Annotated in this window: 49 protein-coding genes (1 of these 49 running past the window's edge); 27 read left to right on the top strand and 22 right to left on the bottom strand. The window is 47.0% G+C overall.

What is annotated here, in order from left to right; all coding sequences use genetic code 11:
- The 5 genes in view from QZV86_RS02605 to QZV86_RS02585 are tightly spaced (at most 32 nt apart) and all read right to left on the bottom strand, a layout consistent with a single transcriptional unit that may run on beyond the window.
- Nucleotides 1–2575 carry the 5' portion of a PilC/PilY family type IV pilus protein gene (locus QZV86_RS02605; RefSeq protein WP_295623746.1) on the bottom strand. 944 nt of this gene lie to the left of the window's left edge, so the window shows 2575 of its 3519 coding nt (coding positions 1–2575); the start codon lies at nt 2573–2575; the stop codon falls past the left edge of the window.
- Nucleotides 2576–2607: 32 nt separating this feature from the next.
- Nucleotides 2608–3177, bottom strand: a complete 570-nt coding sequence (locus QZV86_RS02600; RefSeq protein WP_295623745.1) for a PilX N-terminal domain-containing pilus assembly protein — start codon at nt 3175–3177, stop codon at nt 2608–2610.
- Nucleotides 3174–3974, bottom strand: coding sequence for a PilW family protein (locus QZV86_RS02595; protein ID WP_295623743.1), 801 nt, complete (start codon nt 3972–3974; stop codon nt 3174–3176). The genes QZV86_RS02600 and QZV86_RS02595 overlap by 4 nt, the downstream gene beginning before the upstream one ends.
- Entirely contained in the window at nt 3971–4450 is a 480-nt protein-coding gene (gene pilV / locus QZV86_RS02590) for a type IV pilus modification protein PilV (RefSeq protein WP_295623741.1), read from the bottom strand. The genes QZV86_RS02595 and pilV overlap by 4 nt, the downstream gene beginning before the upstream one ends.
- Before the next feature lie 26 nt (nt 4451–4476).
- A complete protein-coding gene (locus QZV86_RS02585) occupies nt 4477–5013 on the bottom strand; it encodes a Tfp pilus assembly protein FimT/FimU (RefSeq protein ID WP_295623739.1) in 537 nt (178 codons plus the stop codon).
- A gap of 229 nt (nt 5014–5242) precedes the next feature.
- Here QZV86_RS02585 and thiO point away from each other — a divergent pair, with 229 nt between their 5' ends.
- Nucleotides 5243–6349, top strand: coding sequence for a glycine oxidase ThiO (gene thiO / locus QZV86_RS02580; protein ID WP_295623737.1), 1107 nt, complete (start codon nt 5243–5245; stop codon nt 6347–6349).
- A 7-nt stretch (nt 6350–6356) separates the two neighbouring features.
- Here thiO and ispH read toward each other — a convergent pair whose 3' ends face one another.
- Nucleotides 6357–7301, bottom strand: a complete 945-nt coding sequence (ispH, locus tag QZV86_RS02575) for a 4-hydroxy-3-methylbut-2-enyl diphosphate reductase (RefSeq protein ID WP_295623735.1) — start codon at nt 7299–7301, stop codon at nt 6357–6359.
- Nucleotides 7302–7401: 100 nt separating this feature from the next.
- On the bottom strand, nt 7402–8520 hold the full coding sequence (locus QZV86_RS02570) for a 3-deoxy-7-phosphoheptulonate synthase (RefSeq protein ID WP_295623733.1): 1119 nt from the start codon (nt 8518–8520) through the stop codon (nt 7402–7404).
- A gap of 285 nt (nt 8521–8805) precedes the next feature.
- Here QZV86_RS02570 and QZV86_RS02565 point away from each other — a divergent pair, with 285 nt between their 5' ends.
- Nucleotides 8806–10074 carry an ATP-binding protein gene (locus tag QZV86_RS02565; RefSeq protein WP_295623731.1) on the top strand — a complete coding sequence of 423 codons (1269 nt, stop codon included), beginning with the start codon at nt 8806–8808 and terminating at the stop codon, nt 10072–10074.
- Nucleotides 10071–10631, top strand: a complete 561-nt coding sequence (locus QZV86_RS02560) for a response regulator transcription factor (protein WP_295623729.1) — start codon at nt 10071–10073, stop codon at nt 10629–10631. Before QZV86_RS02565 ends, QZV86_RS02560 begins: the two co-directional genes overlap by 4 nt.
- Before the next feature lie 8 nt (nt 10632–10639).
- On the opposite strand, the gene ribD is transcribed toward QZV86_RS02560, so the two are convergent.
- From ribD to QZV86_RS02540, 4 genes are all read right to left on the bottom strand, one after another.
- Nucleotides 10640–11743, bottom strand: coding sequence for a bifunctional diaminohydroxyphosphoribosylaminopyrimidine deaminase/5-amino-6-(5-phosphoribosylamino)uracil reductase RibD (gene ribD, locus QZV86_RS02555; protein ID WP_295623727.1), 1104 nt, complete (start codon nt 11741–11743; stop codon nt 10640–10642).
- A gap of 119 nt (nt 11744–11862) precedes the next feature.
- Nucleotides 11863–12309: a transcriptional regulator NrdR gene (gene nrdR, locus QZV86_RS02550; RefSeq protein WP_062558500.1), complete on the bottom strand. Its 447-nt coding sequence runs from the start codon at nt 12307–12309 to the stop codon at nt 11863–11865.
- Between the two features lie 56 nt (nt 12310–12365).
- On the bottom strand, nt 12366–13613 hold the full coding sequence (gene glyA, locus QZV86_RS02545) for a serine hydroxymethyltransferase (RefSeq protein WP_295623722.1): 1248 nt from the start codon (nt 13611–13613) through the stop codon (nt 12366–12368).
- 190 nt (nt 13614–13803) lie between these two features.
- Complete coding sequence (locus tag QZV86_RS02540) at nt 13804–14505, bottom strand: type 1 glutamine amidotransferase (RefSeq protein ID WP_295623720.1); 702 nt, start codon at nt 14503–14505, stop codon at nt 13804–13806.
- Between the two features lie 160 nt (nt 14506–14665).
- Between QZV86_RS02540 and QZV86_RS02535 the strand changes: the two genes are divergently transcribed.
- From QZV86_RS02535 to QZV86_RS02470, 14 genes are all read left to right on the top strand, one after another.
- Nucleotides 14666–16048 (top strand): DUF2868 domain-containing protein, encoded by a 1383-nt coding sequence (locus tag QZV86_RS02535; RefSeq protein WP_295623717.1) that lies wholly within the window; start codon nt 14666–14668, stop codon nt 16046–16048.
- 3 nt (nt 16049–16051) lie between these two features.
- The gene (locus QZV86_RS02530; RefSeq protein WP_295623716.1) at nt 16052–17458 is read left to right on the top strand and encodes a GTPase/DUF3482 domain-containing protein; all 1407 of its coding nucleotides are present in this window, start codon (nt 16052–16054) and stop codon (nt 17456–17458) included.
- 663 nt (nt 17459–18121) lie between these two features.
- Nucleotides 18122–18805: a zinc metallopeptidase gene (locus QZV86_RS02525; protein ID WP_295623714.1), complete on the top strand. Its 684-nt coding sequence runs from the start codon at nt 18122–18124 to the stop codon at nt 18803–18805.
- Between the two features lie 137 nt (nt 18806–18942).
- The gene (gene gspG / locus QZV86_RS02520; RefSeq protein ID WP_295623712.1) at nt 18943–19377 is read left to right on the top strand and encodes a type II secretion system major pseudopilin GspG; all 435 of its coding nucleotides are present in this window, start codon (nt 18943–18945) and stop codon (nt 19375–19377) included.
- An 8-nt stretch (nt 19378–19385) separates the two neighbouring features.
- Nucleotides 19386–20570: a type II secretion system F family protein gene (locus QZV86_RS02515; protein ID WP_295623710.1), complete on the top strand. Its 1185-nt coding sequence runs from the start codon at nt 19386–19388 to the stop codon at nt 20568–20570.
- Nucleotides 20570–22258, top strand: coding sequence for a GspE/PulE family protein (locus QZV86_RS02510; RefSeq protein WP_295623752.1), 1689 nt, complete (start codon nt 20570–20572; stop codon nt 22256–22258). The genes QZV86_RS02515 and QZV86_RS02510 overlap by 1 nt, the downstream gene beginning before the upstream one ends.
- Nucleotides 22239–23072, top strand: coding sequence for a hypothetical protein (locus QZV86_RS02505; protein WP_295623708.1), 834 nt, complete (start codon nt 22239–22241; stop codon nt 23070–23072). The genes QZV86_RS02510 and QZV86_RS02505 overlap by 20 nt, the downstream gene beginning before the upstream one ends.
- Nucleotides 23060–23608 (top strand): PilN domain-containing protein, encoded by a 549-nt coding sequence (locus QZV86_RS02500; protein ID WP_295623705.1) that lies wholly within the window; start codon nt 23060–23062, stop codon nt 23606–23608. The genes QZV86_RS02505 and QZV86_RS02500 overlap by 13 nt, the downstream gene beginning before the upstream one ends.
- A gap of 35 nt (nt 23609–23643) precedes the next feature.
- Nucleotides 23644–24195: a hypothetical protein gene (locus tag QZV86_RS02495; protein ID WP_295623703.1), complete on the top strand. Its 552-nt coding sequence runs from the start codon at nt 23644–23646 to the stop codon at nt 24193–24195.
- Nucleotides 24196–24199: 4 nt separating this feature from the next.
- Nucleotides 24200–24772, top strand: coding sequence for a hypothetical protein (locus QZV86_RS02490; RefSeq protein ID WP_295623702.1), 573 nt, complete (start codon nt 24200–24202; stop codon nt 24770–24772).
- Nucleotides 24769–27057: a secretin and TonB N-terminal domain-containing protein gene (locus QZV86_RS02485; RefSeq protein ID WP_295623700.1), complete on the top strand. Its 2289-nt coding sequence runs from the start codon at nt 24769–24771 to the stop codon at nt 27055–27057. Before QZV86_RS02490 ends, QZV86_RS02485 begins: the two co-directional genes overlap by 4 nt.
- Before the next feature lie 5 nt (nt 27058–27062).
- Nucleotides 27063–27581 carry a type II secretion system protein gene (locus QZV86_RS02480; RefSeq protein WP_295623698.1) on the top strand — a complete coding sequence of 173 codons (519 nt, stop codon included), beginning with the start codon at nt 27063–27065 and terminating at the stop codon, nt 27579–27581.
- A 4-nt stretch (nt 27582–27585) separates the two neighbouring features.
- On the top strand, nt 27586–27969 hold the full coding sequence (locus QZV86_RS02475; RefSeq protein ID WP_295623696.1) for a type II secretion system protein: 384 nt from the start codon (nt 27586–27588) through the stop codon (nt 27967–27969).
- Nucleotides 27970–28006: 37 nt separating this feature from the next.
- Nucleotides 28007–28936 (top strand): hypothetical protein, encoded by a 930-nt coding sequence (locus tag QZV86_RS02470; protein WP_295623695.1) that lies wholly within the window; start codon nt 28007–28009, stop codon nt 28934–28936.
- Between the two features lie 42 nt (nt 28937–28978).
- Here QZV86_RS02470 and QZV86_RS02465 read toward each other — a convergent pair whose 3' ends face one another.
- Nucleotides 28979–29371 carry a RidA family protein gene (locus QZV86_RS02465; RefSeq protein WP_295623694.1) on the bottom strand — a complete coding sequence of 131 codons (393 nt, stop codon included), beginning with the start codon at nt 29369–29371 and terminating at the stop codon, nt 28979–28981.
- A gap of 113 nt (nt 29372–29484) precedes the next feature.
- On the opposite strand from QZV86_RS02465, the gene sbcB reads away from it, so the two are divergent.
- Nucleotides 29485–30921, top strand: a complete 1437-nt coding sequence (gene sbcB, locus QZV86_RS02460) for an exodeoxyribonuclease I (RefSeq protein WP_295623693.1) — start codon at nt 29485–29487, stop codon at nt 30919–30921.
- 72 nt (nt 30922–30993) lie between these two features.
- Here the strand turns inward: sbcB and QZV86_RS02455 are convergent, their stop codons facing one another.
- Both QZV86_RS02455 and QZV86_RS02450 read right to left on the bottom strand, forming a co-directional pair.
- The gene (locus tag QZV86_RS02455) at nt 30994–31272 is read right to left on the bottom strand and encodes a hypothetical protein (protein ID WP_295623692.1); all 279 of its coding nucleotides are present in this window, start codon (nt 31270–31272) and stop codon (nt 30994–30996) included.
- A gap of 172 nt (nt 31273–31444) precedes the next feature.
- On the bottom strand, nt 31445–31840 hold the full coding sequence (locus tag QZV86_RS02450; RefSeq protein WP_295623691.1) for a dihydroneopterin aldolase: 396 nt from the start codon (nt 31838–31840) through the stop codon (nt 31445–31447).
- 107 nt (nt 31841–31947) lie between these two features.
- On the opposite strand from QZV86_RS02450, the gene plsY reads away from it, so the two are divergent.
- A complete protein-coding gene (gene plsY / locus QZV86_RS02445) occupies nt 31948–32562 on the top strand; it encodes a glycerol-3-phosphate 1-O-acyltransferase PlsY (protein WP_295623690.1) in 615 nt (204 codons plus the stop codon).
- Here the strand turns inward: plsY and tsaD are convergent.
- Nucleotides 32559–33593, bottom strand: coding sequence for a tRNA (adenosine(37)-N6)-threonylcarbamoyltransferase complex transferase subunit TsaD (gene tsaD / locus QZV86_RS02440; protein ID WP_295623689.1), 1035 nt, complete (start codon nt 33591–33593; stop codon nt 32559–32561). The two genes, plsY and tsaD, sit on opposite strands and share 4 nt — an antisense overlap.
- A gap of 433 nt (nt 33594–34026) precedes the next feature.
- On the opposite strand from tsaD, the gene QZV86_RS02435 reads away from it, so the two are divergent.
- The 6 genes from QZV86_RS02435 to QZV86_RS02410 all read left to right on the top strand — a co-directional run bounded on the left by QZV86_RS02435 (nt 34027) and on the right by QZV86_RS02410 (nt 47315).
- On the top strand, nt 34027–34977 hold the full coding sequence (locus QZV86_RS02435) for a CoA ester lyase (RefSeq protein WP_295623688.1): 951 nt from the start codon (nt 34027–34029) through the stop codon (nt 34975–34977).
- 95 nt (nt 34978–35072) lie between these two features.
- Complete coding sequence (locus QZV86_RS02430; RefSeq protein ID WP_295623687.1) at nt 35073–36254, top strand: malate--CoA ligase subunit beta; 1182 nt, start codon at nt 35073–35075, stop codon at nt 36252–36254.
- 9 nt (nt 36255–36263) lie between these two features.
- Nucleotides 36264–37151 (top strand): succinate--CoA ligase subunit alpha, encoded by an 888-nt coding sequence (gene sucD, locus QZV86_RS02425; RefSeq protein ID WP_295623686.1) that lies wholly within the window; start codon nt 36264–36266, stop codon nt 37149–37151.
- Between the two features lie 617 nt (nt 37152–37768).
- On the top strand, nt 37769–41137 hold the full coding sequence (locus tag QZV86_RS02420; protein ID WP_295623685.1) for a hypothetical protein: 3369 nt from the start codon (nt 37769–37771) through the stop codon (nt 41135–41137).
- A gap of 9 nt (nt 41138–41146) precedes the next feature.
- On the top strand, nt 41147–47113 hold the full coding sequence (locus tag QZV86_RS02415; RefSeq protein ID WP_295623684.1) for a DEAD/DEAH box helicase: 5967 nt from the start codon (nt 41147–41149) through the stop codon (nt 47111–47113).
- 37 nt (nt 47114–47150) lie between these two features.
- Nucleotides 47151–47315 carry a hypothetical protein gene (locus tag QZV86_RS02410; RefSeq protein WP_295623683.1) on the top strand — a complete coding sequence of 55 codons (165 nt, stop codon included), beginning with the start codon at nt 47151–47153 and terminating at the stop codon, nt 47313–47315.
- A 165-nt stretch (nt 47316–47480) separates the two neighbouring features.
- On the opposite strand, the gene QZV86_RS02405 is transcribed toward QZV86_RS02410, so the two are convergent.
- From QZV86_RS02405 to QZV86_RS02385, 5 genes are all read right to left on the bottom strand, one after another.
- Entirely contained in the window at nt 47481–48011 is a 531-nt protein-coding gene (locus QZV86_RS02405; protein WP_295623682.1) for a CinA family protein, read from the bottom strand.
- A 7-nt stretch (nt 48012–48018) separates the two neighbouring features.
- Complete coding sequence (locus QZV86_RS02400) at nt 48019–48855, bottom strand: alpha/beta hydrolase (RefSeq protein ID WP_295623681.1); 837 nt, start codon at nt 48853–48855, stop codon at nt 48019–48021.
- An 11-nt stretch (nt 48856–48866) separates the two neighbouring features.
- A complete protein-coding gene (locus QZV86_RS02395; RefSeq protein ID WP_295623680.1) occupies nt 48867–49391 on the bottom strand; it encodes a DUF2141 domain-containing protein in 525 nt (174 codons plus the stop codon).
- Between the two features lie 141 nt (nt 49392–49532).
- Entirely contained in the window at nt 49533–52772 is a 3240-nt protein-coding gene (locus QZV86_RS02390) for a DUF748 domain-containing protein (protein ID WP_295623679.1), read from the bottom strand.
- A gap of 252 nt (nt 52773–53024) precedes the next feature.
- Nucleotides 53025–53489: an FKBP-type peptidyl-prolyl cis-trans isomerase gene (locus QZV86_RS02385; RefSeq protein ID WP_295623678.1), complete on the bottom strand. Its 465-nt coding sequence runs from the start codon at nt 53487–53489 to the stop codon at nt 53025–53027.
- 174 nt (nt 53490–53663) lie between these two features.
- Here QZV86_RS02385 and QZV86_RS02380 point away from each other — a divergent pair, with 174 nt between their 5' ends.
- On the top strand, nt 53664–54119 hold the full coding sequence (locus QZV86_RS02380; protein WP_292919493.1) for a YbaN family protein: 456 nt from the start codon (nt 53664–53666) through the stop codon (nt 54117–54119).
- Nucleotides 54120–54181: 62 nt separating this feature from the next.
- Nucleotides 54182–55648 (top strand): DUF4139 domain-containing protein, encoded by a 1467-nt coding sequence (locus tag QZV86_RS02375; protein WP_295623677.1) that lies wholly within the window; start codon nt 54182–54184, stop codon nt 55646–55648.
- A 19-nt stretch (nt 55649–55667) separates the two neighbouring features.
- On the opposite strand, the gene QZV86_RS02370 is transcribed toward QZV86_RS02375, so the two are convergent.
- Both QZV86_RS02370 and QZV86_RS02365 read right to left on the bottom strand, forming a co-directional pair.
- Complete coding sequence (locus QZV86_RS02370) at nt 55668–56399, bottom strand: PmeII family type II restriction endonuclease (RefSeq protein WP_295623676.1); 732 nt, start codon at nt 56397–56399, stop codon at nt 55668–55670.
- Nucleotides 56359–57237 carry a site-specific DNA-methyltransferase gene (locus QZV86_RS02365; protein WP_295623675.1) on the bottom strand — a complete coding sequence of 293 codons (879 nt, stop codon included), beginning with the start codon at nt 57235–57237 and terminating at the stop codon, nt 56359–56361. The genes QZV86_RS02370 and QZV86_RS02365 overlap by 41 nt, the downstream gene beginning before the upstream one ends.
- Between the last annotated feature and the right edge of the window lie 434 nt (nt 57238–57671).

Raw genomic sequence — 57671 nt, 5'->3', positions numbered from 1 at the left:
TTACAGCCCATTGATTGTTCTCCATTTTGACGATTTGCATTGATTGACCGGTAAACGAATTAATTTGCGGATAATTATGGCTATAACCCATGTCAGCATCATCAGCGCTGGTAAACTCCCACAGTAATATATTTGCTGCATTTGCTGCAGTAAAGGTCGGTGCTAATTTTGTCGTATCCGCTGGGTTTGTAACATCCAATGCATAATAGCCTTGACCGCCGCCATTCAGCCCACCAACAAGGATACTTCGCCAGCTCGAAGTTGAGCTAGAATAAACATCACCCGTCATCGGAGACCCATCGACGAAATAGCGATGATTGGCGGTATAATCTTTGTCCGTCAATCTACTTAGATTCTCATAAACCGTGCTTGGCATATAAGTTAACAATTCTTTGCCTGCATCAGCTGTAGTGCACCCTGCTGTTACTCCAGCAATGCAGGCATTAAACCCATGTAACATCCCGTCATTGGCACCAACGTATATCATCGGAATGCGATCTTTATAGCTAGTATAAAAAGATTTATAGCCGGGATGGTCCACATCAGAATAACCTGCACTTGGCTTTCCTACATAGAGCGGACCAGAGTTCACTATATCACCTAGCTTACTGACAGGACGAGCACGAAAATTATTGATCGAAGTGGAACTCGAGCATGTAAATGTTCCAGTTGCGCTCTCACGTGTTGAGCCTCCCCGCAGAAATGCTACTCTCTCAGGACCACAATTATCAGTAGTACCCGCAGCGTTCTTATCGAGTAACGCCTTTTGGACAGTGGTTAAATTACCATATTCAAATGAAACTCCATCATTACTACCCTTTGTAATAATGACCCGTGAAGCAGGATTAATGATTCCTGATGCAAGTGAGACTTCCCCAGCATTCCATTCTGCTGTGCCGAATACTCCGGTGGAACTTAGCGGAATCGATAATAACTGCCCACTCCAATCGCCACTATTAAACTTTGCTTGATAAACGCGTCCATTTGTCATCAGTGAGTTTGAATTGGCTGCCACAGCCGAAGCCGATCCTGTTCGAGCCACGATATTTTTTAATGCGCTGGATAGTGCATTTGCGAATGAAGTAGGATCAGCGGCGCTAAAAAATTCTCCCCGGCTATTAACAGCAGCGTGCCACAAATCATCTATTTTGGCGGCCTCACTTGTTGTTGGATTGGGCCAGGTTTGTGTTCCAGAGGGTAACTCTGTCATTGTGCCCGTTACTCCTAAACCTACGGTAAAGGTCACCAGGTGCTGCCAAAATGCCGGATCGTGAGGATTGGTTGGTACCTTATTGGGTAAATCTGTGCGCAAATCATTTTTCCAGTATTGCATGGCTGCATCAGCTAATGTATCACTATAAGCATCCGAATAAGGAAGCGATGGGATATATGTATATGTTGCCGGGATCGCAGGTGAAGAGTGATTTGTAATACTAGAACCAGACAAATTATCTGAATTATCCAAGCCAGATATAGAGCCCGCAGTCCAATAGCCATCCGTCATCAAAATATTATAATTTTGCCGGCATTCATGTTGGGTGCCACCAGTCGAACCTGGTGTCAGACCCCAAGGTCCTTTATCATCTGTTCTTTTAAAGTACTCGCCGACCGCGAGTACGGCTTCCCGCAGCGGTGTGCCTTTTGCAGGAATATCATGGTCATATAGATTGGCAAAGAAATTTGTTCTGTCTGTGCCCGTAAATTGCCTTACACCAGTTTTGACAACAGTCGTTGCTGCACCATCGACTGTTGTAGAAGCTTTATTGATAGCTGCAAAGCCAACTCGCATGGTGTTTCCTTGCGCCGCAAATGCTCGACCTACGCCTGCTCGAGATAGTAAAATGCGCGAACGATAATACGTATACCAATTGGCAAAGTTTTGAATTTCTTCATTATAAGTACATGTGGGCGCGGCAACACAATCAGAGCGATTGGAGTCGCCTGTGTAGGTATAAGTAGATGATTTGATTTCTATTTTTGTGTAGCTACCGGCACTATTGACGCTACCACCATTATATTTATAGTATACGGCAGGATAAAAAGTTTTTGACTGACTACTAGAAAGAGTTCCATTATTTTCTAACCAACGTGCTGTTTGCGTATTGTTAATTGTAAGGTTACGACAACCAGCGGCAGTATTCAATGGATTGTGGTACGCACATGTAGAGGTGGCGTTACTCATCAACGATCCATCGGCATTACTCCAAGGTAGATACCTTACTGTAGGGTCGTAGTAAGTTTTGTTAACATAACTAGAGCGCAGAGATGCGGTGTACTTGTTAGTCGAATCAAAATCGACAACATAATTGTTGTAATCATCAGCACCATAAACACCTGATGCGCGAGGAAACATATAACGTACACCTTGAGTTATTAAATTTTCTGGCATGATCTCGAAGTGCATTGATCCAGAATCATCGAGTGTGAACATGACATTTGGAGAAATGTTTCCACCTAGAAAGAGTGGAGTATTCGATAACGGTGGGAGAGCATGAACACTGCCGGTTAAAAAAACTAACGAAAAAAACAGCGCATTTGTTAATGTTAAAAAACCGTATAAATTTCTTTTCTTCATGATCTTTACGTCCTTGACAGTATTTTTTATAACTATGGCCTAAAAACCTCTTGTATCCATACAACAGTACCTTGCCTGGCTCCTTGAGCTCGAACAGTAATGCGATAGTAGTGTCGTAAAGTATTTCCAGGCGGTGTTTTCTGTATCCCTTCAATCAAATATGTAGGTGGTGGGACACCGATTGGTAGGCCAGGTGCTGTGTAAGGAACACCATTAAATCTAAAAACGTTGCCTTCTACATAATTAATCGGACAGCCCGGGTTACAGTAGGTATCCCAGGATTTAGCTGGAGCATCAACACCTGCGCCGTAATAACAGAATCCGTCAGTGCAGTTTGTGTCAAACTCACTCATGCCTTCAATCGATTTGGGTGAGTTTGTAGAAGGGTCATTGTCACGAATATGATGTTCGGCATAGCGCAGAGCCATTTCTGCTGCTTGCATTGCGAGCATGCGGTCTCGCATATTGGCCGACATTCTTTCTTCTATCGTTGCCATTTTTACGGCTGTTATTCCGAGAAGAGATAGAGCTAGCAAGAAAATCAAACCTGTCACAAAGACAGCGCCACTTTGCTGCTGAAAATAATAATAATTCCTACTCATGGCGTATCATTAATGCGGTTACGTAAATTAATCGTTGATGTAAATGCGCGTCTTAGCCGCCTATCTGCCGGGATGACAATTGATGCACCATTGCAGTCGAGATAATTGCCTGCTGAAACAACATTTGTTTTTTCAGAGCGAATCAAAACACAAATACGCGCTGTGATAACTTGCTCCCAATCGGCTGGTAGATCGGTATATTGATCAACGGATTGATCACTGTTGGTATCCACTCCGTAAAGAATTTGTAGGTCTTCTACATCGCTTAATAGTACTGGACCAACAGGTGCTGCTCCTGGTACACCCGGGGTAAAAGAAACTTGCCCGTCACACTGTAATTCTGCATTGGCCGCATCAATGTTAAAATGATTCTGGATGATTTGGCCCGCAACACCTACCACAGTACCTTCGCAATCACTGTCTCCGATTGCTCCTTCAAATTGCACAGTTAAAGTATCGGCCACACCGGTATCGCCATTCGTGCCACTGATGGCGGTGCCGGTAAACTCAACTTTAAATCCAGTAAATGGTATTTCTACATGTCCGGCTTGCTTGATACTTCGTCCAATAATTTCCAACGCGAAACGCCCGTTTTCTTGTACCCGGGCATTATCTTCTTGTTCGCGAAAAACTCCTTGGCTACTGACAAACACAGTGCCGATAACGAGTAGTAATACCAGACCTACTATCATTCCAATCATCAGCTCAATCAGAGTGAAGCCACCCTGAGCGTTCAGTTTTCTATCTTCTCGTTCGGGTTCGAACCTGTTTTGATCAATGACCGAAGTAGTTATCACGGCGCAAACCTTGTTAAAAAACATTGAGTATTTGCTGTTCCCCCTGGACAGTTAGGACTAGGGTTAGGGTCATCTGCCATTTCTTTTTCTGTCCACATTAAAGTAATTGAATATCCTGCTGCTAGGTTTCCATTCACAGTACCAACACCACCGGGAAGTAATCTAGCGTTAGCTGTATTCCATAGAGCATGATCAAAAGTCGCGATTTGTGCCGGACTACAGGTATTTGCTACACAATCCGCGCTGCTGGGAATATTTGCTGAAAGTGCATCATATGCTCCGGAGGCTACACCTGCTATGTTGGCACGCATACGATCGGCAATATCCTCTGTTTGTTTGCTGGCTACAGAGCGATAATATGCAACGTTGTTACTACGCGCACCGGATACAACCAGTGCCGCCATACCTAGTAAGCCAAAAGACACGATTAGAAGCGTAATTAGCACTTCAATTAAGCTAAAGCCATTGCTCTGCATTTTCTTTTTTATTGAAAATATCCTATTTATCCGCATGTTCCTGTACCTGTTTCAGAACGAAAGCGCCCTTGATTATTTAAGACAATAGCTTTTGAATGCGATCCCCCACGACTATCGCATAGCGTAAAAGTATCGTTGAATCCCATTGAATAACCATTGGCGGTAAATGTAATTCTGTTCTTTCCCGAGGAGAATGTGTTTCCTCCCGAGAAAGTTGTCCCAATCTGTAGAATTTCTTCTCCTGCGTCAACTACACCAGCATTATTGGCATCGGCAAACACTAACCAGCCATTCGACCAAGTTGTTCCTCCTGTGCAGCTAGTACCATTTGTGCTGGGACAAAGTGAAACCGGGCTGCTGCGTCGAACGGCTTCACTTTTAGCTAAAGCCAATGCCGAATAGAAACTATTACTTTGTGTTGTTAATAAATTGTTTTGAATAAATGTGCTAAAACTTGGCACAGCAACTGATAACAAAATACTGACCACGCTCAATGTGACCAGTAGTTCAATCAAGGTAAAACCATGTTGGTGTAACCGTTTAATCAGTTGCGTTTTTTTCATGCGCGGAATCCCATACCATCTTTGTTTTATCTTCTAAGCTCATTCATTAATATCTTTCGGCTAGATTCTAGCGGCCATAATTTAGACAAACTTTAGCTTTTAGAGCGGAATCTTATGTATCTCTCGATTGTTGGATTCAATGCAGAGCATCTATATCCAATTGGTATGGGATAATGTTTGCTTTACCAAGCTTTGCAATTTTTCAGGATGAGCAAATAATTAATCCATCATGAAGCAGGATATAGTTGTCATTGGTGCGGGAATCATTGGACTTGCAACGGCTGAAAGGCTTTTAGCACAGGGCGCGAATGTTACGATACTTGAACGAAATCAAGCAGGACAAGAATCATCCTGGGCGGGTGGTGGTATTTTATCGCCGCTTTTACCATGGGATTATTCCGATCATGTCACACAACTTACCAGCTACAGTGCCAAGCAATTTCCAGCTTGGGCTTCAGCTCTGCAGGAGGTGTCTGGGATAGATCCAGAATACGAAATGTCCGGCATGTTGATATTGCCGCCTTACGATTTAGAAATTGCTAAGCAATGGTGCGCGGTTCGGGGGATTGAAATCGAACAACCCACAGTTTCCAATATTTCTTCTATCGGAAAAAATTTCGGTTCTGATAGAGTGAAAATGCATGATCGTTCTTTGTTTCTGCCAAATATTGCTCAAGTGCGTAATCCTAGGCTATTACGAGCATTAATCAGCCGAGTTTTACAGTTAGGTGGGAGAATCATAGAAAATTGTTCAGCCTATTATTTTAATTCTAATCATAAACAGATACAGTCGCTTACATCGTCTTGTGGGGAATTTGTTTCTGATTACTATATTGTTAGCGCCGGCGCCTGGAGTAAAGAGATATTGGGAGTTCATGCTCTGCAGCTCGATATCAAGCCAATAAAAGGGCAAATGTTATTATTTAAATTTAATATACCACCGGTAAGTAACATTGTGGTACAAAATGATTTTTACATGATACCTCGCCGAGATGGTCATATGCTCATTGGCAGTACACTCGAGGATGTAGGGTTTAATAAACAAACGACGGTATCAGCATTTAACCAGTTATTAAGACACGCTTATGACATTTTGCCGTCACTTCAAATGATGCCCATTAAGCAACACTGGTCAGGATTACGCCCTGCTTCATCCAGAAATATCCCTACGATTGGTTGGCATCCGGTTATTCGTAATTTGCTGATCAATAGCGGACACTATCGCTATGGGGTGACGATGGCACCTGCTAGCGCTGAGATCCTAGTCAATGAGATGACGGGTGCTACACAACCATTCGATACCTCTCCATACCAAGCAGGATGGGAAAATAACTAACGTTCATTTAGGCCTTGGGTAATGGGAACACAACCGACTCTACAACACCACTTAACTCTTCTATCATTACATCCTCACCAATTTGATCGGCACCTATTTGTTTGAGTCTGGATATCACTTGTTGCACTAGAATTTCAGGTGCAGAAGCTCCGGCCGTAATGCCAATAATTTTCTTTCCGATGAACCATGCTTCTTGCAACTGCTCGGCATGATCTACCATATAAGATTCCACATTGGCATTTCTCGCCACTTCACAAAGCCGATTTGAGTTCGAGCTATTGGGAGAACCAACCACGATAACTAAATCACATTGGTTAACCATCTTTTTAACAGCATCTTGACGGTTTTGCGTGGCATAGCAGATATCGTCTTTTTTAGGGCCGGTAATCATCGGGAAGCGTTTTTTTAGAGCATCGACAATGCGTGCAGCATCATCGACAGATAACGTAGTTTGGGTCACATAAGCCAGATTGGTCTCATCTTTAACCGTTAAAACCTCAACATCCATCTCTGTTTCTACCAGATACATTCCTTTGTCTTCACCTTCAATCTGCCCCATGGTGCCTTCAACCTCAGGATGACCTTGATGGCCGATCATAATGATCTCCTTGCCATCTTTACGCATCTTACCTACTTCGACATGAACCTTGGTAACCAGCGGACAAGTTGCGTCAAATACCTTCAATTTACGATCGGCGGCTTCCCGGCGGACCGCATGAGAAACGCCATGTGCGCTAAAAATTAGAATGCTATCTTGTGGTACCTCATCCAAGTTCTCCACAAAAACTGCGCCTTTCTTCTCCAGGTTTTCTACCACAAATCGATTATGCACTACCTCATGACGTACATATATCGGTGCGCCATGCATTGTAAGCGCTCTTTCTACAATTTCGATTGCGCGGTCCACGCCGGCGCAAAAACCCCTTGGATTTGAGAGTAATACTTTGATCATTTTTTCATTCTCCAACAATGAATATTATGTTTGCACTTATTCGGTAATAGATAAATTTTACAGACAATAAAACTTAGCGGTTTTTAAATTACGCAGTATTTTATTTTTCTCGATAACGCTCGGCCAGTAGGGTGCGTTTTTCATAAGCTTCACGAGCGATTTGGATATCCTCAAGAAATTGCGGCAATTCTTTGATCAGTAATGCTTGTGGGCCATCCACCAACGCGTTACTGGGTGCCGGGTGAAAATCTACCAGTACCATATTGGCGCCTGCAACGATGCCTTGTGCAGTTACATGCATAATGTCCAATATGCCCTCCGGCGAGCTTGCACGTGTTCCCACTGAATGTGAAGGATCTATACAGACCGGCATGCGTGTCAAGCGCTTGACCGCCGGCACATGTGAGAAATCGACAAAATTACGATGCGGGTCACCCATGTTTGTTTTCATGCCACGTAAACCGAAAATCACTTTTCGATTTCCTTCCGAAGCTAAATACTCTGCAGCATTCAAAGATTCATCCAAAGTAATGCCAAAGCCTCGCTTGATCAATACCGGGAAATTCTGCTGACGACCAACGATTTTTAATAATTCAAAATTTTGTGTATTCCTTGTACCTATCTGCAACATAACGCCGGTTGCACTGCCTGTCTGGTAAAGTGCGTTACCTATCTCTTCTAAATGAGATTCGTGCGTAATCTCCATGGCGATCACTTTTATTCCATATTTTCCTGCCATATCAAATACATAAGGTAGGCATGTCTTGCCGTGGCCCTGAAATGCATATGGGCTGGTACGCGGTTTATAAGCACCCATACGTGTACAAACCTGACCGTGTTCATGCAATGCCTTCATCATCATTTCCACATGTTCAATGGTGTCAACGGCGCATAGACCGGCAAACACGTTTAGCGTGTCTTGCCCAAAACGAACATCGTTATATTCAAAATAAGTTGGGCGATCGTCATTTTTATGTCGACCTAAAACGCGATATTCTTCGGATACGCGTACAACGCTATCAACACAAGGCAAGCAACTCACATCTTCAATGGATAATACTTTGGTGTTACCGATTAAATATATCTCTGTTAGTGCTTGCTCGATGCCGACCTCGGTATGGATGCGTGTTGATATCCCCGTGAGATTGGCTAGATGCGCCATCAACTGTTTATATTCCGGGCTTTCAGGTCGGGTATTGGGAGCAAGAATAAGAATCATAAAGTAATTTTAGAAAGATAATGCTAATTTTCAAGCGTAAGATAGGTGACCGAAGATTTTAACCGAAAAAACCATTAGTTACCATGACTTCAATATATGCTCAGATTGCTGAATATTATTTAGGATCGCCAATAAGCAATTATTTTAGTGAACTTTGAAATCAACCTTACGGATAAGATTTCTGTCTAAATCACCCTGAGACAATTTGTCACATAGCTATTTTAGGAAATTTCAGCTAATGTTCTATAGTTAAAATAAGTCAAAAATTCATCCTATACATGCATCATGTTCAGTGATCTCAGTCAATCACCACTTAGCAAAAACTTGCATCGATTATTTCTGCTCCGAAATATCGCTATATTTGCCCAATGTCTCACCTTTACCATTGTGTACTGGAGCATTGATATTGTAATCCCCTGGCTACCCATGATCTTCGTTGTGGTATTACTCGCAGTAATAAATCTGCTTACATGGGTGCGATTACATCGCATATGGCCAGTCTCTCACCTGGAATTCTTTTTTCAATTGTGGATTGATGTTCTGGCACTGAGTGCTCTGCTATATTTCAGTGGCGGATCAACTAATCCATTTATTTCATTATTCTTGTTACCCCTGACTATCGCAGCCGCTACGCTACCTTGGCGCTATACATGGATTATGGCTATTATTACAATTGCTTGTTATACGCTATTGTTATTCGTTTATATACCTCTCCCGCACGAGCATAGCAATCATCTGATAGAGTTTGCATTGCATGTATCTGGAATGTGGCTGGCATTTGTATTAAGTACGGTAATCATTGCCTGGTTTGTCGTTAGAATGAGTTCTTCCATCCGCGATCGGGACCGCGATCTTGCCAAAGCACGTGAACATGCCTTGCGCAATGAGCAAATTATCGCCTTAGGCACACTGGCCGCAGGTGCCGCTCATGAGCTGGGCACGCCGCTCTCGACGATGGCGGTAGTAACCGGTGAATTACAGCAAGAATATACGCATGATACAGAATTCCAAAACAACATTCATATATTGCGGGATCAGATACTTCATTGCAAACAGACTTTGACTCATCTGCTGGCGAAAGCAGGTCAAACAAGAGCTGAACATGGCAGCGAGCTTGCTGTTGACGAATTTCTCCGTCAGATATTGGATAAATGGAAGTTGATACGTCCCTCTGTTAAATTCACGTATCAAAGTACAAGCACACAACCCGTGCCTCGAATTATGGATAATCAATTATTGAACCAATCTATACTCAATCTTCTGAATAATGCCGCAGACGCCTCTTCAGAACGTATTGAAATCAGCAGCCATTGGGATAATCAAGAACTGCACCTGGAGATTATTGATGACGGCAAAGGATTGTCAGCAGAAGCATTGCAGCGTGCTGGCGAAGCTTTCTTTTCCAGCAAAGCGCCGGGACAGGGTTTTGGCATCGGCTTATTTCTGGCTAATGCCAATATAGAACGATTTGGTGGTAGTGTTCGCTTGTTTAATCTTGAGAATGGTGGCGCCTGCACACAAGTCGTTTTGCCATTGATAGGATCAATCGCATGATCGAATCCTCATTAATAGACAGTACCGAGGATCCCAGTTTATTGATCGTCGATGACGATACCATTTTTTGTGAAGTGTTAGCAAAGGCCATGAGAAAGCGTGGCTTTTTCGTGACATGCGCGCAAGTTATTGAAGATGCTCTAAATCTAGCTGAACAATCGACACCTGAATATGCCATTGTTGATCTAAAATTATCCAGCGAATCTGGATTGGTATTGGTCGAGAAATTAAGAGCCTTGGATCCTGGTACCCGCATTGTCATGCTAACAGGCTATGCCAGCATCGCCACAGCTGTTGAAGCAATTAAACTTGGCGCTACCCATTATCTTGCAAAACCTGTCGATGCGGATCAAATCATGGCAGCTTTTGAACGTACAGTTGGGGAGTCGGACACACCGATCAGTGCGAACCCTTTATCAGTAGGTCGATTAGAGTGGGAATATATTCAACGCATTCTTGCAGAGAACGACAATAATATCTCGGTGACAGCAAGGATATTGAATATGCATCGGCGCACGCTGCAACGCAAACTTGCCAAAAGACCTCTGCGGGAATAAATCTACGGTTAGCTCAGGCTGGATGGAAATCTTGCGATGATCCGGATATCTTGCCCAATCATGCGTACATCCTGAATTTTGAATTCTTTTTTTTGCTCAAGACAGGTTAATTCAGGTAGTTTAATTATTCCTCGCGCATCATCACCCAGCAAATGTGGCGCAAGATAAAAAATCATTTCATCAACCAATCCAGCTTTAATCAATGCACCATTCAATTCACGCCCGGCTTCCACCAGCACTTCATTGACTTCCAACTCAGCTAAAATGGTCATCATTTTCTTCAGATCAACTGAGCCTTCCATATTGGGTATAACAATAACTTGAGCGCCCATTCCGCTAAGCACTTTCTTTTTATCTGGATTCCCATCGTGCGCGGTGAAAATTAATACTTCGTTGTTATTTTGAAGCAATTTCGCATCCAACGGGATAGTCAAATGACTATCTACAATAACCTTTTTGGGTTGGCGTGCTGTTTCAACATGCCGAACTGACAACTGTGGATTATCGGACTTTACTGTACCAATGCCTGCTACGATAGCGCATGAGCGCGCGCGCCATCGATGACCGTCATGTTGTGCAGCTTCGCCAGTAATCCATTGGCTGATTCCGTTGTTCAGCGCTGTTTTTCCATCTAAACTGGCAGCAGTTTTCAGTCTGATCCATGGTCTCCTATCGGTCATGCGAGTGATAAACCCCACATTGAGTGCTTGTGCTTGTGTTTGCAATAAGCCTGTTTGCACAGTGATTCCCGCTTGTTCTAGGAGTGTGCAGCCACGTCCGCACACAATTGGATTGGGATCTTCCATGGCTATTATGGCCTTGGCAATTCCTGCGTCAATTAGGGCGTTAACACAGGGTGGCGTTCGTCCATAATGACTGCAAGGCTCCAATGTAATATAGGCTGTTGCGCCACGCGCCCTTTCTGAGGCTGAGGCTAGTGCATTAATTTCTGCATGTGGCTGCCCCGCCATTTCGTGCCAGCCGCTACCTACGATTTGATCATGTAGAGTGAGCACGCAACCTACACGAGGATTGGGTGTTGTACTGTAGAGTCCTTTTTCTGCCAGCCGCAGTGCATGTGACATGAAAGCGTAATCGGCGGAAGAAAACATCTAGAATATCTCTCTGATAAGATAAAAGATAGGAAAGTCCAGCTTAGAAAATACCGAAAATCATCAGAGACTTTCTGATGGATCTGGGATACTTCCTCCCGTTGTAATTGCTGCCCCGGCTATTGCACTTCCTTAATCGCATCACGAAAATCATCCACGTCCTGAAAGCTTTTATAAACAGACGCAAATCGGATATACGCTACTTTGTCGAGCTTATAAAGTTCTTCCATCACGCTTTCACCAATACTGCGTGATGAAACTTCGCGTTCACCTTTAGCCAGGAATTTTTGTACAATACGATCAATTGCCGCATCGACATAACTGGTTGGAACTGGACGTTTGTGAAGCGCTCTTTTAAAGCCTGTTAACAATTTGTTACGATCAAATTCCGCGCGAGTACCATCATGTTTCACGACCTGAGGTAAACGCAGCTCAATCGTCTCATAGGTTGTAAAGCGTTTATCGCAAGCCAAACAGCGTCGACGACGGCGAATTTTGTGGCCATCCTCACTTACGCGCGAGTCTATGACATTGGTGTCATCGGTATTACAAAAAGGGCACTTCATATTTAATCATGATCTGTAATCTTCAAATCAAGTCACGTCACGTGTCGGCTTTGGGATTATCCATACACCGGAAATTTTGCACATAATCGTTTTGCCTCGGTAGCTACACGTGATATGACTGCCGAGTCTTCAGGCGCAGCTAGAACGTCTGCTATCAGATTCGCCAATTGCTCCGATTCTAATTCTTTGAAGCCCCGAGTGGTTATTGCGGGCGATCCGATGCGAATGCCACTGGTAACAAAGGGTTTCTGCGGATCATTGGGGATAGCATTTTTGTTAACCGTGATATGCGCCATTTCAAGCGATTCTTCTGCTTGCTTGCCGGTTAAGTTCATCGCGCGCAAGTCAACTAAGAATAAATGACAATCGGTCTGTCCAGATACAATCCGCAATCCGCGATTGGTTAACACCTTAGCCATGACTCTCGCATTATCAATTACCTGCTCCTGATAATCTTTGAACTCCTTAGTCGCAGCCTCCTTGAATGAAACAGCTTTGGCTGCAATTACATGCATCAATGGACCCCCTTGGGTTTGTGGGAAGATCGCAGAATTCAATGCTTTTTCGTGTTCGGGTTTGGCCATGATGACGCCCCCACGTGGGCCGCGCAATGTTTTGTGCGTAGTGCTTGTGACAAAATCAGCGATGCCGACTGGATTTGGATAAAAGCCTGCTGCTACCAACCCAGCATAATGTGCCATATCCACTAACAAATACGCTCCAACAGCATCGGCTATTTTCCGAAAACGCTTCCAGTCTATCACCCGAGCATAAGCGGAAGCACCCGCTACGATCATTTTAGGTTTATGTTCATGAGCTAATTTCTCGACTTCGTCGTAATCAAGCAACTCGGTTTCCGGAACTAGTCCATAAGAAACGGAATTAAAAATTTTTCCGCTCATGCTCACGCTAGAGCCATGGGTTAAATGACCTCCGTGCGCCAGCGACATGCCCAGCAAAGTATCGCCCGGCTTTAGCACTGACAGATAAACTGCTGTGTTAGCTTGGGAACCCGAGTGCGGTTGTACATTCACATACTCAGCGCCAAAGAGTGCTTTTAATCGATCAATCGCGAGTTGTTCAACCTGATCCGCATACAGGCAACCACCATAATAGCGTTTGCCTGGATAACCTTCGGCGTACTTATTGGTCAGAACGGAGCCCTGGGCTTGCATGACAGCGGGGCTGGCATAATTTTCCGATGCAATTAATTCGATATATTCTTCTTGGCGTTGTACCTCGCCTTTAATTGCTCGCCATAAATCCGGGTCGACATTTTCTATAGTGTGTTTCTGCGAAAACATGTTAGTACCAATCCTTCGAAAATTATTAAAACCTCTATAGTAACATTACCTGTTGAAACGCAGATAGTTGATCAAAAAGGCAGTAACAAAATGAATAAAATTTCCTTGCTGCAGGTTATGTCTTTGTCTCTTAATTGGTGCCAGCGTTCTCATTGTTGAGAATGACCTGGTAACAAATGAACTGCACGAGCTATTTCAGATGAGCGATCCATTTCTGGTACAGCCTTTCAGCTACCCTATTTAGCGCTGCCACCCGCTCAGATAAATCTTTTTCAATCTCTTCCATTGATTGTACTGATGGCTCGTTGATGCTGGCAAGCTCTTCTGCGGCTACGCTGCACCAGTCGCGTACCAAACGTTCTGTCATTTCGACATGGCATTGCATGCCTAAATGCATGTCGAGTGCAAAAGCCTGATTCTCGCAGTACTGATTGGATAGGATGCACGTGGCGCCTTGGGGCAGGCTGAAAGCTTCGCCGTGCCAATGAAAGGAATTGAAAGTGGTTAGATCACCAAACCATTTCCGCGCGATTGGATGATCCGGCACGGTGACTTCACCCCACCCCATCTCTTTCACCGGATTGGTGCTGACAGCGCCTCCCAGTGCCTTAGCCATCAATTGTCCACCCAAACAATGGCCCAATACCGGCATATCCACGGCAGCTGCGTGTCGGATCAGTGTTAGCGACGATTCGATCCAAGGTAAATCATCGTTGACGCTCATTGGCCCACCCATAAACACTAAACCACTGAATGCATCGATACAGGTTGGTGGTTTTTCTCCAGCGTCGATTTTAATCAGGCGCCAAGGAATATGATTGTTGTCGAGAAATGTGGCAAAATAGCCCGGCCCTTCGATGGGTATATGTCTAAAAATTGCAACCGGCTTCATAAAAGCTTCCTGTCATTATATTGAATGATGTGATAATTAATTTTAGCTTGTTTTACAGCATGCTGAAAATTCAGGTTGGTTTTTCTTGGACACTTATGAGTCGCTCATTCACCACAAATCGTAACTCTTTGATTGTTATTTGCTCAAAATGGATCGCGCAATGTCAGTAAAAAAATATACCTTTTCTGATTTGGTGCGGATTGAGCAATTACGTAAGATCGAATCGATCAAAGCAGAAGAACTATCCTATACCAGCACCAAGAATATACCAAGTTCTGCAAGCAGCGACTTCAGTTATCATGAATTCATTCATCAGCTGAAGATTCGTGCTCATCATTTGATTTACGAGAATGCGCTAGCAGATAAATTGCGGCAGCCGAGTCAACAGTTTATTCGGGCGCGCCGAATAGGTTTGATCATAGCAGTGATCTTGGGCGGCTTGGCAGCGAGCCAGGCGGTGAGCGAGTCTTCCACGCTGAATATTTATTGGTTGCTTGCTGTGCTGCTGGGATTTAATCTGATTTCTCTATTGCTATGGATATCCGGCATTACTTTGAATTTACAAAGCTTAAGTAGTGGCGTCGTGGCGCAATTAGCCAGCTGGTTGCCTTACCGGCATAAACATGATCCCACGATCGCATCGTCGGCATCGCAGGCTTGGTGGGAGAGTTGTTTAACGGGGAAGGTAGGAAAATGGCGTATCAGTGTACTAACGCACCAACTCTGGTTGACTTACTTAACCGCCGGATTAGTGTTGTTGATATTGCTCATGTTGGCCAAGCAATACAATTTTATCTGGGGTACGACATTATTGCCAGAAAGCACTTTACCTAAACTTACCCAAATCTTAGGTTCACCTCTGGAGGCCGCCGGTTTAAAAATACCGGATAGCCTGCAAACGGTTGCAAGCAGGATAGGGGCAGATAAGCAGGATGCGGAAACGCGGATGGCTTGGGCTACTTTTTTGATTGGCAGCTTGATAGTTTATGGCATATTTCCACGACTGTTATTGCTCGGTCTTTCCTGGGTCATGCAAAAATGGAGTGAGTACCGGTTTAAACTGGATTTATATCTGCCTTATTATATTGAATTGCGTCAGTGTTTGATGGGACGCGATGTTAAAGCGGAAGTTATCGATGCTGATCCGCAGGCAGGTGTAAAACCTGCTGACATAGCTCGTCCGCCTAAAAATATCTCTATTCCAGCTAATGCACAAGCGTTTGGCATTGAATTGGATAACACAACACCCTGGCCTGAGCGGGTGACTTGCCGATTGAATATTATCGATCAGGAATCTCACGACGCAGCGATTTTGCTGATAAATAACATGAAAGCTCCTGTATTGTTGGGTGTGGCTGCACATCGCCTGCCGGACCGCGGTGTGCAGCGCATGATTAAAGAATTGGTCGATAGCAGCAATACTAAGCCCTGGCTAATTTTATTGAATAAGTCATCCGCATCCGTTACGAGTGCGCGTGAGTTTGCTTGGTTTCGCTTGGCGGAAGCTTGCGGCATTCCGGCTGAACATGTGATTACTCGATAAATTATGATAGTCAAAAAGCCCAATGGTTTGGATGCACAATTATTGCTGAATATTGCTGTTGTCGGACATACCAATACCGGTAAGACATCATTGATTCGCACCATGCTACGTAGCACCGAATTCGGTGTTATTGAAGATGCCGCGGGTACAACGCGGCATGTTGAGCAAGCGACAATAAGTGCCGACAACAAACCGATTCTGCATTTGTATGATACGCCCGGTTTGGAAGATTCCAGAGCTTTATTCGCGCACATCAAAAAGCTACAAACCCAATCAAAATTATCGTCACCGGCACAAATATTGGAGCAGTTTGTAGTTAATATCTCTGTCAGTGATCCATTGGAACAAGAAGCAAAGGTCATTCGCCAGGTACTGCGCAGCGATATTCTTTTATACATCATTGATGTGCGAGAGCCTTTTCTAGAGAAATATCGTTTGGAACTGGAAATTCTCACGCAATCCGGTAAACCGATTATTCCGGTATTTAACTTTATTGCCGGACATGATCGGGAGCTGGCGAAATGGCGCGAGCATTTGACTGCTTTTCATATGCACGCAACGCTCGAGTTTGATACGGTTGCATTTGCCTTTGACGCCGAGAAACGTTTGTATCAGAAAATGCAGACCTTGCTGGAATCTCACTACGATCGATTGCAGAAGCTGATCGATTATCGCGCCAAATTATGGAATCAGCTTTGCTTGTCGGGTGCCAAGCGGATTGCTGAGTTGATTGCAAATGTCGCTTGTTACCGCGAAAGCAAGGCGACGAACAACAATTTAATCGCAAATTCATTGACCGAAAATCGAGTACACGATTTTGTTCGTAAAGCCGAACAACATTGTTTGCATGATTTGTTGGTAATCTTCAATTTCTCAGAAAAAGATGTCGAAATTCAGAAAATTCCTGTCAGCAATGGTCAGTGGCAGTTGGATATCTTCGCGCCCGGTATACTTAAGGCGTATGGGTTGGATGTCGGAAGTGCGGCGGCTAAGGGTGCTGCAGCAGGCGTTGGGATTGATCTGATGGTCGGAGGTATGAGTCTGGGAGCGGCTAGCGCATTGGGTGCCATCGCTGGCGCTAGTTGGTCGACGTTCAAGCGCTATGGTGATGAAATCAAGGCGACCGTCAAAGGTACCAAATGGCAGTGCGCGGATGAAACTACTTTACAGGTATTGTATTTGCGCCAGAAACACCTATTGAAAAAATTGATGCATCGTGGGCATGCGGCGCAAGATACCTTGCAGGTGGATAAGGCTGATGACGAGAAATTACCTAATGACTGGAGCAAATTGATCAGCGCCTTACGTCAGAATCCAGGCTGGCAAGAGCCTTCTGCTCTGCGTAACAGTAATCCGCAATATCAGCAGGTAGAAACTAAATTAGTCGGTGAATTGCTGGGTGAAGAGTAATACTTAAAGCGTTCTGAGCATTCATTATGCAATCGTGGTCTACGATATTTGGAAGAATGTGTTGGTTATAGTTGCGAATACTGCTTGTCTCCGTGGAATCTGTTTTGTTGGGTTTGTTTTATGAAGATGCCAGGATTATTCAAGAAGTGGCGAAGTAGTTGGGGCAGTTGATCAGGATCAAAAGTTTTAAACAGAAAGACGCAGCGTGAATGCTTGCTGATCGTTCTCCATAATGTTAGCCGGTCAGTACGATGCTGAGTATATTGCATTGCAACGTGAAGGTTAGCACGGTGAATATTAAAACCGCATCTTCTTGCAAAAGATAAAAAACGGATTTGCTGAAGAACGCAACAAATCAATTTCTGTGTAGACTTTTTTGAATTTTAGTCATAAGAAATGGCTCATTAATAAAGATTAAGTATAATTTAATGTACTCAGTTGGGGCGAGATTCAATGTTTTCTCAGATATCTGTGGTAGTTTTAGAGTGCTTTCTTCAGTTTTATGCGAATTCAGCAGAAAAATTAATGGGTGTTAGAGTAAATAATGCCTTTTGATGGGTCTGATTGATTATTTGGATTTATGAGTTGCGTGTAATCTTGTGGCTTTAATGCCGCACGCTTTTTGCAAGCGGAACCAATTTTTGGTGCGAATATCTGAGTTTTATGCTTTATTTAGTATTCATTGTCGCAATTGCCATACTTATTCTGGGGCCTTCTTACTGGGTTAAACATACTCTGACGAAGTATAGTTACCCCGATGACCGTTACCCAGGCACTGGCGCTGAGTTAGCGCGCATATTGCTTGATTGGGCAAATTTGCAAGCGGTCAAGGTTGAGGTGACTGAGCAAGGGGATCATTATGATCCGATTGAGAAGGCCGTTCGCTTAACACCTGAAAAATTTAACGGCAAATCGTTGACAGCGATTACTGTAGCCGCGCATGAGGTTGGTCATGCGATACAAGACCGGGATGGTTATTTGCCGTTAAAATTGCGGACACGATTGGTTCAGATTGCTGCTCCGATTGAAAAATTAGGTGCGGCAATTCTGATGATTGCTCCTTTCATCACAATAATTACACGGGCACCGGTCACAGGTGCGCTGTTTTTTGCAGGTGGCTTGTTAACACTGGGCACGGCTACAGTTATACACTTAGTGACGCTTCCAATGGAGCTGCATGCCAGCTTTGCGCGGGCAATGCCTATGCTGCAGCATGGTAAGTATCTGATACAAGAGGATGAGCTCCATGCACGCAGGATTTTACGTGCAGCAGCTTGGACATATGTTTCGGCTTCGCTGATGACACTACTTAACATCGGCCGATGGTGGGCTATTTTACGGCGCTAGGATGGTTTGGTATTTGGGATTCCTGACATTGCAGCATTTCAATGCAATACTGAATACTGTCTTGACCCTGTCATTTAAGCAACATACTATATGATGCTTAGAATCTTATTGGTTAATAAAGTAAATAAAGGATAAACATGATGCATTCGGTTAGGCGACAAAAAGCAAACAATATGCGAGGGTTTACACTGCTCGAGCTACTTGTTGTAATGGTTATTATTGGTTTGTTGGCTGCATACGTTGGACCGAAGTATTTTTCGCAAGTCGGTAAATCAGAGATCAAGATGGCGCAAGCGCAAATAGATGCATTAGAAAAAGCATTGCACCAATATCGCCTGGATGTAGGTAGTTATCCGGCGACTGAATTGGGTTTAGCCGCATTGGTGAACCGTCCCAGTAATGAGCCCAGATGGCATGGACCCTATCTTTCCAAAATGCCACCAGCCGATCCTTGGGGGCGCGCATATGTTTATAAGTATCCTGGCGAGCGTTCCGAGTTTGATTTGCTCTCGTATGGCAGAGACGGGCAACCCGGTGGCGATGGTGAGGCGGCCGATATCACCAACTGGTAAATTAGCTTATGCGTTTTGAAGTGAAAGCGGTTATTTCCGGGCAGGGAACTGTACATTTAGAGTTGGAAGCCAACAGTGAGGCAGAAGCACGCCAGCAAGTGATGGAACAAGGCGGTATGGTGTTGAGTGTACGCAGGAGATTTTCCGGTTTTGCGTTTAAATCGCGCACCCATTTTCCTTTAGTGCATTTTAGTCAGGAATTGCTTTCCTTACAAACTGCAGGGCTAAGTCTAGTGGAGAGTATCGAAACTTTGCTGGAAAAAGAACAGGATGCCAGCAATCGCAAAATTATCCAGAACATTCTCGATCGACTCTACGAAGGAATAACTTTTTCACAAACATTGGAAGATTACCCGCAAGCATTTCCGCCGTTATACATTGCAACGGTTCGTGCCAGTGAGCGGACTGGCGATCTTGCTGAGGCGCTAACACGATTTATTACGTATCAGTCGCAAATGGATTTTGTCCGTAAAAAATTGGTGGGTGCGTCCATTTATCCCGTATTGTTATTGGTGGTTGGCTTGCTTGTCTCGGTTTTTCTAATGGTATTTGTAGTTCCCAAATTCAGCGCCATTTATGACGATATGGGGAGCGACTTGCCTTGGTTATCGTTGTTGCTAATTAAATGGGGTCAGTTTGTGCATGAGCGTGGCTGGGAATTGGCCATTGCCGCAATGGCGCTGTTGGTTGTGATGGGATACATCGTTAGTCGACCCACCTTCTGGGCCAATGCCATGCAGCTATTGTGGCGGATTCCTGCGATTGGCGAACATATGCGGGTTTATCAATTAGCTCGTTTCTATAAAACACTTGGTATGTTGCTTCGTGGCGGAATTCCTGTCACGCAAGCATTGGAGATGGTCAGCGGATTGTTGCAACCTCATTTTCGACCCAAAGTTGCTGCAGCTGCCAAACATATCCGTGAAGGTAAAACAATTTCCAGCGCAATGGAGCAAGAGGGGTTGACGACTGCGGTGGGTAATCGCATGCTCCGTGTTGGTGAAAGAACCGGGTTGATGGGTGATATGATGGAACGAATTGGCAATTTTCATGATGAGGAGATTGCCCGTTGGGTGGAATGGACAACTAAGCTGATTGAGCCTCTATTGATGGCATTTATCGGCATTGTGATCGGCGGCATTATTATTCTCATGTATATGCCTATTTTTGAATTGGCAGGAAGCATCAATTGATGGAAGCCTCCGTACAAATTGACAGCAAACAACCCATTGATCTCAATCAATTGGCTGAAATTCATCACAAAGCAGCAGCACAAGGTGTTTCTGTTATTCAGATTTTGGAAGAAGATGGCGCTTATACGCCCGATGAGCTGATGCAGCAGCTGGGTCAATTAATGCGTATGCCCGTGCTGGAGATGAAAGAGATCCATACATTACAGCCTGCTTTTGATATTTTGCCGTTTGGTGAAGCAATGACGCATGAGTGCGTGTTGTTTTACAACGACCAGAAGTATTTATTCGCGATTAGTAACCCATTCTCCGGCAAACTACGTGCATGGGCGGAAGAACGGTTTGATCGGGCAGTGGAATGGTATTTGGTGCATCCGGCCGATTTGAGCGCTTTCTTCACCCAGCAAGAAAAAACCATGCGTGCTATGGATCAAGTGCTGTCATCGGCTGAGCTGGATAAGATACAAAGTGGTATTGAAGATTTATCGTTGAAGAGCATTAACGAAGGTACCAGTAAAGTAGTGCGGCTAGTACATTCCACCTTGTATGATGCGCATAAATCACAAGCCAGCGATATTCATTTGGAGATGTCGCCGGGTTTATTGTCGATAAAATACCGCATTGACGGTGTGTTGACGGCTATTGGAACCATACAAGGCGCGGATCTTGCCGAGCAAGTTGTTTCTCGCATTAAAGTGATGTCCGAATTGGATATTGCAGAGCGCCGGGTGCCACAAGATGGCCGGTTTAAAATTTCTATCCAGGGGCGAGAGATAGATTTCCGGGTTTCCATCATGCCGAGCATTTTCGGCGAAGATGCAGTGTTGCGTATTCTCGATCGTCAGGCGTTATCCGATCAACTCGAAGGCTTAACCCTGAACCAGCTGGGTTTTAATCAGGCAGCGATCGCGAGTATTCGGCGCTTAAGCTCTGAGCCCTATGGAATGCTGCTGGTCACCGGCCCAACCGGTAGCGGCAAGACGACATCTTTGTATGCTGCGATATCAGAAGTGAACAAAGGTCATGACAAAATCATTACGATTGAAGATCCAATTGAATATCAGCTTCCGGGTGTTTTGCAGATACCGGTAAATGAGAAAAAAGGACTCACTTTTGCGCGCGGTTTGCGTTCAATTCTGCGTCATGATCCTGACAAGATTATGGTAGGCGAGATTCGCGATGCTGAAACTGCGCAAATCGCCATACAAGCTGCGTTGACTGGGCATTTGGTGTTTACCACGGTGCATGCAAATAACGTATTTGATGTGATTGGCCGGTTTTCACATATGGGCGTGGATCCCTATAGCTTTGTGTCCGCTTTGAACGGAATTGTTGCGCAAAGATTAGTGCGCTTGCTCTGCACGCATTGTGCCGTGGATGAACGTCCAGATGACGGTTTGATTGAGGAATCCGGTATTCCCCTGGAGCAGGCAAATCATTACACATTCCGGAGTGGCAAAGGCTGTGGGCAATGCCGAGGCAGTGGTTTTCGCGGTAGAAATGCGATTGCTGAAATTTTGTTGTTGAACGATGAAATTCGTGAATTGATCGTTGCTCACGAGCCGATCCGGCGTATCAAGGAAGCAGCCCGAGACAATGGCACCCGTTTCTTGCGCGAAGCGGCATTGGATATGGTTAAACAGGGGCAAACCAGTTTAGAGGAGGCGAATCGTGTCACGATTGTGGCGTGATCAGATTCAGGTGTTTCTGGCGCCAGGGCGGCTGGACTGGGTGCGTTTGAAACGCGGACTTAAACCAGTGCAGACTGCCAAAGTAACGGTATTCTTCGAGCCTGTTGCGGGTGTTCCTGTCTGGCATACTGCGGTGCAGCAACTGGAAAGGGTTTTGGCAGAAGCAGCTGGAACGGAAGTGTCTGTGATTCTATCCAATCATTTTTTGCGCTATGCAGCGTTGCCGCCGCAAAACGAAATCGCCACTCCGGAAGAAGTGAAATCTTACGCCGAATTCCGCATGCGTGAAGTATATGCGGAGCGGGTTGATTCCTGGGTACTCAGTATTAGTAATTGGAATCCGATCGATGGTGCGGTTTGTGCGGCGATTCCACGCGATTTGCTGGTGCAGCTGGAGCACATGGCATCAAGTCATGGTTGTAAGATTAAAGTCATAGAACCCTATCTGGCATCGGTTTACGATCGATGGCAAGTGCAATTGAAGGGAGAAAAGATCTACTTGGCAGTAATTGAGGCGGGACGTATTTGCATCGCGATAACGCATCACGGTAAGTGGCAAAGCATCAGAAATCAACGGATTTTGCATAATGCGGCCGACGATCTGTTGGCGGCATTGGATCAGGAAGTCATCTGGTCTGGAGCAAAAGAAGCGATGGAGTTTGTTTATCTATTTGCACCTGAGCACCCTGAGCTGACCTTACCGCAGGAAAGTGGCTGGTGTATCATTTCGCTCCCCGCTGGGAAAATGACAGCCTTGGCGTATTATCCATCCGTTCCGACCCATCAGTCTGATCTCAATCAATGTCCCGCCTGAAATTACGATTTCCTTATCGAGAGCAATCTGCGCCACAGCTTGATCTTTCGCTGTTGCTGCTGGGTTTGTTGATAGTTGTTGCGGTATTTTTTCAATTTCGTTATCAGGTTGAAGAGATCAATGCCTGGAGTAACCGAGTTGAGCGCATGGAGAGACAGCAGCAACAAAAAGCTGCCCCACGCACACGGGCTACTTCCCGTATCCGTGAATTTGGCCAGGAAATCCAGAAAGAAATCACACAAGCCAATGCAATCCTGGATCAGCTGAATTTACCCTGGGAGATGTTGTTTGATTCGATCGAACAGGCAGCGACCGAAGATGTTGCCTTGTTATCATTACAGCCTAATTTCTCCAATCGCAGCTTGCGTTTGAGTGGAGAGGCCAGGAGCATGGCCGAGTTACTGGATTTTGTGGAAGCGCTGGAACGGGAATTGGTGTTTGAAAATGTGCACTTGTTAAATTACAAGATTAAATTAGAGAATCCGCAGCGCCCGATTATTTTTTTGTTAAATGCCGAATGGATTCAAATTACTTAAAAAGAGAATTGCCACAAATTTCGTGGAATCGACTTATGCCGCTGCTGCGCTGGCAGCTGGGGCGCCTAGGTAATCTGGGCAAGGTCGGCATTGGTTTGATGTTGGCAACAGGTATTTATTATTTGCTGGTCGTGATGCCGCAAGAGGCAGAGCTGCAACAACTTAAAGATCGAGCTGTTGCGCTGCAGGCACAGGCTGCGTCGAAAAATTCTTCCAGTGAAGGCGCGGATTCCGAAGCCAGTAAAAGAATGAGCGGCGATCAGGCATTACAAGTGTTTTATGACTTCTTTCCGCGGGTTGATTCTTCGCCATTCTGGATTCGTGAATTGGTGCGAGTGGCTAAGAAGCAAGGTGTGGAGCTAACTAGTAGCGAATATCGGCTGATAAATGACAACGATGCACGTCTGGCGCGCTATGAAATGGTTTTGCCGGTGAAAGGTAAATATTCCCAGATCCGTGCATTCATTGCCGAGGCTCTGGAAGCTGTCCCGGCTATGGCGATATCGGCGATCGCTATCAAGCGTGAGAGTACGGCCAGTGATAAGCTTGAAGTGCGACTGGAAATTAACCTTTATATGACTAAATAATAAAATGGATGCGGCGGAAAAAAAACGGAAAATGATCATTGGAGGAGTACTGGTAGCGACAGTGATCGCTGCGGCTTTGGTCGAAGTTGATGACGAGCCTGAATTTCATGTTCCAGAGGCCCTGCAATCAGGAAGAACGGCTCAGGACAGAGCTAAAAAAACGGAATCGAACGCTGCGCAACTGGATGTGAGTAAGCTTGGACAACGGAAATTTAGCCCGGTCGCCGGTGAGTTGTTTGCGTCTACGACTTGGGCGCCGAAGCGAGCTGTTATCGACGATCATGAAGAAGAACAGCAGGCAATCAGAATGGCACAGGCCGCAAGAGCCTCGGCACCCCCCGCACCGACAGCGCCGCCTTTGCAATTCAAATACGCAGGTAAGGCGATTGCGGACAATGAAACATGGGTATTCCTGTCACAATCAGGAGAGAATTTGATTACCAAGATTGGTGCAAAAATTAACGATACCTACCGACTGGATTCGGTCAATGACAATGCTATCACGATGACTTATTTGCCGCTTAATATCAAACAGACGCTTACGATCAATAATCAAATAGCAGGAACTTTCCGATGAGAAGCTGGAGAATAATTGTCCTTAGTGTTCTGCTTGCAATTACAACAGGATGTGCAATCGATAACAAATCGTTCTTACTCAGGAACGTGGCATTTTCGGATGCACAAAAACTGATATCAGAAGGTCAATTAGAAAGTGGTTTGCAAAAACTCGAACAGGCGGCTCGCGAAGAGCCTGAGAATAGAGAAATTCGTGCAATGCTGGCGCGGATACGTGATGAAATACTGGGTAAGCAATTGTTCGATGCGGATAATGAGCTTTACGCGGGTAATTTAGATCAGGCCGAACAAATTTATCAACGTGTTTTAAGCGTTTATCCATTCAATGAACGGGCAAAAGATGGTATTGGAGCAGTAAATTTAGAGCGGCGTCATATTGTCATTGTTGAGTCTGCAAAAACGTTGTTGGCAAAAAGAGATGTGACCGGAGCAGAAACAATTATTCGCGCTGTATTGCAGGAAAATCCACAACAATCACATGCGCGGCAATTGATTTCAGAAATCAATGCAAGCCTGTCTCGCCCTGAGGTGACCGATCTAATATTGGAATCCGCTTTTAAGAAAGCGGTATCGATGGAATTTAAGGATACTGATTTGAGATCGGTATTTGAAATCATGTCACGCACGGCTGGAATCAATTTTGTTTTTGATAAAGATATCAGACAAGATACCAAAATATCTATTTTCGTTCGACAAAATACCATTGAAGATATTCTCAAATTAGTTTTGACGACCAATCAATTGGCTTACAAGGTAATTAATAACAACTCACTGTTGATTTACCCGAATACACCAGCCAAGCTGAAAGACTATCAGGAATTGGTTGTGCGCAGTTTTCAGGTTGCGTATACCGATGTGAAACAAATGGTGGCGATGGTCAGAGGCATCGTTAAGGCCAAGGATATTTATGTCAACGAACAACTCAATCTGTTCATCATGCGCGATACGCTCGAAGCTATACGTTTAACGGAACGATTGGTGTCATTAAACGATTTAGCTGAACCTGAAGTCATGTTGGATGTTGCAATCCTTGAAATCGCACGTGGGAATGATTTTCTTCTTGGCCCCAACATGCCGCAGTCAGTAACATTTAGTGGTTTAACTGGCGCCGGAGCGGCAGCCCCGCCAGCAACTGCAATACTCAATCAAATTGGTTCTGGTGATCTGGGTCTTAAAAGTTTTACAATAGCTAATCAAGTCAGAATTGATTTTTTGCATAATCTCTCAACAGGCGACATACTTGCTAATCCCAGAATTCGGGTGGCGAATCGTGAAAAGGCTAAAATCCATATTGGTGAAAAACGTCCTTTCTTTACAGCCAATGTTCAACCTGGGATTAATTCCGTTGTTACTTCGACTCCCACTTTTATCGATCTTGGTGTGAAGCTTGATATCGAACCACGAGTTGGTTTGAATGATGATGTTACGATAAAAACTACGCTTGAAGTAAGTAATTTTGTCAGAGATGTGCCTGGTCCAAGCGGTGCAACGGCTCCACTCGTCGGGACTCGAAATGCGGAAACCATGCTAACCTTGAAAGATGGAGAAACTCAGGTCCTGGCAGGCCTTATTGATAATAGGGAATTAAGAAGCATGACTGGTCTTGCAGGAATCTTAAATATCCCTGGATTGGATAGATTGTTTTCAAATCAGAGAGTGAACCGCACAAAGTCTGAAATTGTTCTGTTAATTACACCACGAATTATTCGTAATATTCCAAAACTAAGTAATTTAGAAAGAGAATATCATTTCGGCACTGCCAGCGAAGCGGGTAAATTGCCGGTTGTGATTCAAAAAACCGCAGCGCAATCCCTGGCAATTGCGCCAGCCGGTTCTGGCTCTGGTTCTGGCTCATCTGCTGCAAGAGGCTTGGATGCCTTTGCTGCAGCACGGGAAGAATCGGATATTCCTAATCCTTTTGCCGCTGCTGCAGCGATGACGCCTACATTGACGATGCAAGCGCCAACCACGGTTGGTTTGGATAAGGAATTTTCGGTCAATGTTCGGTTGGTCGGTGCAAAACCGATGGTTAATACGGAGCTCCAATTAAATTATGAATCCAGCGTCTTGGAAGCGCTCGATGGCGGAGATAAATCCGGTACGCGCACTATCAGGCTGGGTAGAGACCAAACGACTGGTTTGGCTACCCAAATACGATTTAAAGTGATTGCGGCCAATCCTGGCATCACGGAAATCAATATTCAGAATGCCACTGCTGAAGATCTGGAGACCGGAGAATCGGTCGATGTGATGTTGCCTTCAACCGCAACTGTCAATATTAAATAATTTTCATGCGGAGTTCATTGACCTTCTTTCGTAAACATAAAGGCTTTACACTGATTGAGTTGATGATCGTGGTTGCGATCATGGGGATTCTGGCGACAGCGGCCATGCCGTTACGTGAGCTCATGGTAAAGCGAGAAAAGGAGCAGGAGCTGCGCGTTGCATTGCGCCAGATACGTACCGCAATCGATGCCTACAAGCTGGCTACCGACGAGGGACGCATCGCCAAAAAAGCCGACGAATCGGGTTATCCTCCCAGGCTTGAAGAACTCTATATGGGCGTGCCGGATATTAAAGACCCCAAAAAGAAAATTATTTATTTTTTGCGCCGCTTGCCCAGAGACCCCATGTTCATAGAACTGGATATTATGGGTATGGGTATACCGTTAACTCCGGCAGAAGAAACCTGGGGGAAACGAAGTTATGAAAGCCCTTGGGATAGCCCCAAAGAAGGCGATGATGTTTTTGATGTTTTTTCACTTTCGGAAGCCATCGGCATGAATGGTGTCCCTTACCGGGAATGGTGATCGCATGTCAGCAAATCTGAGACACCAGGGATTTACCTTGATCGAGTTGCTGGTGGTCATGGCCATTGTTGCCACGTTACTGAGCCTTGTCGCCCCACGTTATTTTAGTTCGCTCGATAAAGCCAAAGAAGCGGTATTGCGACAAGATCTCTTGATTATGCGAAATGCAATAGATCAGTTTTATTCCGACACCGGAAAATATCCGATTGATCTGGAGGAGTTGGTGGACAAGCACTATTTACGCAAGGTTCCGATAGATCCATTTACTGAAAACAATCAAACCTGGATTGTGATGCCGCCCAAGAATGAAATGGAATCAGGTGTCTATGATGTTCACAGTGGTCACACCGGGCAATCTGAAGATGGTACCTATTATGAAGAATGGTAAGCGATTCTTTCCGAGTCGCATTTTTTAGCGAGGTAGGATGTTTCATCAGCTGGAAAATGGATTTGTCTATCTCTGGGCTTTGTTTTCTATCGCTTTGGCTGGCGTTATCATGGCCGGGGCAGGGCAGGTATGGCAAGCCAAATCCCAGCGCGACAAGGAAGCTGAACTGTTGTTTATTGGCGAACAGTTCCGCAAAGCCATCATGTCTTATCATAGTAGCGGCACAAAGCAATACCCGGAAAAATTGGAAGACTTGCTGCAAGATGGTCGTGCAATAAACGTTCAACGTCATTTACGTAAAATCTATCTGGATCCGATCACCAACTCGGAGGAATGGGGTTTGATTGAGGAAACTCCGGCCAATACCGCCTCCGGTGCGGCTGCGACACAAAACAGCGCAGCGTCGAACCAAAGATCGGCGACAAACCCAAGTTCAGCCACGAATCCGAGCGCAGCTTCAGGGTTGGGCGCAGCTTCAAGTTCGAGTGCAACCCCAAATAGTCCCACCGCTTCCAATCCAAGCGCAGCAGCGAGCCCCGGCTTGACCCCTAATGCTAATCAAACGGCGGGCACTGCTGGACAAGCTTCCGGCAGTAATCCGGCAGCGAGCACCAGCTCTGGAATGAGCTCTAATATTGGGAAGAGAATCATCGGGGTATATAGTCTTTCGGAGAAGAGGCCCATAAAAAAAGACCAATTTCCAGAGGTTTATGCCAAGTTCTCGGAAGCTAAAACTTACCAGGACTGGAAATTTATCTATAAGCCTGGAGAAGGTGCCGCTGCAAAAGGATCGGCGTCGTCACAGAATCAACCTAGTGCCCCTGGAGCAGCGCCAGCGAAAGGCTCGCCTTTTTCACCGCAATCCTCCCAAGGCGCATCGGGTTCGTCCGGTTCATCTGCTTCGCCTTTCGGGTCGCAATCTTCTCCAGCACCCGCTCAAGGCGCTTCACCTTTCGGGTCGAAATAGCTCAGCGGGAAATTTTGAGATATCACAAATCGTATTCCCGTATCATTCAGCTCCGGTATTGCGGTAAGCCGTCACCTGAATTTCAATTTTCATGCGCGGATCAGACAAACCGGCCGCCAGCATCATTGCCGATGGTCTGATATCACCGAGATACTTGCGCATCACCGGCCAGCATTTCTCGAAGTCTTCGGCTTTGGGAAATACATACGTGACGCGCACCACATCTTTCATGCTTGCACCGGCTTGTTGCAATGCCGACTCGATATTCTGGAAACATTGTTCCGCTTGCTCCAGCAGATCATTAGAAATAGTCATTTTGCTGTAGTCAAAGCCAGTCGTGCCGGATACCAACACCCAGTCACCTTCGACTACCGCGCGAGAATAGCCGATTTCCTTTTCAAATGTTGAGCCTGAGCTGATGAGTTTACGTGCCATACTGTGTCCTTTTTGTCTGATTGAGAAAATTTTGCGCAAGATATCTCTATAATGGCGCAATGCGTTTATTGTAAAACGAGTTTTGAGTCGGCGCTTTCAAATCTGGAATGACCATGACGATGACATTTTATTGGCATGACTACGAAACATTTGGTGCCGATCCGCGGCGTGATCGTCCGGCACAATTTGCCGGCGTGCGAACTGATGAGACGCTGAACGAAATTGGCGAGCCGCTGATGATCTATTGTAGGCCGGCGCGAGATTTACTGCCGCATCCTGAAGCCTGCCTACTCACTGGCATTACGCCACAATTGGCCGATGCGCAAGGGGTGCTGGAACCCGAATTCATTGCGCGTATTCACGCTGAATTGGCGCAACCGGGTACCTGTGGCGTTGGCTACAACTCGCTGCGGTTTGACGATGAAGTGACACGCTTTACCCTGTATCGCAATTTTTACGATCCCTATGCGCGCGAGTGGCAACAAGGCAATTCACGTTGGGATATTATTGATCTGGTACGTATGACGTATGCGTTGCGCCCTGCGGGTATCACCTGGCCGCAGCATGAAGACGGGCAACCCAGTTTTAAACTGCAGGATCTGGTTGCGGCCAACGGTATTCTGCATGAATCCGCGCATGATGCTTTGTCCGACGTGCGTGCCACGATTGCCCTGGCGCGTCTGATACGCACGCAACAGCCGCGCCTCTTTGGCTGGTTGTTGCAACTACGCGATAAGCGCAAGGCCACGACACAGCTTGATCTAACGACGCGCAACCCGGTATTGCACACAACGCGCATGTATCCGACTAAAACCGGTTGTACTTCGCTGGTCATGCCCTTGATTATGGAACCGGAAAACAATAACAGCGTGCTGGTGTATGACTTGCGCCATGACCCGGAAATGTTCCTGTCGCTGAATGCAGACGAACTGAGCCAATTGCTGTTTACCCGTAACGACGACTTGCCCGAAGGCATGCAACGGCTGCCGGTCAAATCAATAAAGATCAACAAATGCCCGGCACTTGCGCCACGTAATACTTTAGATGATGAAGCCGCTGAACGTATCGCACTTGATCTGGATGCTTGTTACCAACATTGGCAAACATTATGCGCGGTTCCCGAGTTCTTTCAGCGTGTGGCGACTGCTTATACCAGCCGCACATTTGAGTCATCCGGTGACGTCGATGTGGCTCTGTATGATGGTTTTCTAAGCAACGCGGATGCAGCATCACTGGGACAAATACGAGCAGCTTCACCGAAACAGTTGGCAAAAATGCAATTTGATTTTCATGACAAGCGATTGCCTGAATTGTTGTTTCGCTATCGCGCCCGTAATTGGCCGGAAACATTAGAGTCAGTAGAAGTGGAGCGGTGGAAATTGTTGCGCTTGCAGCGCCTGACGCAAGCAAATGGTGGTGGGAGCATCACTTTTGACGAATTCTCGGCGCAGATTGCGTTATTGCGGGAATCGTATAAAGCGGATGAGAAAGCTAAGCGAATATTAAATGAATTGGAAGCGTGGGGTAGTAACTTAATGGATTCGTCATAGATACTTCGCATCCAGGGGCATTTTCTCTTTCAGCGTGCATCAGCTGTTTCGAAAACGTTTTTCAGCGAGCTGTTAACGCTTAAAACTATTCACTGTGATTTCTTTTTCTCCGCACAACTTGGCGGTTTCATTAACGCAGCCGATTGCGGCAGTCATTTCAAATTCTGCTGCCTTGGCTTCCGCTATCGCGGTTTTGATTGCATCCGACTCCATATCAATTGTTTTTGTCGGATCTTCGGCTAAGTTGCGTATTTGTGTCGAAAGGTTGTAAAGCACAGCAAAGCGTTTTTCTGCTGCATCCTTAGCTTGTTTCATAAAGGCGTGATATTCGCCCAGCAATTCATATTTCATCGCTTATCCTTCAACTTGTTAGCTACAAGCAATTAAAAAATTGCAGGATATTAGTATCGAACTCTACCAGGGCTGGCCGTTAGTTTGGTACCGAATCATGAAACCAATACAAGTTACATATACCCCACGATATCACAAGAAATTATATTGAATCCATCAGTGAAACCCTTAATTAGTTCTTAACTAGACCTATGCGCGATCTAATATCAGACACGGCATCCGGTGTCCGTTCAATGCGCACCCCCAGCTTCTTGACCCCGCGTATTATTCCAAGTTTGGCAACGCTAACTTTAACCCACGGTGACTGAAATTCCGTCAGAATAGTTTGCGCGATATGCTCAGCCAATGCTTCCAGTAGTGAGAAATGGTGCTTTGCCAGGATCTCGTTAATTCTTTCGATAATCAGCGCATAATCCAATGCGTCTTGGATGTTATCGGATTGACATGCACGGCTGGTGGGCAGCGCGATTTCCAGGTCTATCTGGATAGTTTGTGGAACTAACCGTTCCCAGGGATAAATGCCAATCAGGGTCTTGGCCTTGAAGTCGTGCAGAAAAATAATATCCATCGTTGATTAGGCGCTAAAATGTGTGGGTTAATCTGGGAGTGCCGGAGGCTTCATTGGTATGAACAATACGCGATTCTATTCTATTTTGTCTGGGTGGTGCTGATCACATGACGTTATTGGTGTTTGCTTTGTTGGCTTATTTGCTGGGATCGGTTTCCTTTGCCATGATATCCAGTTGGATATTTAAATTGCCAGATCCGCGCACGTACGGCTCAAAAAATCCAGGGGCAACCAATGTCTTGCGTAGCGGCAAGAAAGCGGCAGCGGTTTTAACCTTACTTGGTGATGCTGGAAAAGGCTGGTTAGCAGTGGTTTTAGCGCGGACTTATGATGTAACTTGGGGATTGGGAAACGAAGCGGTGGCCGTGGTTGCTTTGGCGGTGTTCCTTGGGCATGTGTTCCCGGTGTTTTTGCGCTTTCAGGGTGGCAAAGGCGTGGCAACTGCGGTGGGGGTGTTGTTGGGTCTGAATTTGTGGATAGGTCTGATGGCTATCGGAACTTGGATGCTGGTTGCATGGATTTGGCGCATATCATCGTTGTCGGCTTTGGTTGCCGCCGCGTTGGCGCCAGTATATGCCGGTGCCATACTTGGCTTTGAAGGCAGTACATTCGCTGTGTTGTTGATGTCACTGGTATTGATTTGGCGGCATCAGTCGAATATCGTTAATTTACTTGCAGGCAAGGAAGGACGCATTGGTGAGAAAAAATCTCCCGACACTTAATCAGCTTCCGGTAGTTCAAGCATTTCCAGGTCCCAGCGTGCCTTGACGGTGAAGCTGTTGGCTGGTTGCCAATGCTTTTGCGGCATTGCCTGGAGTCGCATGGCGCCGGCAAATGCAATCATGGCGCCATTATCGGTACAGAATTCAAGTTCCGGATAAAAAACTGTCGCGCCTTTCAGTGACGCTTTATGATTGAGATTTTCGCGTAACTGCTCGTTGGCGCCGACACCTCCGGCTACTACCAGTTGCGTCAATCCTGATCGTGATAAGGCTGTCAGCGATTTTTCCGTCAATACCTCAACCGCCGCATCTTGAAATGCCAAAGCAATATCCGCACGGATTTGATCGGTACTTTGCTGTTTGTTGACTAAAGTCAGCACTGCAGTCTTTAGCCCGCTGAAACTAAAATTGAGATCCCCACTATTCAGCATTGGCCGCGGCAGTTTAAATTGTCCTGGGCGGCCTCGCCGCGCGAGTTTAGATAAAGCCGCGCCACCGGGATAACCCAACCCCAGTAATTTGGCCGTTTTATCAAATGCTTCACCGGCAGCATCGTCTACAGTCTCGCCCAGCAGCCTATAGTGACCAACTGCATCCACTTGCATTAATTGCGTATGCCCTCCCGATACCAGCAAAGCAATGAATGGAAAGCTTGGTGCCGGTGTGGATAATAACGGAGACAGTAAGTGTCCTTCCAGATGATGAATGCCCAGAGCAGGAATTTTCAACGCAAAACTCATTGCTGCACCAATACTGGCGCCGACCAGAAGCGCACCGGCCAAACCGGGGCCCTGGGTATACGCTATGGCATTGATTTGGTGCAAGTCACATTTTGCAGCTGTTAATGTTTGTTTAATCAAGGGCAACACGCGTCGAATGTGATCGCGTGATGCCAGTTCAGGCACCACGCCGCCATATTCGTTATGCATTTCTATTTGAGAATACAAGGCGTGACTCAGTAGACCGCGTTCTGTGTCAAAAAGCGCGATTCCGGTTTCGTCGCAAGAAGTTTCAATTCCTAAAACAAGCATTAGCAAAAATCAGGGTGGTTATGGTTTTATGGATAGGTCATCACTGGGTTATTTTAGCATTGTGACTCTTAATGGCCGGTAGCTTTTGCTGCATCTCTAGCGATCAATTTAGCTCGCATAATGCCCGATTCAGAATCCTTTTGCTCAGATGCATTTCACATGGGGAAAGGCTGTCAGTAGATAAATTCTCATAGAGAAGATATAATTCGCTGAATAATTAGCCTTTAAAATAAGAAACCAAAACCATTTATTCTAACCGTTCACCTCATCAAGATTACCTGCGTTGCTAATCCACGAATCACAGAATGCTTTAATTCCATGCCTTTTTTGAGGGCAGATCAGGTGAAATGGTGCGCAATAAACCATAATTCATCCGGCATGTTCGTTGTTAGCCCTATTGATTACTTAAAAATTTATTAATTCTGGAGGAAAAATGAGTCATACGCTTTATGAAACCACCGTACAGCGAGTACAACGCTGTGAATTAGCCGTACCGGGCTCCAACCCAGGGATGTTTGAGAAGGCATTGAATAGCGGTGTAGACTTTGTTTTTCTCGATTTGGAGGATGCAGTTGCTCCCGATGACAAAGTCCAGGCGCGTAAGAATGTTATTCAGGCGCTTAACGATTTAGATTGGAAAGGTCATGGCGTCACAGTTTCAGTGCGCATCAATGGCCTTGATACGCAATACATGGTGCGTGATGTAGTGGACTTGGTTGAACAGGCCGGAAGCAAGATTGATACGCTGTTGATCCCGAAAGCGGGTGTTTATGCGGATGTCTACATGGTAGAAGCCATGGTGACACAGCTTGAGAAACAACAAGGCTTGACCAACCGCATCGGTCTGGAAGCATTGATCGAAACTGCTTTGGGCATGGCCAATGTGGAAGATATAGCGCGTCATGGCACAGCGGGGCGATTAGAAGCATTGCATTTTGGCGTAGCTGATTACGCCGCCAGCAATCGTGCCAGAACTACCAACATCGGCGGTTTGAACCCGGATTATCCCGGCGACCAATGGCATTTCGCCATCAGTCGCATGATTGTGGCCTGCCGTGCCTATGGCTTGCGCCCTATCGATGGCCCATTCGGCGACATTAAAGATCCGGATGGTTATGTGCTGGCGGCGAAACGCGCAGCTGCACTGGGTTGCGAAGGTAAATGGGCTATTCATCCGACGCAGATTGAATTTGCAAACGATGTATTCACGCCGCCTGAAAGAGAGATTGAAAAAGCCAAACGCATTTTGGCTGCGCTCAAGGAAGCTGCCGCCCAAGGTAAGGGCGCTGCAGCATTGGATGGTCGTTTAATAGATGCAGCTTCGGAAAGAATGGCCAATAATGTGGTGAAAGTCGCCGATGCGATTGCCGCCAAAAACGGTTGATGATTAAAAGCCGCAGATTGCGGCTTTTGTTTTTATGATGCAATGAGTTGAGCTTATTGAGTTAACGCAGTTGTTGCGATTGTGGGGAAATTTAATTGAACATACATGAATATCAAGCAAAAGAAATCCTGGCGCAGTACGGCGTCAAGATCGCTGAAGGTGGTCTCGCCTACAGCGTTGTCGAAGCAGTGCAGCGTGCCAGAGAAATAGAGGGCGATGTATGGGTCGTCAAGGCGCAAATTCATTCAGGTGCGCGCGGCAAGGCGGGCGGCATCAAGGTGTGCAGAACGCATACGGAAGTCGAGCAAGCTGCCGAGGATTTAATCGGAAAGAAACTGGTGACACACCAAACCGGACCTGCTGGAAAAATTTGCTCCAGGATCTATGTTGAAGCCGGAACCAGTATCAGCAAGGAGATGTATCTATCCTTCATGGTCGATCGCGCTAGTGAGCGCATTATCATGATCGGTGCTGCCGAAGGCGGGATGGAAATCGAGAAACTGGCAGAGACCAATCCGGATGCGATCATCAAGATTTATATTGAACCCGCCGTCGGGTTGCAGGATTTTCAAGCGCGAAAAATGGCGTTTGGTTTAGGTATCGACCCGGCGCAACTGAATCACGCGGTGAAAACCATCAAAGGCTGTTATCGTGCGTTGCGGGATCTCGACGCCAATACCCTGGAGATCAACCCGCTGGCCATAACCGCTAATAACGAAATCGTAGCACTCGACGCCAAAATGGTATTTGACGAAAATGCATTGTTCCGCCGTCATAAGATCGCTGAACTGCGTGACAATACGCAAGTTGATAATCGCGAAGTCGCAGCCGCCGAAGCTGGTTTGAGTTATGTCGGACTGGATGGCGACATCGGTTGCATGATTAATGGTGCAGGCCTGGCGATGGCGACGATGGATATGATCAAGCTGGCGGGCGGCGAGCCTGCCAATTTTCTCGACGTCGGTGGCGGTGCATCCGCCGAGCGTACTGAAAAAGCATTCCGTTTGGTGCTTGCCGATGCCAACGTTAAAGCAATGCTGGTGAATATTTTCGCCGGTATCAACCGCTGTGACTGGATTGCGGAAGGCGTGGTGCAAGCGGTCAAGAACATCGATATGAAAATCCCGTTGGTGGTTCGCCTATCGGGAACCAATGTCGAAGAAGGCCGTAGCATCATCAAGAATAGCGGCTTGCCGATCATCACCGCCGATACGTTAGCGGAAGCCGCAGAAAAAGTGGTTCGCGCCCGCAACGAAGTTGTCGCACAAAAAGCCTAGGAGTACAAAGTGGCCATATTAATCAACGAAAAAACAAAAATTATTGTGCAAGGGTTTACCGGAAGAATCGGTACCTTTCACGCGCAGGAAATGATTGACTACGGTTCCAATGTAGTCGGCGGTGTTACGCCCGGTAAAGGCGGACAAAAGCATCTGGGATTGCCGGTATTTAACACAGTTAAGGAAGCAGTCGAGCAAGTCGGCGCGGAAGCCAGTATCGTCTTTGTACCGCCGGCTTTCGCCGCAGATTCGATCATGGAAGCCGCCGATGCTGGTATCAAATACTGCGTTTCGATTACCGATGGTATCCCCACGCAAGACATGATGACGGTCAAGAATTTCCTGCGCCGTTTCCCGAAAGCAGACCGCATGTTAATGACCGGCCCGAATTGCGCCGGCACCATCAGTCCAGGCCGCGCCATGCTCGGCATCATGCCGGGCCATATTTATATTCGCGGCAATGTCGGCGTGGTTGGCCGCTCCGGTACCTTGGGTTATGAAGCCGCCGACCAGATGCGTTTACTCGGCATCGGCATTTCAACCTCGGTCGGCATCGGCGGCGATCCGATTCCCGGCAGCTCGCACCGTGATATTCTGGAACGACTGGAACAAGATCCAGAAACCAAAGTCGCGCTGATGATCGGCGAGATCGGGGGGCCGCAGGAAGTCGAAGCCGGTAAGTTCGCCAAGGAAAATATGACCAAGCCACTGGTGGCTTACATTGCTGGTTTAACTGCGCCGGAAGGACGGCGCATGGGACACGCAGGCGCGATCATCTCCTCCGCCGGAGAAAGCGCAGCCGAGAAAGTCGCGATGCTGAAAGAACTTGGCGTTACGATCTGCCCCACACCGTCATTGATGGGGCAAACGGTGGCGGAAGTTTTAGCCAAAATGTAATTCGGGTTTAACGAGGAATCAGAGCATCAAAAGCCAAGGGATATCTTCAGATGCCCTTTGGCTTTTATACCTGTGCTGCAAGTTGCTGATCTAACCAAAATAGTTTTCTTGTTCTTAACGATCAACTGCATTTTTACATTAACGTATCCATTATCCAATTTATAATTAATTGAAGAATCTGGAATGATCTTTTTTCAGGTGCGGAGTGGGGAGAATTGGTTAACGAATAAGGTTGAGGGTATACAGTGCGCACAATACAAGATTGTCCCGATACTTGAGACATTCTAAAGCGGTTGGTTGCGGAAGAAAAGAACCTATTATCAAGTCCAAAATAACATCACCTCGAAATATAGCTCTAACTGGCAACAAGGAGTGTGTTGCTGGAGCAACGCCTGGGGCTTTCACTGATATATTGGATGAGCATGAGTGTGGGCCGGAAGAAGTGTGAGCGAGAAAAGAAAAATATAACCAAGAAGGTAATAGTAGAGCAGTGAAAATTGACTAACGTGTTATTCTAAAACAGAAACTGTGAATAGCAAGTAGGGAGAAAAATGGCAGCGCAAAGCCCCGAAGCATTACGCCTTTGGCTCTGGCTCAACCAGTCGGAGAAATTTGTCATGAAGGCGATCCGGAAAAGCGACATCCCTTTCCTAGGATTGCTTGGAGAGACCTTGACTTTGGAAATGCGCCAGGAAATGACCAAAGCGATTGCCGCAGAACCGACCGTGAGAGGGTACATTAATCGACTAGAATTCCATCCAGCGCTGTTCTCGGTCAATCTGGCTTGGCATGTGATGCAAGGAATGGGGCAAAGCGGGCATTTTTCACTTTACCCGCACATTCAAGAAGCCTTATGCATGGATAGAGAACCCAACCAAGCTGAACGAGAGCAGCTTTGGCATGCTTTCCGTCGGGCTTTGCTACATCTTGGACTTGAGCCATCACCACGCACCTCCGGCCCCCATTTCATGGTCAATGAATATCTGCGTCAGGCTGGGGTGCCGCTTCCCTTCGTGGATGATCTGGCGAGGAAGATGTTGTCTTTCGCCCGCAAGGTCGGCATGCCGGACGATGACGATCCCGAAGGCATTGTGAGTTGGCAAGCGGCATTGGATGCGAGATTGGAGATGCCTTTCAGCCAGACAGCGCGTAAGTCGCTGGCTTTTGATCGGCATGGATACTACACGCGAATTTTCTTGCGCGTCTATGCTGCGGGAGGAGTACTTCGGGATGCAACTAATAAACTTGATCTGGCAATGGAACAGGCTTTCAAGGAAAGTGGGGTGTCCACGCTGCGGCGTACTGTTCTGCCACGTGTTATTTTCCACGACGGCTATCTAGGCATGTTCTTTCCCGGTGGCGAAGAACAGGAATGGACGGTCACAGTGGATGACGTCGCCCGACAATACCGCATCGGAGCTGAGGATCGCTTCTTTCCGATCAGCCAGCCTTTGCCATGCGAGGTGGTGGTGCGCAATCAATCGAACGACCAGAAGATGCGGGTCACTTTGTGGGAGGATGACAAATCCAACCGGATGCTCTTTTTCTCTGATACTGGTCGTCTGGCTGGTCGTGGTCAACTGGCGCAGAAAGAACCGCTGACCCTGTCGCCCGGCTCGTATATAGTGCTGGCTCGTTTCGAGCCCGCCGGTATGAATGCGGAAGAGATTACGGATGAGCCGAGATTGTTTTCCTTCCCGCTATCCCTGCATCCTGGAAAAAGTCATATTCTCAGCAATGGCCCCGTTTATTTGGATGTGCATGCGGATAGCGAACCCTTGGCTTATTGGCGGGGCGATCACCATGCCAGCAAGGAAGGAGTGGAGTTTCTGCATGGATCGGTTGGACTGGAAGTGGAGGTTCCCAGTGATTGGCTAAGCCTGGATGCGAGTTTTGATCTGACTCTGTTTCCTGGCGAAAGGGGTGAGAAACAGGTAATTCCTCTCAAATTGGATGCGAACGGACGATGTGTGGTGAGTGTTTCAGGAATGGCTTCGGAAGCAAATTGGAGGCCTGGTCTCATGCGCTTGTTGGTAGAATTGCGCCGTAGGAGTGAGTCGCGGGTTCTGCTGCGCAGCTCTAGCCTGTATTGGCTTGGTTTAAATGAGATCAGCCGAGAACTGCGATTTCGCTGCGCTGCCTTCCCCGAAAATCTAAAACTCGAATTCAGCGAGAACTTGGTGTGCAGTGGTGATGACCTGAAGCCTAAAGACACCAATGCGCGAGGCGTTCGTCTGGTTTTTGCCTTGAGCGAAAAACGTAAGCAAAGTCTAACTTGGAACATGCCGGGCGTTTTCGTGGAAGTCGAGGAAGTTGTTGAGAGCGGCTTGAAGAACCCTATCCGGAGGGTCTTGGGTAGTACAGAATCGGTATCGCTGACTTCCGCCAAGCAGATCGTGGTGAGTGCCAGCGATCCTGGTATCCTTAGTCTGGGAGAGTGGTCACAACGAGTGGATTTTGCTCGGCATTCAATCAGAATGTTATCCGCTGCTTTTCTGGCAAGCCGGTTGACACCCCAATTCAACATGCTTATCTATGTGAATGAGGTTACCGGTACGGAGCTGTCTTTGTTGCGGCTGACACAGCCTCACGAAGTAAATGGATTCACGACCCGGGTGCAGGGTGGGCAGATTGATATTCGCCTGCATGTGTCAGAAAGTTTAGAAGCGCTGTCTGTGCGGGTACTGGCGCTGCTGTCTGAAGAGGATGATATTTTTACATTGCAGGCAAACGCGAGCGAATGGACGAATACGCGCTTTGGGCGAGCCCGTTTGATGGTGATAGGAGGAAACCAGGGCGGCTATGATGCGCATCTTTATATCAATCTGGATTTGTGGCCAGCGGGGGCATGGTTATTCAATTTGGATGGCCAGATAAAGGGGGTCTGGGGACATCTTGAGAATAGCCGTCAGGATGTGTTTGCCGCCGGTTTCCTGTTGGGCAAGGGTGGTCAGATTCTCTCCCATCAGGCATGGCGCGACCAGGTGCAGGTACTTGAGGACAAGTCCGCATGTGAACTCCTTCAACGGATTCATGCTGCCTTGTTGGTCTGCTACGCGCAAGAAGCCTGGGATGGACTGTCCTGGCTGGTTTTCACGTGGAAAACGCTGACTGAGCGGTGGCGCGGACGCGAGGTAATGGCGCTGACCACATTGTCCGACCTGGTCGCCATGCGGCCGCCGGAGGGCGTGTCGACGAGTTGGTTACCTCAGCTTGCCATTGCGGCTACCTTGCCCGGTTTGTTCGCTTTACCGGCTGAGGAATACCGGCGGGTGAATGAAAAAGCACACCCAATTTCCCGCTCTCTCAGGGCAATGGGAAATGTAGTCGCACAGTGGCCGAGCATCTTTTCTGATCTACTTCACTTCGCTTTCGCTGCAGGGTTTGCAAATTTTCCGGCTATCTCAAAGGGTGCACTCCCTAAAGGTTTCGATCCGAAACGATATTGCGATGCCATGCGTAGCGTGACCGAATTGGAATACGTCTATAAGCTTGCTGACGATGCCTTCCTGCCTGGGCCGGGTGATTATCTGGGGCCGTTACACTATCGCCATGCCTGGCGCGCAATGGAAACTGCCTATGAGAACACCCTGCAAGGCAACGGTGTTTGGCGCGGGCAAGGAATTGGGCTGGCACAACATGCGCACAGAGTGATACCGAGCTTGGATGGGCGATTTATTCCCCCTTGTTGTCAAGGACAAGCGCCGCATCTCACTCCTTGGCCAGTTAATCTGGATGAAGCGGTTGACGACCAGATACTCCAGCAACGGGAAAATCTCAATCACATTGCCCATCTCCTAGCGAGTTTCGCGTTCGCTTGTCGTCAGGAAGTCCGCCAGTCAGGCGAATTGAGTAATTACCTGAATTTACTCAATAAATCAAATATTCCGCTGGATGGGCCGCTGGCCTTCCTGCTCCAGATTGGCAATGCATTGTTTGCTTACTACCTACTGTTGTGGGAAGTAGTTCTGAAGGCCGATACATAGAGAGAAACCATGAACGAATCCAATCCGATTGCCTTGGCTGATGAACTTAAGGCCATCCTTGAACGCTACATTGCCACGACCCTGCCAATCAGCCGCCGCTATCCTCTATTAGCCGAGCGATTCCGTGCGGAACTGGCGCAACAGCATCTGGTGGAAGGTCCGTATGTGGAAGCATTGCCGGATTTCGAGAAGGGAGTCACATTGCCTGAGTTGACGCGAAGCCGTGGCGGTTTTCTGCATGACGCTCTGGCGGAGTTACCCAAGGCGAAGGAACGGCGATTGCATTTTCACCAGCAACGCGCTCTGGAGCTCTCGGCGCGAGATGGAAAAAGCCTGCTGGTCGCTACAGGCACTGGCAGCGGCAAGACCGAGACATTTTTATATCCCATCGCTAACATGCTGCTTAACGATCCAGAGCCGGACAAGCCCGGTGTGCGAGCGTTGCTGATCTATCCTATGAACGCGCTGGCCAACGACCAGCTTTATTACCGCATTGCCCCTCTGTTTGGGCGCCATCTGGAAGAGCACGGCATTACATTCGGGCGCTACACCGGCCAGGTGAAAGCAAATACCAAGCGTAGCGAAGAAGAAAGCCGTCTTTTTTTCAACCAAAAGCTCATGCATGCCTTGGGCGAGCAAGACCGGATTCCGGCCAATTGGTGGCTAACCCGCGAGGAAATGCTGAACGATCCGCCCAAGGTACTGATTACCAACTATGCCATGCTGGAACACTTGCTTCTGCTGCCGCGCAATGCCCGTTTGTTTTCCGCCAATGCCTTGCGTTGCATCGTGCTTGACGAAATCCATACCTACAGCGGGGCGCAGGCGACCGAAGTGGCTTTCCTGCTGCGTAAGCTCAAGAACCGGTTGGGTATTAAGGCGCCGCTTCAAGTATTCGGCACCAGTGCTAGCCTGGCCGAGGGAAAAGATGATATTGAGAAGCGCGAGATTGAAGAAAAGCTCAAGACCTTCGCCCGTGACCTCTTCGCTGAAGAGGTTCATGAAGTGGTGCGCGGCAAACGTATCGTGCATGATCGTTTGCGGCAGGTCGTAGCACGAGAGTTTTCCTTATCAGCAATGGAATGGATCAAACTAGGCGGAGTGCTGGAGGAAGTAGCTCGTCTCCACGATGAGGATTTCCGGACTAACAGTTGGAACGATTGTCTGAATCGCAATAACCTGGATCGGGCAGAGTTACTGGGAACATCGGGGCAATCTCTTGGCGCCTTTCTGGAGGCATGTTTCGCCACCAATAGGGAAATACGTTGTGTTGCCGCATCACTGGATCAGACCGGGGTGAAGGATTTTCGTGAATTGGCCCGGCGAGTATTCGATTCCCCTGCGGATCCCTTGAGCGATGCCGAGCGTTATCAGGCACTCAGTGCTGTTATCCGAATGGGCATGTTGGCACGGGTGGATGAGGATAGCTTTCCATTGCTGCCGGGGCGCTATCATATTGCCGTCAACAGCATTGAAGGTATCGCCGTGCGCCCCGATGGCGATGGCGAGGGCTGGCGAGAAATAAAAGCTGCCCGCCATCATCATGACGATCAATTCGGTTATTTTTACCCGATGATGGTTTGCCGCAAGTGTGGCCAGCCCTATCTGGAAGGTTTTGAAGAATCCGGCCGCTTGCATCCGCGTCGCCCCGATCAGGGGGAAAGCAGTGTCGAGCGGCGCGTGTATTGGCTGGGAAAACCCAGCGATCATGTGGATGACGAAGCGGATGAGAGCGAGGAGACAGAAGCAACGCCATACCAGAAGCACTGGCTCAATCCCCTGACCGGTGAATTGGCTGCCAGCGAGGAAGCAATCCCGCTGTTTGCCATTCAAACCGAGCACGACGAAGATGAAAAGGCTTGGTATGTGCGTCAATGCCCGGCATGTGGCGGTCGTGCCAGCGGAGCCGAAGCAGAGATCATTACCCGTATGCATCCCGGCAACGAGGCCTTGGGCAGTGTGGTGACGCAACGGGTTTTGGAAGCGCTTCCGGGTGCTGAAATTGACCACAGCGATCCACGTCCGGCCCAAGGGCGTAACCTGCTCAGCTTTTCGGATAACCGCCAGGACGCCGCTTTTTTTGCGCCGTATTTCGAGCGTACCGCTGCTGATCTGGCCTTGCGTAGCGCCATTCGTCAGGTTTTGAAGGCGCGCGACCAGCCTTTGGATGTGCGGCAGTTGGCCGAGCAAGTCTTCAAGCAATGGCAAGGCGATGGACGGCAACCCATCTTGCTGGATGCCAATGGCGACATTAGAACCGACCGCCAGGATGTGACCAGTCAATTGCTGGGCGCGATAGGCGCGGAATTCTGCACGCCCGCCGGGCGGCGCAACTCACTGGAAGCTCTTGGAGTGGCACGCGTAACTTATGAATTGAACAAGCTTAAGTTGCTGCGTCAGAAAGTTCTGAGTTTCTGGCCAGAGGAATTGCCCAAGGACGAGGTCAGCGTGGACGCCTTGATTCACTTTCTGCTGGAAAACATCCGGCGAGAAAAGGCTTTGGCTAGATTTTACGGCGTTGATCTGCGCGATGAGTTTACATGGGGCAATTATAATCAGCACAGAAGCTTCGACATTGAGGGTGGTGATGACGCAGTAAAATTCAGGTGGCTACCGTCCCTGAAGCGCCACAACCGGCGAACCTGGTATTTAGTCGAACAATTGCGCTTGCCGCATGAACAGGCTTTCGCTTTCCTGCGCCAGTTTTGGGATGCCATGATCAAGCCGCCAGTATCCTTGATGATGAGGCACAATCCCGGCTTCGCTCTGGATGGGGAATCCATCCGCATTGCCACCAGCGACCACTGGCCTCTGTATGTTTGCAAGAACTGCGGACTGCGCCAGCCACATGTACTAAAGGGATGTTGCACTGCTTTCCACTGCCGAGGCGAAGTTGAAGAGATTGGCGCAGAAGAACGCGAGATGATGCGAGCTCGTAACCATTATCTCGCTTCTTACGAGGAATCGAACCATGTCACGGTACGGGCAAGGGAACACACGGCATCCCTTTCAACAGACTTGCGTGAAACGATAGAGCGGGATTTTTCCGAGGGCCGCATCAATGTTCTATCCTGTACGACGACGATGGAGATGGGTGTCGATCTTGGTGACCTGGAGGCGGTGATAAACCTCAATGTGCCGCCGGGTATCGCTAACTACCAGCAACGTACGGGACGTGCCGGACGTCGCGCTCAGGCGGCCCCATTCTGTGTGACGGTGGCGCGCAATACCAATTATGACCAATCGGTCTTCCGTGATTTCAGTCGTTATCTCGGGTCACAGCCCGGCATTCCCTTCATTCGGTTGGGCAACCCTGAACTATTCTGGCGCCACCAGCAGTCGATCCTGTTGGCGCACTTTCTGCGGCAGAAAATTACCGATCAGGACATCAACGCACCCTCGCTGAAGCATTTGTTTGGCGATGTTTTCGGGCAGGAGGCTATCCGTGTATTCACAGATGAAATTATGCAGTGGTTGGAAGCCGAGCCCGGCAAGCAAGCGATACTGGAGGCGGAAGCCCTGCGTGACCAATTGCCAATGGCGCTACGCGCCATTGGCTCCAGCGGCTTGGATCTCGTTCAGCGCTTTACAGCTCATATGCGCGAATTCGCTGCCGAGGTCAGCGAACGTTGGGTGAAATATACAGAGAAGATGACGGAAACGGCCCTGACAAGCGACTTCAAGAAGGCTGCATACTGGCAAAGAATGCGCGATGATTATATGGGGCAGTTTTTGGTCAACCAGCTTTCCAGTCGGGGTTTGATCCCTACTTACAGCTTCCCGGTGCATTCACTGAGCCTGGAAGTGATTCAGGAAAACCGGAATCAGCAAGGACAGGGCTGGGGCAATGGAGATGTGGCACTCAGCCGGGATGCCAGCCAAGGCATCAGCGAATATGCGCCAGGCGCTGAGGTGGTTGCAAACGGGCGTATCTGGACCAGCTATGGATTGGCGCATTACCCCAAGGCTTTTATGCCGGAACGCTGGTATATGGCCTGTGAGGAGTGTTTTCATGTGGATATCGGCGAGACGAAGGAGGAATTGCCGATGGCTTGCTCTAATTGCAACGCCATCGAGGGTAGGCGCAAGCGCAGGTTCATTGAACCGCATGGTTTCGTCACCAGCTATGCAGACCGCAAGGGGCGCGATCCAGGCAGCAACCGACGGCGGGTCAAGCCTGCGGACGAGGCGCGTCTTATCGCCTCGCCGCGTGACGAAATATTTTCGGATACCGGTCTTCCTTTTCTGCGCACCGCCTTGCTGAACCCGCGCGGCCGGGAACAGGACGGGCTGCGCGGCACTTTGTTCATCGCCAATAGAGGTGGCTATGGCGAGGGGTATGTGCGTTGCCCGCTCTGTAATTTTGCCGACACGATCAAGCCGCAGGGAGGTAAGAAACCTGCGAAGAGCAAGAAAAAAGAGCCGGACGGTAATGGTGCAACAAATGGAAGCGGTATCCAGCTCCCCCACGACGATCCTCTTACCGGTCAGCATTGTCCAAATAAACAGTTATCCAGGCTCGGTTTGGATTTTGTGCATCGCTTCGATACCGATGTGCGTTTGTTCCGATTTCTTCAGCCACTACCCGATCCCGGAGACGCTGACGTTACCGCGCGACGTTTTCATGATCGGTTGGCACGCACGCTTTCCGAGGCTTTGCGCCTGGCGGTAATCGACCAGTTGCAGGTGCAGCCTGGTGAGGTGCGCGCCACTTACCGGCTTTATGGCGCAACGGGCAACACGCTAGAAGTAGTGCTTTATGATGCAGTGCCCGGAGGCGCGGGGTATTGCGCGCACTTGGGCGAAGCCGGCTTATCCTTTGGCGGGTTGCTTCGCCGTACTCGTGATCGTCTGGATTGCAAAGTGCAGTGCGACTCAGCTTGTCGTGCCTGTTTGTGCGACTATGGAAATCAGCGTCATTGGGACAGTTTTGAACGACTTCCCGCTCTAGCCTGGCTTGATGCGCTGCTCAACCCGAACGCGCAACAAGCTGGACCAGGAAACTACGTGCGCTGGGCCAAGCCAAGTTTGGCGGGGCTGAACGAGCGACTGGTTAATTACTCCGCGATCCATCTGGTTGCGCGCAGCTTGGTCGAGCAGACTGCCCATTCCGAGGAAAACCTCAACTTACTTTTGTTATGGCTGCAAGCGGGCAAGACTGTACATATCTATTTGGACAACAAACTGAAAGAAAAACCCAATGAACGGGCAGCGCTAACCATTTATCGATACCTCAGTCCCTATGTTCAGGAAAAGCGGTTGTGCTTGTACCAGATACCCGCTGGTGCCGGCATAGATTGGAGCCAGCTTCCTAGGGTTTTTGTCGGCAGCGATGTAGGCATGCCCATCATACGACAGCATTTCGCAGTGCAAGCTCTAATCGAGGGATTGGTTGCTGCGCCCGCTGATATCGGAATCATTGATGATACGCTCAGTGTAGAACTGAATCGACTGATTTTCCTTTCCGTGCCTTTGCCACAAGATGTTCTACGTGAGGGCGAGCGTATGTCTTTATGGGAATTACATGCAGGCGAAAAACGAGATTTCGCCAACATTTTCAGTGTCGTGGTCGGATGCTGGGTTAAGAACCTTGTGATCCGAGATCCTTACTGTGGTGCAAGGCCAAACCGGGAGAAACTTAAATCCTTCCTTGCTACCATTAAATTGTTGGTTGGTGAAATCCAGCATGCGGCCATCCACTGCAAGGAAAATCGCGACAAGGATGGGGACGTGGAGTTTTATCTGGATGTAGAAAGGTATGTGGATGACATCCTAATCTCACTCGGAATGGATAACAGGTGTGTGGAAGTGCGGCCTCTAAAAGGAGGGGGACGCACTTTCCATGACAGAGAAATCGACATTACGACAGTAACTGATGACGGTTATGAAACGGCATACCGATTCTTTCTGACCGGAGGAATTGATTATCTGATGGATGAGCGATGTGCGACACGAATATTTTGTGTGCGGCTATGACGATGCTAGAGCATAAAAACGCGTCATTCCGCCTTTAATGCCAAGATGGTTTGCACGCTATGGCTTTGCAGGCGCGATCATCTCCTTCGCCGGAGAAAGCGCAGCAGAAAAAGTCGAGATACTGAAAGAACTCGGCGTCACGATTTGTCCCACACCGTCACTGATGGGGCAAACCGTCGCGCAAGTCCTGGCGAAACTGTAACCAGCTATGCTCAAAATAGAAAAACTTGGAAGCGCCAGTTCCCGGGTTTTTCTATTTTGAATCAAACTAAGCTGGATATGATTTAACGTGCTGGTGGCGAAAGTCTCACTTATCACAACGGCGACTGGTACGTAAAAAAACGGAGAATGGCCTGTGCAAGGACTGTCACGCTACCGCAATTGCGTTATCCAACAAATCCAATATGCCCTGCAAGGCAGTAGTTACCGCTGAATGCCTGATGGTTTCACGATCACCTGTGAAGTAATGGGTTTGCTGTTGCACCGGGCCATCCTTGCTGACCCACGCAAAACACACCATCCCCACCGGTTTTGTGGCTGTCCCGCCGTCGGGTCCGGCAATGCCGGTAATCGATACGCTGATTTGCGCATGACTTCTGTGGAGTGCGCCGATAGCCATTTCTTGCGCCGCTTGTGGCGATACGGAACCAAATTGATCTAGCGTACTTTGTTGTACGCCCAGCATTTCGCATTTGGATTTATTGCTGTACGTGATAAATCCCCGTTCGTACCAGTCTGAGCTGCCTGCTACGGTGGTGACCGCTTGACCAACCCAACCGCCGGTGCAGGATTCGGCTGTTGCTAGCATCCATTCACGCTGCTCAAGGGCTTCTCCAACGCGCAGTGCTAGATCGGAAATGGCTTGATCGTCATCAAGAATTTGTGATTCGCGGGTCATCGGTAAGCTACCGTGAAAATTTTAATGGGGAGTTCAGATGTTGATCCATAAATGCGCCCAGAGCTCTTTGCCACGTGGGTTGCATAAATATGAAACCATTATTGTGACCGCCTTCCAAAGTTAAGAAATGTTTCGGCTCGGAAGCCGCCTGAAACAATTGCTGGCTATGCTGAAACGGGACGATTTCATCTTGTGGGCTGTGCGCGATAAAAACCGGGCAAGTCACCGAATGCAGTGATTCAAGCGTGTTGTAATCAAAGCGGCTGATCCAGCGTACCGGAAGAAACGGATATATTTGTGCAGCTAGAGCGGGAACCGAAGTAAACGTCGAAGCTAGCACCAGCAGACCGGGTTTTTCGCGGGTGGTTAGCCAAGCCGCCACAGCGCCACCGAGCGATTCGCCAAATAATACAATTTGCTCAGATGCAATCTTTTGCGTCACGGTCAAATGCTGCCAAGCAGCTTCGGCATCCAGATAAGTGCCGGATTCCGACGGTGTTCCGCTGCTCTGGCCATAACCTCGGTAGTCAAACAATAAGGTGTTATAACCCAATCGGCTGAACATGGTCAGATAATTAATGCGATGCGAAATATTTCCGGCATTGCCGTGAAAGAACAATACCGTGCCTTTGGCATCCGGCACGGGCACCCACCATCCATGCAGTGTTTCACCATCAGCAGTGGCGATGCTCACCGATGAATAATCCAGACCGAACATTGCCGGCGTATTGCTGAGTTGCTTGTCCGGGAAATACACCATACGAGATTGACCCACATAGATCAATAAAACCAATGCAAGGTACGAAACCGCCAGCAAAGAAAATAGAGTCAGTAGCATGCGCATGAGATGATGGATCAGGGCTGCTTCAGATCAATCACGATATCCGCACCCAGGTTGGTGGTCGTGAATGCCGAATCGCTGAATTTCGGAAAGCCAACCTGCTGTTCAGGGTTGTTCGATAAGCCAAACGGTTCGTTCGGCAATAGATTCCATCGTTTTCTTAATTTACGGTTTCCATCCAGATCATGATAAGCCGATACTGCGTAGGTGCCGGGCTGTTCCAAATTGATACAGACTTTCTGCGGTTCCTCTGTCGCCGGAGCGCGAACCTTGCGTGTGCGCCCTTTCTTGAACAGAAAATGCTCCGGGTCATGGTATAACTCAACGTTCAGCACGCCACCTGGTTGCACCCCATTGACGGTTACCCTGATTTGCGCGAGGTCTGCATTGCAGGCATCGGGAGCTTCATCCGGATTGATATTGAATTCTTCCGCAGCATGAGTCTGCGTGCAGATCAGAAAGCCCAGTACCAGCACCCAGGGCAGTTGCCGGGAAAATGTGAACAATGGTCGTGGCGTCTTGGATTGGATGGTTTTCATCGGTATGATTTTTTTGGTTTGCAACGTATGAATAGTTTACTATAACCGATTCGCTCAGAATAAAGTCATACAACCGAAGAAAAACGCCATCTGTTCCGGAAATGTATGAACAAAGAGCGACTGCAAAACTTGAAGCCGATCTCACTTCAATGAAAACTCAACCCGACTACCTGCTTTTTGGTCGTCTACTTCTGCTTCATGACTGATGATAAATATCCGGTCGCTGGCAACTTCGCCATTTTCGATCAGCCAGTTGCGTGCCGCATTGGCGCGGTTTTCTGCCAGTACCTCCAAGTCATTATCATGTATCTCGGTATGCTCAAGCATCAGTTGCTCCATTTCGGCATCAGGAATGCTTTTAGTTAACCCGATAAGATTGGTGGGTTTTTCGAAGGTTTCTTTTTTATAGGCCATTTCAAGGTATTCGCTATATTCTTCCGGAGCTAAGATCACATCCGCAAGAGTGGTGCTGGCAACGCCTTTCTTGATATCCTCGGCTAACTTCTGTGCTTTCACTTTGTTTTGCAGTATGGCGAGTTTCAGGCCTTCATGATCCGCGACAGGGTCAACGTGGCTGGAAATTTCCAATTCCAGAGACGGGCGGTCATTTAAAATTCCGGCCAAGGCTTGCAGACGTTGCAGGGATTCGTCTTCGATAGTCGCAAAACCCGGAGTGAAGGTAATTTCAGATAATTCTTCGCCACCTTCAAATGCTGCACCCAGTAATGCAAAAGGAGAAGTAATCGCTTTAGTGATGAGGTTTAAGAATGCCTTGAAAATAATGTCGCCAAGGTTAAATTCGGGATCATTAATCGATCCCTTGAGCGGCAGGTGTATGTCAATTTCACCGCGGCGGTTTTTAAGCAGGGTGAGCGCAAGGTCAAGCGGCAGGGAAGCGGCATCCTCGCGATCGACTTTTTCGCCGAGAGTCAGTTGATCCAGAAATATTTTGTTGTCAGCGGATAAAGCACCATTCTCGATTTGGTAGTTAACATCTGCCGACAGCTTACCTTTTTCAATTGCATAACCAACAAATTTTTCCGAATAAGGACTGAGCGGCGGCAAATCAATATCCTTAACTTTTGCCACGATATCCATTTGCAATTCAGTACCGAATGGATCGATCGATCCGCTGATTTTCAACGGTGAGGTTTTTCCGACCATGCCTTGTATATCAATTTTCCCGGATTTTCCGGTTTGCAATGGGCCGATCTGGCCTGACAACGCAGATAATTTGGCGTGGTAGTTTGGTTTAATAAACCGGTCATTGAAATGAATACTGCCTTGCTGCAGGAAGATGTTATCAATCCGAACGGGTGCTGTTTGTGGAGGCTGAGTTGGCTGAGTATCCGCAGGAGGAGAAGCATCGGCGATCGCTTCGACAGTATCTGGTGGAGTATCCTGTCGAACGATATGCTTGAGATTGAGACTGCCGTCTGGCCGGATTGTTACGCGTGCATAAAAATCGTTTAATTTTATTGCCTTTACATCGACACGGAGCGGTTCATTAACAAAATTCAGGTCGTTGATATCCAGTTCCTTCCAGCGCAGCAGGTCACGCGTAGTTTTTGGGTCAAATACATTGAAATTGGCTAGATTTCCGTGTCCGCCAAGCTGCATTTTCAGTGGATCACCCTGAGCCTTGATCGTGCCGCTAAAGGAAATATCACCACTGGTTAGTAAGGCAGTCAATTTGTCACCGCCCCAGCCTTGCAAGGACACCAGATCAACGTCATCAAGATTAAGCGCTAAATCCACCACAAGCGGCGCCCAGCCCAACGAACCGTCGACTTTGATTTGACCGCGTTGATTGACTTTAGCTTCTAATACAAGATTCGACGGCGTAGCACCACTCAAGTCAACGTTATCTATAGTGAGATTCAGGCTCTTAACAACCATCGGGGTAAGCTTTTCCAGTGTGAGATCTTCGTAACGCAGTGCAGCTTCATTGAGTTTTATGCGTTTGATTTGAGTAGTCCACTGCGTCTCGTTATTGTTGGTAGGCGCTTCTTTGTTCGCAGACGTAGGTGGAGCAACGGGATCACTAGGGATTGCTTTGCTTTCGGCTACTTTGATTCCGTCGGCATCAGGATAAGCCGGTTTTCTGCCCGGGATGGGTATATTTTTTTGCGCTTTTACCTCAGTTTTTTTGGCTGGTGTTTGAGTCTGCGTTTGAGTCTGCACTTGTGTATTGGTAGGCTCAAACATTCGGGTCAGGTCAATTTCACCGTCAGATTCCCGACGTAAGGTTGTATTCAGGCGATCCAGAACTATTTCATCCAAAGCAATCCGGCGCGATTTGATATTGATCAGAATGCGGTCGATAGCCAGTTGAGCGAGCGATAATGCAGGTTCACTTTCGCCTTCGCGCGTTAATTCGACTTGGTCCATTTTCAATTTAATTTGTGATGGTTGCTCACGCATCAAATCTACCTGGGTCAGTGCGATGTCCAGTTTTTTTACATCAGTTCGATAGGGTGCCGCTACCGTACTATCCTTTATGGCTAATTGCCGCAATGCTGTATTGCCGGTTAGCGTAATAGCGGGCGCTTGGTCCGGCTGCTGTGTAAATGTAACGAGCAAATCACTGTCGAAATAACCTGAAAGAAGTTTGATTCCCCGGGGCAAGGGCGCATATCGGTCAAACCCGGATAAGTCGATTTTATTGAATTTAAGCGCCAAGGTTGCTTCCTGTGGAACGGCGAATGGGCGCAGTTTGCCCTCCAACGAAAAAGGCGATTCATTAATTTTTGCGCTGAAATGTGGCTTTACCCAGTGTGTTATTGCACTTTCAAAATTAGCGATAATTGGAATGCCTAGGTTAATTTCAGTAATTTGATGATCAGTCTGCATGTGACGGTCAAGAAATTCAAAATGCCCCCCCTGGATCGTAATGTTGCTGATCGAGAATTTCGTGGCACGATCCTCTTCTTCCTCCTCATCCGAGGGTTGGCTGAATTTTTCCAGTAAATCAGAAATATTCAGTTGATCCTTTGTTTCTCGAATCAAACTAAATTTAGGATTTGTTAGAGCAATTGCGGTTATGACAGGCGCACGTTGCTTTAGCGACTCGATACTGAGATCGATATAAAACCTATCAAAGGAAAGTAGCGATTCACTTGATTCGCCAGTATCAGCTTTTACACCTACTTGAAAACCATGCACGATCAGCTCTAGCTTATGCGGTTTGATTTCAATCAAAGCGACTGTGACGGGGCGTTGCAACAGTTCGGACAGACGTATCTCAAGCTGAGATTTTGCGTATCCGGGCAACCAGAAATAGCTGAGCGCTGCCAACAAAATAATAAAAATCGCTATCACGCCGAGACTGATGCTCAGACGTTTGTGCCGAATGAAGCGTTGCGGTATGGTCGTAGTCATAGCAGTTCCTGTCATTCTTAGTTGATTATGAAACGCTCAGGTTGATTAAAGCGCCTCGCCACAACCGGCGAGGCATGTTCTTTAGGTTGACGGGTTTGCAACTCGCTGCTCTCAAGGAGCGAAGATTAAATCCGCAGCGACCAAATGGATTTAAGAATTGAAGGACAAATGAGCTATTGCGGAAACAACAAAATAACTTACTCAATAGCTCGATTTACAATATTTGTCTAACGGTTGAATGAAAAACAAATTTTAATAATGTGCATTTTTCTTAAAACCAATCAGTTCTACATCAAAAATCAGGGTAGCATTCGGTGGAATGATGTTTCCGGCACCTCGTGCACCATAGCCCATCGATGGCGGAATAATTAACGTGCGTTGCCCTCCGACTTTCATGCCTTGAACGCCTTGATCCCATCCTTTGATGACGCGCCCGGCACCCAACATGAATGAAAAATGTTCTTTACGATCATGAGAGCTGTCAAATTTGGGGCCTTTTTTCTCAGGCGCATCCTCATCATAAAGCCATCCGGTATAATGTACATTGACCGTCTTTCCAATTTCTGCTTCTTCGCCCGTGCCGACTTTGGTGTCAATTTTTTGCAACTCGGAACCATCTGCCGCCGCATGCTCTTTATAAGCAAATGCTGCGTGAGATAGCATTAGTAACGCGAACAGTACGAAGCTTAAATTTATTAGTGTTTTGATATTACGCATAATTTCCTCAAAAATAATATAGAATCCGGTTAATATGAATAATTAGCCTGTAGATATTATAACTGCTAACATAAATCCTTATCTGCAGCCGGTTGAAATGATGGTTGCTTTTTGAATCAAACTTAATTAAGTTTACCAATAAATATTTTTTCGAACCACATTACTCAATTAAAAATGCATGCATCGGAGCAGCAAAAAGTAAACCAGAACGAACGGCAAGTTGCAGCCGAGCAAGTGGCCGATTTGTTATGTTTACATGACTCGCCAGTTGTACGTATCCTGTATTTGAGCGCTGGTTTTCTGGCGTTGTTGCTGGGCGCGTTAGGAGCGATCTTGCCGGTGTTGCCTACCACGCCATTTGTGCTTTTGGCAGCTGCATGTTTCGCGCGTGGTTCAGAGCGCTTTCATCGTAAATTGCTGGAAAATCGGATAGCGGGCCCGATAATTCGCGAATGGAATATTTATCACAGTATCCCATATCGCGTCAAACGCTGGGTCTATTTTCTTATGTCATTATCATTCGGCAGTTCTATTTTAATCGTTCCCGAGCTATGGCAAAAGATCATGCTACTTGTGATTGGAAGTATTTTAGCTTTCTATATCTGGCGCATTCCTGTAAGAGAAGTCTGAGTCACTTTTACGGATCGAATTAATTGGGTTCACATTTAACCCGTCTTTAGGTTTTTCATGTCATGAATACTTTAAATCCTTTAAATCGCATCTCAAGCCAAGTTTTGTTGACCATTAGCTGCGTACTGTTCTTTTGTGATTCGGTGGCAAATGCCAAAACTGAAGAGCAACTGAGTACCCTTTCAGAGCAGAAATCAGTGGCGGTTACCATTTACAACAATGACTTGGCCCTGGTGAAGGATTTGCGCCAAATTGATCTCGTCAACAGAGACTTTAATCTGGCATGGCGCGATGTCAGTGCGCAAATACGACCGGAAACCGCATTGCTACGCAGTGTCAATCATCCAGGCAGTATTATGGTAGTTGAACAGAATTTCAATTTTGATTTGCTAACGCCACAAAACTTACTCAACAAATATATTGGACAAATGGTGACAATCATTAAAGTCAATCCGGTAACCGGTGTAGAAGGCAGGGAAAATGCAGTGGTATTGGCTACCAGCGGGGGCGTTGTATTAAAAATGGCCGATCGTATCGAAACAGGCATTCCCGGCCGCATTGTTTTTGAGAATGTGCCAAATAACTTGCGTGACCGCCCTACGCTGGTGATTCAGGGCAATCGTAACAATTCCGCAGCGCAGGAATTAGAGCTTAGCTATTTGACAACCGGCTTGTCCTGGAAAGCCGACTATGTTGCAGAGCTGAATGACGCAGATGATCAAATGGATTTGTCCGGCTGGGTCACGTTGACTAATACCAGCGGCACCCATTACGCCCAGGCAAAACTGCAATTGGTAGCTGGCGACATTAACCGGGTACAGCGGGAGCTTGCCACCCCCATGGCAATGCAAGGCAAAGCTACGTTTGATGTTGCGGAAGTATCAATGCATCAGGAATCTCTGATGGAATATCACTTATACAATCTGAATAGACCGACGACTCTGGCTGAAAATCAAACCAAGCAAGTTGCATTGCTCAACGCTGTCAACGTGCCCGTGCGTAAGGAGCTTGTTTTGATTGGTAACGATTACTACTATGCTTCCAGCTATGGTGATCTCGGGCAGAAACTAAAAGTAAGTGTATTTGTGCAATTTGACAATAAAGAATCGGTGCGGTTAGGCGTGCCTTTGCCCAAAGGCACAATGCGCGTGTATAAGCGCGATAAAATGAATAATGCACAGTTCGTCGGTGAAGATTGGCTCGATCACACGCCGATCAATGAGGTCGTGCGCTTGAAACTGGGACAATCGTTTGATGTCACAGCAGCCAAAAAACAAACCGATTTTAAACAGTTAAGCTCTGGAAATAATAATATTAATCGTTTTGAGAGCGCTTATGAGATTACGCTCAAGAATGCGAAAAAGGAAGCGGTTACGGTGCTTGTTCAAGAACCTATCCCTGGGGACTGGAAAATCATTGCAGAAAACCAGCCGCATAGTAAACCGGCTAGCAATATGGCCGAGTGGAAAGTAGAGGTGCCTGCGGAAGGATCTGCGTTAGTTAATTATCGCGTGCAGGTGAAGTATTGAGTAAAAGAATTTGCTAGGATTATATTCCAGAATTAAATCGAACTAATCCCTCCCAATCAATTTCTCCTGTATCCCTGCAAAAGCTATTTGAGAATTCCTTTGTGAATTTATTAATCATTTGTGCATAAGATCTTGCGAAGTCATCATTTTTTTCTTTTGCATTGTGTCCGAGCGGCTCAATTATTTCTGTGAATAATTCGTTGTTTCCTGATATAAATTCCCAAAAACGTTGCCCGCAATACTTGAAATAATCTCCTTTATCCGGCTTACTGTCCTTGCCGTAGCAGCACCCATTTACAGCAACGATGTTCAATTGCGAGTTACTGGTTCTCAAAGTCTTTTTTGCAGTCTTGAAGTCCGTCACCATTTTCGCTATTTGTGAACTATTACCCCAATTCGGTCCGGATTTGATCGTTACAATGTTTCTAATACTGTTGTTATCGAATTCAAGATCGATGCCTGTTATGCCTGATTTGCGACCATTATAAACTTTATCATTAATGAAAATAGCCAGCCCCTCCAGCCAGTCGCCAAAAATGGTTTCCTCGTTTGACGAGATATGTGCATCCACCAAGCCTTTTATTATTTGCTCAGCGGTTAGCACATTTTTTGCTTTAAACAGATAAGGGTTTTTTCGTTTGATAACTTGCGACAGTTTTAATCTGTCAAGGCTTTGGATACGTTTCTGATGGAAAATTCCAATATTTTCCTCAACGTATAGTGATACGTCTTTTAGGTTTAACTGTTTCATAAATCGCCTTAGGTTCGAAGAGGCATAATTCAACGGGTTTTAATTGCTTTTTTACCATTTCGCAGTACTCAGAAATGATATCGATACCAACTGAGTTTCGTTTCATTCGATTTGCAACAATTAACGTAGTTCCAGAACCCATAAATGGATCAAGTACTCTATCATTTTCTTTTGTAAAAAGTTTGATAAACCATTCAGGCAATTCTTCAGGAAAAGCTGCGCTATGATTTTTATTGTTACATTCTGTGGCTAAATGTAAAACATTTGCTGGATATGCCTTCTCCCTGTAAAGCCAGTTTGAAATATTTTTGCCAAATCCACTGCCAACTTTTGAGTTATCCCGAGTTTTATCGGCTTCAGAAAGATTTTTTAGTCTTGAATTTGCCCAATTACCCATCGGAACCATCACTTCTTCCTGATACATATTGAATTTTCTATTTTTGTTAAATTGAAGAAGTCGCTCCCAAGCATCACGGAAACGGTTAGGCCACTTTCCAGGATAGCAATTTTTCTTATGCCAAATAAACTCTTCCGTCCATAGCCATCCTTGTTTACGCATTTCTAGAATGAGCTCGATTACATAAGTGCTGCGTTCGCCTTCAACTACCTTTTCTTTGATGTTTAACACGAAAGTTCCAGTTGGTTTTAGAACTCTCAAAAGCTGCGCCGAAATTGGTAAAAACCATTCCACATATTTATCGTGGTGAATGCCACCATAAGTATTTTTGCGCTGATCTGCGTAAGGCGGCGATGTAATGATCAGGTCAATAGAATCATCGGGAAGCAGTTTTAATTGTTCTGCACTGTCGCCATGATAGATGTCAGTAGTTATTTCCATTTCATATATTCATTTGTTTAGGTGTTTTTTAGTATCATTTTTCTTGTCATGACTTTATCTATTAAACAGCGAGCAAGTTAAAATACAAACTCTTGCAAGTCAGTAGAAGGCGTTATCAGAATTATTTTTCATATAAAAAATCCTGATCAGGATGATACCAATAATCCCGCCTGCTGCATCAATAAAAAAATCTATGATAAGGGGAGTTCGGCCTTCGATATAGAGTTGTGAGAGGTGGTCACACTTGATTGGACAGTTTTTCCCATATTTTAAGTGGAAATCTCGCGTTAATGCCTACGCTGTATTTTGCATTGCAGGCAGGTTATCGAAGTAGAACTCATTGGGCGTTTTGTCGTCAAGCGCGGTGTGAGGTCTATATTGGGAGCTATAGTCAAATCTGGTGTATGAGAATCAAGCGACCTGCTGTTTTTGAT

The sequence above is a fragment of the uncultured Nitrosomonas sp. genome (assembly GCF_902826915.1).
Classification (GTDB): domain Bacteria; phylum Pseudomonadota; class Gammaproteobacteria; order Burkholderiales; family Nitrosomonadaceae; genus Nitrosomonas.
The sequence above is the reverse complement of the archived record's forward strand: the minus strand, read 5'-3'. Positions and strand labels throughout refer to the sequence as shown.

Coding starts and splice junctions, on each gene's coding strand:
- gspG (WP_295623712.1), top strand. CDS start 18,943: ATGATGCATTCGGTTAGGCGACAAAAAGCAAACAATATGCGAGGGTTT.
- QZV86_RS02365 (WP_295623675.1), bottom strand. CDS start 57,237: ATGGAAATAACTACTGACATCTATCATGGCGACAGTGCAGAACAATTA.
- QZV86_RS02370 (WP_295623676.1), bottom strand. CDS start 56,399: ATGAAACAGTTAAACCTAAAAGACGTATCACTATACGTTGAGGAAAAT.
- QZV86_RS02535 (WP_295623717.1), top strand. CDS start 14,666: ATGTCAGTAAAAAAATATACCTTTTCTGATTTGGTGCGGATTGAGCAA.
- QZV86_RS02515 (WP_295623710.1), top strand. CDS start 19,386: ATGCGTTTTGAAGTGAAAGCGGTTATTTCCGGGCAGGGAACTGTACAT.
- QZV86_RS02415 (WP_295623684.1), top strand. CDS start 41,147: ATGAACGAATCCAATCCGATTGCCTTGGCTGATGAACTTAAGGCCATC.
- QZV86_RS02585 (WP_295623739.1), bottom strand. CDS start 5,013: ATGAAAAAAACGCAACTGATTAAACGGTTACACCAACATGGTTTTACC.
- QZV86_RS02475 (WP_295623696.1), top strand. CDS start 27,586: ATGTCAGCAAATCTGAGACACCAGGGATTTACCTTGATCGAGTTGCTG.
- ribD (WP_295623727.1), bottom strand. CDS start 11,743: ATGTTTTCTTCCGCCGATTACGCTTTCATGTCACATGCACTGCGGCTG.
- plsY (WP_295623690.1), top strand. CDS start 31,948: ATGACGTTATTGGTGTTTGCTTTGTTGGCTTATTTGCTGGGATCGGTT.
- QZV86_RS02470 (WP_295623695.1), top strand. CDS start 28,007: ATGTTTCATCAGCTGGAAAATGGATTTGTCTATCTCTGGGCTTTGTTT.
- pilV (WP_295623741.1), bottom strand. CDS start 4,450: ATGCAGAGCAATGGCTTTAGCTTAATTGAAGTGCTAATTACGCTTCTA.
- QZV86_RS02530 (WP_295623716.1), top strand. CDS start 16,052: ATGATAGTCAAAAAGCCCAATGGTTTGGATGCACAATTATTGCTGAAT.
- nrdR (WP_062558500.1), bottom strand. CDS start 12,309: ATGAAGTGCCCTTTTTGTAATACCGATGACACCAATGTCATAGACTCG.
- QZV86_RS02570 (WP_295623733.1), bottom strand. CDS start 8,520: ATGATTCTTATTCTTGCTCCCAATACCCGACCTGAAAGCCCGGAATAT.
- QZV86_RS02560 (WP_295623729.1), top strand. CDS start 10,071: ATGATCGAATCCTCATTAATAGACAGTACCGAGGATCCCAGTTTATTG.
- QZV86_RS02410 (WP_295623683.1), top strand. CDS start 47,151: ATGCCAAGATGGTTTGCACGCTATGGCTTTGCAGGCGCGATCATCTCC.
- QZV86_RS02450 (WP_295623691.1), bottom strand. CDS start 31,840: ATGGATATTATTTTTCTGCACGACTTCAAGGCCAAGACCCTGATTGGC.
- QZV86_RS02375 (WP_295623677.1), top strand. CDS start 54,182: ATGAATACTTTAAATCCTTTAAATCGCATCTCAAGCCAAGTTTTGTTG.
- QZV86_RS02380 (WP_292919493.1), top strand. CDS start 53,664: ATGCATGCATCGGAGCAGCAAAAAGTAAACCAGAACGAACGGCAAGTT.
- QZV86_RS02485 (WP_295623700.1), top strand. CDS start 24,769: ATGAGAAGCTGGAGAATAATTGTCCTTAGTGTTCTGCTTGCAATTACA.
- QZV86_RS02600 (WP_295623745.1), bottom strand. CDS start 3,177: ATGAGTAGGAATTATTATTATTTTCAGCAGCAAAGTGGCGCTGTCTTT.
- QZV86_RS02465 (WP_295623694.1), bottom strand. CDS start 29,371: ATGGCACGTAAACTCATCAGCTCAGGCTCAACATTTGAAAAGGAAATC.
- QZV86_RS02490 (WP_295623702.1), top strand. CDS start 24,200: ATGGATGCGGCGGAAAAAAAACGGAAAATGATCATTGGAGGAGTACTG.
- QZV86_RS02525 (WP_295623714.1), top strand. CDS start 18,122: ATGCTTTATTTAGTATTCATTGTCGCAATTGCCATACTTATTCTGGGG.
- QZV86_RS02540 (WP_295623720.1), bottom strand. CDS start 14,505: ATGAAGCCGGTTGCAATTTTTAGACATATACCCATCGAAGGGCCGGGC.
- sbcB (WP_295623693.1), top strand. CDS start 29,485: ATGACGATGACATTTTATTGGCATGACTACGAAACATTTGGTGCCGAT.
- QZV86_RS02385 (WP_295623678.1), bottom strand. CDS start 53,489: ATGCGTAATATCAAAACACTAATAAATTTAAGCTTCGTACTGTTCGCG.
- glyA (WP_295623722.1), bottom strand. CDS start 13,613: ATGTTTTCGCAGAAACACACTATAGAAAATGTCGACCCGGATTTATGG.
- QZV86_RS02400 (WP_295623681.1), bottom strand. CDS start 48,855: ATGCGCATGCTACTGACTCTATTTTCTTTGCTGGCGGTTTCGTACCTT.
- QZV86_RS02395 (WP_295623680.1), bottom strand. CDS start 49,391: ATGAAAACCATCCAATCCAAGACGCCACGACCATTGTTCACATTTTCC.
- tsaD (WP_295623689.1), bottom strand. CDS start 33,593: ATGCTTGTTTTAGGAATTGAAACTTCTTGCGACGAAACCGGAATCGCG.
- ispH (WP_295623735.1), bottom strand. CDS start 7,301: ATGATCAAAGTATTACTCTCAAATCCAAGGGGTTTTTGCGCCGGCGTG.
- QZV86_RS02500 (WP_295623705.1), top strand. CDS start 23,060: ATGTCCCGCCTGAAATTACGATTTCCTTATCGAGAGCAATCTGCGCCA.
- QZV86_RS02565 (WP_295623731.1), top strand. CDS start 8,806: ATGTTCAGTGATCTCAGTCAATCACCACTTAGCAAAAACTTGCATCGA.
- thiO (WP_295623737.1), top strand. CDS start 5,243: ATGAAGCAGGATATAGTTGTCATTGGTGCGGGAATCATTGGACTTGCA.
- QZV86_RS02390 (WP_295623679.1), bottom strand. CDS start 52,772: ATGACTACGACCATACCGCAACGCTTCATTCGGCACAAACGTCTGAGC.
- QZV86_RS02405 (WP_295623682.1), bottom strand. CDS start 48,011: ATGACCCGCGAATCACAAATTCTTGATGACGATCAAGCCATTTCCGAT.
- QZV86_RS02495 (WP_295623703.1), top strand. CDS start 23,644: ATGCCGCTGCTGCGCTGGCAGCTGGGGCGCCTAGGTAATCTGGGCAAG.
- QZV86_RS02420 (WP_295623685.1), top strand. CDS start 37,769: ATGAAGGCGATCCGGAAAAGCGACATCCCTTTCCTAGGATTGCTTGGA.
- QZV86_RS02510 (WP_295623752.1), top strand. CDS start 20,570: ATGGAAGCCTCCGTACAAATTGACAGCAAACAACCCATTGATCTCAAT.
- QZV86_RS02455 (WP_295623692.1), bottom strand. CDS start 31,272: ATGAAATATGAATTGCTGGGCGAATATCACGCCTTTATGAAACAAGCT.
- QZV86_RS02480 (WP_295623698.1), top strand. CDS start 27,063: ATGCGGAGTTCATTGACCTTCTTTCGTAAACATAAAGGCTTTACACTG.
- QZV86_RS02435 (WP_295623688.1), top strand. CDS start 34,027: ATGAGTCATACGCTTTATGAAACCACCGTACAGCGAGTACAACGCTGT.